The organism is Pseudomonas sp. (assembly GCF_046581935.1).
In the GTDB taxonomy this organism is placed as follows: domain Bacteria; phylum Pseudomonadota; class Gammaproteobacteria; order Pseudomonadales; family Pseudomonadaceae; genus Aquipseudomonas.
In genome coordinates, this window is record NZ_JAYGFK010000015.1 from 1 (window position 1) to 57,671 (window position 57,671).

The following is a 57,671-nucleotide window of genomic DNA, read 5'->3' on the forward strand; positions in this document are numbered from 1 at the left end:
GATCACGAAGTCCTTGGACTTCGACACATCGGTGGGATCCAGATGCTTCTTGACCTGGCGAATGTAGTTCTGCGGCGCGCCAATCTTGTCGCCCTGCAGATCCATGATCGGGCCGACGCCAAGGGCGAGCATGCCGACGGGATCCTTCCAACTGACGGCAAAGTGCTCCAGCAATGCCCGGGCGGCGGCGACCCGCGCGGGCTTTTGCGCCGGGTTGAAGTTGATGATGTTTTCCGCCCAGAAGTAGCGCCCTTCCTCGGCACCACCTGATCCCTCTCGATCAGGAACAATTCCTTGCGGGTCTGTTTGCGCTTGCCAGCGTACTCGGCATCGGCGAAGGTCATCTGCTTCATAGAAGAACTCGGCTAGCAGGATCGGCGTATTTCACCAAATTCGGGAAGTCTTTTCAGACCATCCCTAGGGAAGATGAACAGGCACACGCTTGGCGAGTGATGCGGAAAGCGAGGAAATGAGTAACACGGCAGGCATGATGCGACGAGAAATAGTATTCATCGTTAGGGCTCTATTATTGGACTTGTGAGCAAGAACCTCGGAGGTTCCTTTTCATCCAATTTATGAGGGCACAGAGCCTGGGTCTTGCCCCACCGCGCCAAAATAGTTTGAGCGCGTCACCACACCTGCAAGACTCCATTCGCCTGCTGCAGCATGGCATCTACAGGATGGTCTGATGCAGCCCTGCATTTGCGATCGACTTGAGCTTCTGCTGATTTTGTCAGCCTCGGCGAAGGTCATCTGCTTCATCGGAATACTCAGTCAACGGGATCAGCGTATTTCACCAGACTCACCAAGTTTTCTTCAGCGTATCCCTAACGCCATCAGGCGATGACGAAAAGAGGGCTTAACATAGGGTGACGGGACGACACTCAGTCGTCTAGAGGCTCATACTCATTCACATGAGCCACTTGACCGTGCAGGCGCCCCAGAAGCTCAATCAGGATATCGACTTCTTCTGGCGATAGGCCTCTCAGTAATCGCCGCTCACGCTCCAAAGCCACCAGCAAAACTCGGTCATGTAACGCTCGGCCAGCCTCAGTGAGGCTGACGGTATTGCGCCGCGCATCCCCCGGATCAATCCGACTGCTGACATAGCCCGATGCCTCCAGCACCTGCAACGACCGACTGACCGCGCTCTTGTCCAGGCCGATGACCTGACAGATGCGATTGGCGGAAATGTCGTTCTCCACCGCCAACATCGACAGCATTCGCCACTCCACCACACCGATGCCAAAGTGCTTGCGATAGCACTGCGAAGCCCCCGTCGCCAGCTTGTTGGCCAGGAAAGTCAGCAGGCCTGGGACATAGCGCGCGAGATTCAGTTGAGATTTTTTGGGCATTTGAAGTGGGCGCCTTAATAACGAACTGATCAATACATTTAGTTGACACCGCAACCAAAAACCCAGAGGATTTCCCCAACGATGCGGCTCTAGTACCTATGGTATGCCGCCGCAGAACCTGACAAAAACAATTAATAGGTCTTCGCCATGAACCGCCGCCATGCCTTGCTAATACCCCCTCCCTTCGATTACTGACCGCTTCTGGCTAACACGCCACACGGTCTTAGATTCCCCCATTTTTCAGCAGCCACTTCAATGTGGAGGGACAAGTCATGCTCCAAGTTCGCGTTACAAAAAAACAAAACGAAGCCGAAGGTATCCATAGCTATGAACTGACCGCAACCAACGGTAGTGCGCTGCCTCCTTTCAGCGCAGGTGCGCACATTGATGTTCATATCGGTAATGGCCTTGTACGCCAGTATTCACTCTGCAATTCCCCGCACGAACGTCATCGCTATCAAATCGCCGTACTCAAAGACCCAAACTCCCGTGGCGGGTCGCTCGCCATGCACGCTCAGGTAGTCGAAGGGCAATTCCTCGACATCAGTGAGCCACGCAATCTGTTTCCCATCGTAAAGGAAGGCAAACGTCACTTGCTGTTTGCAGGCGGCATCGGTATCACACCGATACTGGCCATGGCCCATGAGTTGTGGCAACTCGGCATGGTCTTTGAGTTGCATTACTGCTTCCGCTCACGGCAGAACGCCGCCTTTATAAAACAGCTTCTGGACTCACCTTTTGCTCGCAAGGTGTGGCTGCATGACGACAGTGGTAGTTCAGAGCAGAAGCTCAACGCCACTGCCCTATTGAGTATTCCTGAATCTGGGACCCATCTATACGTCTGCGGCCCAGGTGGCTTCATCTCGCACATCATTGAAACAGCGCAAGCGTGCGATTGGCCGGAGCAACGGGTGCATCGCGAGTTCTTTGCCCCCAGTGCCAGAGAACATGAGGCGGATCGACCATTCGAGATCGAGCTGGCCAGCACCGGCCAGGTCTTTCATATCCCTGCCGGACGCAGCGCTTTTGAAGTGCTCGACGAGGCTGGTATCGCGATTGAAAGCTCCTGCGAGCAAGGAATCTGCGGCTCCTGTATCACCCGTGTATTGCAAGGTATTCCTGAGCATCGTGACCAGTTCATGACCCCAGCCGAGCAAGCCCGTAACGATCAGTTCACACCCTGCTGCTCACGCGCCCGGAGCCCTCGCTTGGTTCTCGACCTGTAGCAGCACCGATATAACAAAAACCGTGAAACCTGGAGGTCAGCATGACTACATCCAATGCCCAAAGCATGGCCTATGAGGCCATTTCTCCCACCAAAGCCCCTAGCTTTCCGCTGGATCAATGGTATGTCGCCGCACTGAGTTCGGAACTCAAGGACAAGCCTCTCGGCAGAACCCTGCTCAGCACGCCGATGGTTTTGTTCCGTACAGCCGACGGTCAGGTCGCGGCTCTGGAGGATCGCTGCTGTCACCGCGCACTGCCGCTGTCCAGCGGCACATTAGAAGAACGGGGTTTGCGCTGTGGTTATCACGGCCTACTGTTCAACGGGGATGGCAAATGCGTGGAAATTCCCGGACAGGAAAAAATTCCCAGCAAGGCCAAGGTCACCCCCTACGTTGTATGTGAACGCGATCAGATCGTCTGGATCTGGTTTGGCAGCCAGGCTCATCCGCAGCCGACTTGTGCCCCCCCCGCGTATGACGTCCACAGCAACGGCAAGTACCTGTTCGATGGCGATGTCTACCACTACAACGCGCCCTACCAACTCATTCATGACAACTTGCTAGACCTCAGCCACCTGGGTTACGTGCATCTGCGCACCATAGGTGGCAACGCCAGCATTCACATGAACGCGCAGATGAAAGTTGAAAGCACCGATAACGTAGTGCGGGTAGTACGTCACATGCTGAACTCAACACCTCCGCCCACCTATACAGCAGCATATCCTTTCAAAGGAAATGTAGATCGCTGGCAAGAAATCGAATTCCATGTCAGCCATCTGCGAATCTGGACCGGCGCCGTAGACGTCAACACAGAGGCCGTCGAGGATCCTGAGCGTGGCGGTTTCCATATGCGCGGTTTCCATGGTGTAACTCCAGAAACTGAAACCACCAGCCACTATTTCTGGACCATGGCGACCAACCCCATTCGCGACCCACAGACGACGCTGGAAAAGGTCATCGAACAGACTGTTCTGACTTTCGATGAGGATAAAGTCGTCATCGAAGCGCAATACCAAAACATGTGCCGTTTCGGCGGTCGCCCCATGGTCGACATCCACGTCGATGTAGGGGCCAATCGTGCACGCAAGATCATCGAACAGATCCGCCATTCCAATTGCTGAAAGTACGGCGCGGATCAGCCGTCAGGCTGTGCCCCCACAGACTGATTGAACGTTCCACGCAGGTCGCGGCGCGCATAATAGAAGGCATGATGTCTGGAAATCGTGGCGTGGCTTATCTTTGAACAGCCAAGCCTGCTAGCTCAAGAGAATGCGCGCCTGGTGAGGCGCATTCGGGATATCCACGAGAACAGCCGTGGTGTGATCGGAGCGCAACGGAGGCATGAGGATCTGCTCGACGAGGACGAGACCGTCAGCCTGAACCGTGCCCGCCTAATGGCCGTGGAGCGAATTCAAGGCTCGCGACGTCGGAAGAGGTGTGGCTTTGGAAGAGTCGCCTGTGACCCGTCCAGCAGGTGTGAGAAGTCTGCTGGAGCGCGCTTTCACCGCGCAGGAAGCGGAGAGCAAGTGGGTTACGGACATCACGGAAATAGCCACACTGGAAGGCAAGCTCTTCTTATGCGTGGTACTCGACCTGTACAGCAATCTGGTAGTCGGCTGGTCGATGCAGCACCGTAAGGATCGGCAGATGGTGATCCTTACCAATCTGGCAACGCCAATATCCGCATGTGAGCTGCGCTGAGCCATCTCGAGGGCGCTCACGCCTTCTCGAGATGGCAAACTTCGGCTCTTCGTATCCATTAATGGCTGTCTGGAGAAGGCTTCTGTTTTGGCAGTTTTGCGGGTTTGCTGATAACCCCTAACAGCATGCACACCAGGTGAAGTGCTGGCCCGCCTGCTTTTGAAAAGGCAAGTCTTTGCAGGAGCGGCCACCATTTGGCGATCGGCAATTCCTCGCGGCCAACATGGACGGTCGAATCTGCAAGCCCCGCCGGATCGACACGTCGCTTGATGCGGCGCATCCAGTTTGCCACGTTGCTATAGCGCGGGCCGAACAGCTCAATCAGCGGCCCGGCCATGAATGCCATGAGACCGAGACGCGGGTTTAGATCCACCATGTTGAGGTGTCTAAGAAAGCCTTTCCACGCAGCACCAACGCCTTTAACGGTTCCGGCCTGTGATGCGAAGATGTTTTCTGTCCAAAGATGACGGCTTTCCGTTGGCCAGGCCCAACAACCTTCCTCGCCATCTGCAGCAAAACTTTGCCCCGGCGCACGATCTTTCTCCATGATGTTTTCACTGGCCTGGATAACATCGGGCAGCAGATTGAAGGTTTCCATGACGCCAAAGCTGGTGCCACCGGATCCGGCACCGCGAAAAACACGACTGACATAGAGCGACGTGACCAAGGTACGTACCAGAACCTCAGCATCATTCTGCTCCACCGGGATCATGCGACCGCCGGTTGAGGCGACGATATGCTCAACGGTCTTTTGCTGGTAAGCCGCCTCGCCAGGCGAGTGGCCTATCGTTAAAACCTGCCATGCAAAGCGGTTTTCTGGTCGCGCACATTGCGCCAGTGTTCCACTCTCTCTTTGGCGGGCATATTCGGCGTTATCGGCAGTGAGCGTCCAGCCGATATGGTTGGGTGGCATTCGCAACAAGGCAAAAGCCACGCCAGACCGGTTCAACCGAAAGCTGGCGTCGCGCATCTGCTCGACCGTATCCCATACGGGCAGAAAAAGGCGCATATTCTGATCGATGACCATGCCCTTGAGAGGGCTTTTGCCTGTCGTGGTCAGCGCCTCAGGCCCCGCCCATGGATAAAGCTTATATCCGATGCGGGTGAAGACACCCAATCCACCGTTCGCACCGATCAGCCCCCTGATCATTCCGCGAAGACCCGGCCCAGGCCCTTCCTCACTGAACCAGTCGTCATCGCCACCCAGTGAGCCGATGCGAACGATTTCTCCCTGAGGGGTGACCCATTCGATACCCATGATGTTGCGGAAATTCGCGCCCGTGCTTGCCCCCGTGATTCCGACACCGAGGAAAGAGGTTGCCGATGCGAGTGGCGAGTGAGAAGGGCCTGCACCGACAATGTGACAGGTCAGCCCCACCTTCATTGCTTCAGCTTGGAGTCGGCCTGCAGTAACATAGGGCTCAATCACCGCCATCTGGTTCGTGGCATCCATTTTGATCAGGCGGTTCATCCGGCACAGATCTATCACCACTGTGTTTGTGCTCGCACTGAGATAGGTGCCGCCGTTGCCGGAACTGAGCGGGCGGAACGGAAGACCGCGCGATACGCAGCACTTGATGATCGCTGCGACCTCTTCGGTGGAGCTTGGCAGAACAACAGCGATAGGCCAGTTTTTCAGAAACTTCGGCCCGGGCATGGAGCCAACGCCGCCATTCCACGCGTAGCTGCAGATGACATTCGGATCATTGGAAACATGGGCTTCACCCACAATTGATTGCAGCGCGTGCAAAACTTCGTTTGGGTCGTGTGACATGTTTATTCTCCCGCGTGAGATGCGGCTGTCGCGATGGGTGCCGTTTCCCGATGCTGTAGGAACTCGACCAGCCCCACGATCTTGAGCGATGAGCCCTCTTGCTCCGCCACCTGCTTCAGATGGTGGCTGCAGCTTGAGCAACTTGAAACGAGAAACTCCGCGCCGGTGCTTTCAGCCTCTTGCAGCCGGTGGCGGGCCGCTGCTCGAGCAAATTCCGGATTGGCCTGCGCGCCACCGCCGCCAGCACCGCAACAAAAAGCAAACTCCCGAATGCGCTCCATTTCAACGAGTTCAGCATTGGCATCGGCAAGCAGCTTTCGCGGCTCTTCGTAAACGCCCCCCCCCCCTAGCTGCAGCTGGCCTGCTGGTTCCTGGATTGGAATTGAGTTGTAGGCGAGAACCATCTTTCCGGCCCAAGGCTTGTGTTCTTCCCCAAGACGCCCAAGCCTGCATGAATCGTGATAGGTAACGCGAACCTTCTCGCAGTCAGCCTTTTCATTGGAGGGATGCTGCGCCAGCCATTGTGCAATATGCACAATCCTTACCTTGCCGAGCGCCAGGCCAAGCCGAGGGTAAATATTGCGGAACGCAGAAAAGGAATCGTCGCCGTAAACAACAAGCGTTTCTGCATTGCTCTTTTCAAGCCAGGCTAATGTGCGTTGCGCTAGCGTGGTCGCGAGTTGCTGATCGCCAATGTCGAAAGCCAAGCCGCCGGTATCAGGCTCATCCACGCCGCCGATCACAAAATTCACGCCTGCCGCGTTCATTCGCCGAGCCACGTGATGCAATGCAGACCATTGGTGAGGTTCGAAAGCCGCATCGCCGACATGCAAGATGAACGGAGCCTGATGGGTCTTGGTCTGCTTCAGATCGAGCCCCGTGGCCCAATCACCACGCGTGGCGCCCTCACAGCCAAAGGGGTTGCCGGTTTGCCGCAAATGCTGAAGCACGACCTTAAGTGGTTCTGGTGCTTGCCCATCACTCACCACTCTCTGGCGCAAGGCATACAGGGAGTTCAGCGGCTCAACATGTTCTGCAAACAGCGTCTTGCAGCTCGTATCGCACCCACCACACATGGAGCATGAGTAGATATTGTCGATGAGATTTTCCGTATACCCGGTTTTGCCATGCAAAAGTGAATAGGCCGCAATCAACTTGCCGCCTGCTGTGTGGGAAAAGAACTTTCCATGTTGAACACTGGGACATATCTCAGCAAAGGCTTCACTTTTCACCTCGGGCACCCATTTGCAGAAGGTGCAGCGCGTGCAGTTTGCAATCTTGTCGTTCAAAGACTCAAGGGTAGCGCTAGAGTTAGGCATCAGAAGCAAAGCCTCCCGGGGTTGAGAATATGATCAGGATCGAAGATGGATTTTGTTTCCCGCAGGAAGGGTTTGATGGTCGGGTTACGTGCAAATGCCATATCGCTCCACGCCCCGTAGGGGCGACTAAACAGCCCCCCTGCTGCAGAGCAGATGTGAGCAAGCTTTTCAGCCATTGCTGCATTGGCTGATATCTGTTGGGAGGATGCAGCATCGCAAGGCAGAATGAATTCAATGTGGCAGTTGCGACCGTGCAGCCGCGGCTGTATATAAACGGCGATGTCTTCGCCAAGTAGCTCGCGCGCCAGAGATATGAATGTCTCCGCCTTATCGAGCTGGCTCAGGAAGAACACACTACGGTGCGCCCCCGAAATAGTGTCTCTATAATCCAAGTCAGCGGGCAAGGATTGCAGCTCTGCCACCATTGATGCATCGAACCCCGCTAAACCAGGCTCTGCAATCAACCCCAGTGTTTTGCACAGATCATCCAGATCCGCCAACTGGTAGCTGATTTTTTCATCTGGAAACTCAGAGACAGCGGTGAGTTGGATGTAAAGCGTGAAACGGGGGAGCCTCAATGCCGTCACCTGCACATCTGCCGCTCTCTTCGCCAACACAGATGCCAGATGCAGGTTGCTGCTAATAAAAGTTGCCATGCCGATACGACGGCGGTGCAACTCCGCCGACAGTTTTATCAAAGGCTCGAGACTATCCGAGCCGACGAAGCGTGCCGCCTCCCGGTGCGGAACAGGCTCACACAGTATGGCCGCCCAACTCATAATGGCGAACGCGCCCTGCGACCCCTGAACTACTCTTAAGAAATCGGTTCCGCCGGGGCCAACCGCCGAGAGATAACGCAACCCCGCCTTCCAGTTTTCGTCGAGCGATCCATCAATGGCAGCGCTGCCGGTTTTGAATGTTTCGCCCGTTCCAAACACGAGCTGAGTTCCACCAAATGGATCAAGGACATCCCACTGCTCGGAAGACTGAAGGTTTGGTTCGCGCTCCAGATAGCTGGTAATGATCGATTTTCCTGCCCTCGGGCGCAGCGGTTTAAAGGCGCGTAGACCGTGCGGACGCAGCAATTCATCAATTTTACCGAAGGTCACCCCAGGCTCTATAACTGCCACCGCATCCTGGGGACAGGCATAAAGAAGGCGATCCATACCGCTAAGATCTACAAAGAGCGTCGGTTTTTCCGACGTTGCCCCCGTTCTCCTCGGCCCCCTGACGGAACTGAAGGTGGTCAATGCGGTGGCGGTTTTACGCGCCCACTTCACCACCTCCACTAGGTCTTCTGTTGTGCGCGGCTTGATTACTGCGATAGGTGAAGCCTCGCGGCCGGATGCATGGCGCCCCAGATAATGTTCCAGCTCCGCATGCTCCACAACAAGTCCTGCTGCGCGAAGTCTGCTGGTATCCGGCTGTTTGATGCGTGTCTGCCTTGTGAGGGTCAGACTGGCTCTTGCTGACATGGCGGTTGTTCCTTGAAGGTATCAAGACGAGCCAGACCTCAACCGAGGCCCATGGCGAAAATCGGCCTCAGTGAAGCCGACGGATGATGGTCGAGCCATGCGCTGAAACAGCCATGCTTTCTCGCTGAGTAGACAAGGCTGGCTCGACATTCATCATCGACACCGAATGTAGACAAGCACCGCACATATAGTCAAGTAGATTGACTATATGTGCATTCCCCCTCTCCGAAAAAAGCTCAAAGGAAAACCAGCATGTAGCCTCAAAATCCCAAGCAAGGAACCGCAGATGGACAGCCAACATATTGCTGTGATTATCATTTTTGATTTTGTAGTATCCCTCCCCGTCCCTGATGTAATGGCGGAACGGCCATTCCGGTTAGTCGTACAATCCCCCCTGTGTCGCGGCATGCTTGAAGCGCAATCGCCTAGCGCGCAAACAAGTGAGAGAAGTCTGTAATGTCCATTGCCTCGTCGCCGATCCTTCCTCACCTGGTCAGGGCAACCTACTGGTTTGACGAAGCCCTTAGGGAGATTCAATTACGCCACGGCCAGACGCCCGTTACACGGGCTCAGGCGATGGTTCTTCTAAATCTGGCTCTGGGAGAACAGCGCCCTGTCCGCTTGGCTCGCGCCGTGGGTGTTACCAAGCAAGCCGTAAGTCTTATCCTCGCAGACTTCCAAAAGCTCGGATGGCTGATCGTAACGCCCGACCCAAGTGATGCTCGTGCTTCGCTGGTGGACTTCAGCCCATTCGGACGAACTCAGCTGGATGTCATATTCAAAGCTCTGCATCAGTTGGAAAGCCATTTGGCCCATGTCATCGGGGCAGATCGGATGGGCGTATTTCGTGCGGTACTCGAGTTGGACTGGGGCGCACCACCAATCCTTCCATTCGATGACGAACTTGCAAGTAGTGGCGTTGACGTCAGGCCCGTGACGCGGGAAAGACAGCCAAAGCAGACAGATGCCTCCAAGGCAGAAGCAAAACGAGAAAGAGCAAAATAGTCAAATCAATTGACTTCTTTCAAAATCGAGCCTAGCGTGATCCTGGGAATGATTTAGCGCGCCTTTTTGCGAAATCATTCGTTGGGAGAAGGGAAATGGCTCAGCATTTGATGCTTGTGACCGCCCCTGGGCTTCGGTTAGGGCGGTTTTTTTCTATGCGCTATCGCAGACTCAACTGTCGATTGACGGTTGGTACAGCGATCGAACAGCTTGCGAGTGGCCGGAAAAACAGAAGACTGCTCCTAGGGGTTGTTCCAAGCGATCACACGTATCGAAGTCTTCATTCAGTGTGGGAGACTGCCGTGAATAGTGCGGATTCACGCAGTTTCCGCATTGCGCTTATAGCCGGTCATGTCGCATGGATGATCGATATCGTTTTACTTCCACTGTGGGTCGGAGGCCTTGTAGAAGGCTACAAATATTCGCCTGCTCAGGCGAATAGCATCGCCCTGTCGCTCCTGATCAGCGTTATCGCGGCAAGGTGCCTGCTGGACTTGCTGCTTCATCACTATTCCGTGCCCTGGGTTCCCGCTGTGCGGGTCGCAATGGCGAGCCTGTGCTTCATGGTGATTTGGTTTGCATCAGACTTCCTCACATTTCTGCTTTTGCACGCCCTCTTTTTAGTGTGCAGGCTATCGGTGATTAATGGCGCTATTGGCCGGCCCATCAAGCACCGCACCGTTACTCTCACCACCACAGGCCTTGATGTGTTCAGCATTGCGCTCATATGCGCATGTATAGAAATTATTGCCGCCACAGAGTCACACAGCCGGCTTCTAATCTTCTTAGATATTATGGCAGCGGCAGCGCTGGTGAATATTCTATTGATTCCCCATAGGAAGAGCGTGATTGTCACATCCGAATGCACGCCGGCAGACGCACCTTCAGCAGTTGGTTTAACGGATACAGTCTGGCTTCTTGCTCTGAGTTTGCTCGGAATAATTTTCAATCAGCTCATAAATTTTCACTTTCGAGAAGATCACCAGCAATCACGGGTAGGGCCGCTCCACAATCAAAACCGCTCAGCTATATGTCGTCTTATTGAGCTTATTGCCGTATTCATGAAAAACCTCAGCCCGTTCATGCGGGCATGGCAGAAATAATGATGCAGGCAATTCTTTCAGCAGTGATTGTTTTTCCGCTCAATGAAGCTGGGGTTGGTGCAGCCGATTTGTTCGTTCCTTTTTTGATGATTGTCTCGCATACACTCCTGCTCGGGCTGATTTTGAGAGTAGCCCCCTGCGGGAATGTTGACGTAGCCGATCCTGCAATAACAATGATTAGCGGTGCACTTAGCCCACTTGCGGGAAGCTTGATGGTGCAAACATGGGCTATTCGGGGCCCGGCTGATCCACTCTTATCATTGCCATCGCTGTTATTTGTTGCCTCCTGCAGGCAGCAACTCGCCTGCTGCCTGCAGGGCTCACTCGGTTCTTTTCGGAGGGCTCCCCCCCCTGAAACTCTGAAGTTGCTGCGGTTTCATTCCGTGGGTTCAGAGGCTTGTGTCCAGCGTGAAGTGCATCGCAGAACGCCGCGGTTCTACGGAAATATTCACGGGAACCGCCACTCCATTCAGCAATGGAACCAGGACGACGCGAGCGCTTGACGCCGGTCAATCGCAAAAACATCAATTAACCCAGCATGGGAACAATAATAATGAAATCCGTGGCAATGCTATTCAGAGTTCTTTTCGCATCTTGCGTATTCTTAATCTATTCTCTACCTGTTGCCGCCTCTGGCACAAACGTGCCCGAATCGCTGCAGCCTCCTGCAATACAGGGCCTGCCGCCTGGTCCATTATCTGAAGTGGGAGAATCATTGCGGGACGCGGGGCTCGACCTTCGTATCCACTACATCAATCTCTACTCCAGCACACCGGACTTCGGTTTCACGCCCGGCAAAAAGATGAACATCGGATTTCAGATGTTCGACGCAACTTATCATTTCACCGACAAATTTAAGATCAACTTGGTCGAAACGGTTAATGTTGCAACCTACAATCAGGACAAATACCTGTTCGAAGTCTCGAACGCCTTCTATGCCACAGATCCTTACGCTGACGGTCGATCAGATCTGACACGACTGACATTGAGCGCAGAACTTTTCGACCATAAACTTGAGCTTGAAGGCGGCCGATTAAATATGTGGCCGGAATTTTTTCGCTCAGAGTTTTGTGGCGGCATGGGCTGTATCGCACAAACTCGCCCCCTGGTCTTGAACGGGCCGGGCAATACCTTGGCTCAATGGGGGGGCAGGGTCGCTTACAATCTCTCCCCCAATCTTTCGCTGGGTGCAGTGGTGACGGAAGACAATCCGGAAAACTGGCAGACCGGGTCTGGGTGGGATTGGAGCAAGGGCTCATCACAGGGCTATACGGCAGTGATGCATCTTGCCCAGCGCGAAGGTTTCAAAGATGGCGACAAGCCTTTCAACTACGAAATCGGCGCCTATCGACGCTCTGCGGATTATACGGATGCGCTCTATGGCACGGGCTGGGGCAACCCGACCTTCGGACCTAATCAGGTTGTCATCGAGCATGATGGCGGCTCCAATGGTGTTTTCGCGCAGGCCCGAAAAGTTGTGTGGAGCCAGCCGGATGGAACGCCTTTCCCCGAAAATGTCGCTCTCTATGGCGGCGCATTTCATACGTTCGGCGATGGTCAAGCTTATCCTTGGGAAGCGTTTGCAGGCGCTGAGTATGCTGGCTTCTGGAAAGAAAACCCGTTCACCAGTGTCGGCGCTACGATTCATTACATCGGTTTGAGCGACGAACGCGCCGCCTACGAGACGAATGCCCGGCGCTTCCTGACCGGAATCACCGACTCCCAGCCCAAAGACACGTTTCAGTTCGATGTTCATACCCGCATCGGAATTGGCGCAGGCTTTCTAGAACTCGGCGCCGCTTATGTCATCGACCCGAACACAACGGTTACTGCCGACTATTCCACCTCCCGCATGAATGACGGCTGGACGTTCTACGCGGGCGTGGCATTCGACATCGGCACCGTTCTCGGTCTTTCAAAGCCGAATTTCCCATAATCGAAGCGACACTAATGACAGGCGCACAGACGTCCAGCGCCTGTCATTGCTCGCCTCTGAGAACCAGCGAGACTGGGTTCACCTCGGTAGGGAACCTTCAAAAACCTACCATCTCCTTTAAAATCCGTGCAGCACCAACTCACAGGACTGCCAACCCATTCTAAGTCTATTTGCCAACTAGGGATGGTCTGAAGTAGCCCTACATTTCCGGCCGACTTCGGTCTCTGCCGATTTTGAACGCACCCACCAATCAAAACCGGTCAGGTTGTTCGCTCAGCTCTCCGTTTTGGGCCGTCACGAGCACCTCGTAGCGGCCATTCCCCACATTACAGGTGCACCTCTCCCGCATTCGTCAGCAAATGCCGGCGCGCCATCCATAGGTTCGACAGGGCAAACAAGGTCATCAGCTGAGCTGTATTCTTCGCCAGATCTCGGAAGCGCGTTTTCACATGACCAAACTGCCGCTTGATCACCCGCAACGGGTGTTCAACCTTGGCGCGAACCTGGGCCTTGGCTTTCTCAATCTTGCGTCTGACTTTGTAGAGCGGGTTGTTCTTGCCCAGCTTCTTATACGTACTCCGGCGCGCCGCAATCTGCCAGATGACTTCGCGTCCTTCATGCTCGAGTCGCTTCTCGACGCCGGTGTATCCCGCATCGGCTGCAACCATGCTTTCTTGGCCGTGCAGCAGTTTGTCGACCTGAGTAACGTCTGCAACATTGGCTGCCGTCCCGACCACGCTGTGCACCAGACCCGATTCCTCATCGACACCAATGTGAGCCTTCATGCCGAAGTAATACTGGTTGCCCTTCTTGGTCTGGTGCATTTCCGGGTCGCGCTTGCCGTCCTTGTTCTTCGTCGAACTGGGAGCATGGATCAACGTGGCATCGACGATGGTGCCTTGGCGCAGCGACAGGCCACGATCGCCCAGGTAGCCATTGATCACGCCAAGGATGCCGGCCGCCAGCTCATGTTTCTCCAACAAACGACGGAAGTTGAGGATGGTGGTTTCGTCGGGAATGCGCTCCAGGCTTAGCCCAGCGAACTGACGCAGGATGGTCGTCTCGTACAGCGCTTCTTCCATAGCAGGATCGCTGTAGCCGAACCAGTTCTGCATCAGGTGCACACGCAGCATCGCCATCAGCGGGTAGGCCGGACGCCCTCCTTCACCTTTCGGGTAGTGCGGCTCAATCAAGGCAATCAGCCCCTTCCACGGCACCACCTGATCCATCTCGATCAGGAACAATTCCTTGCGGGTCTGCTTGCTCGGCATCGGCGAAGGTCGTCTGCTTCATCGGAAAATTCGGCGGGTGGAGTCCAGGTATTTTGCCAAAATCAGGAAGTCTCTTTCAGAGTTTCCCCAAACGATTAAACAGTGCCACAGATAACAAAAGGCCCCGCAAGAGCGAGGCCTTTTGTATGCAGCGCGCGACTATGAAGACAGGTAGGACGAACGGGTCAGCCCTAAACGCAAGGCATCCAGGTACTGCGTACGCTCACGCGGGCTGATCTTGGCGCTGGCCACCTTGTCGCGGTAGTGGGTCATCAGCTCCTCGGGCGACAGGTGCACGTAGCGCAGCATGTCCTCGATGGTGTCGTGGGTTTCGATACCGGCGTGATACACGCTGCCGTCGGCGTTTTGGTAGATATTGACCGAGTCGGTGTCGCCGAACAGGTTGTGCATGTCACCAAGAATTTCCTGATAGGCACCGACTAGGAAGATGCCCAACACGTAGTCCTCACCCTCGCGCAGTTCGTGCACCGGCAGGCTGGTCTCAATGCTCTGCTCGTCGACGTACTGGCGGATCTTGCCATCGGAGTCACAGGTCAAGTCCTGCAGTACCGCACGGCGCATCGGCTCTTCATCCAAACGATCAAGCGGCAGAATCGGCAGAATCTGCCCAATCGCCCAGGTGTCCGGCAGGCTCTGGAACACCGAGAAGTTACAGATGTACTTATCCGCCAGTTTGTCGTTCAGCTCATCCAGCACGGCGCGGTGAGAGCGCTGGCGTGCCTTGAGCTGGTTGTGCAGGCGACGGCAAATGGCAAAGTAGCATTGCTCGGCCAAGGCCTTTTGCGGCAAATCGAGCTTGCCCGCTGAGTACTGCGCCGCCACCTCTTCAATAAAGTGGGTGGCACGCCAGTAACTCTCGGCGACCATTTCTGGATCGGTATCGCCCAGCAGCTCAATCAGCGCTTGCAGGGTTTCCGGCTGCTCGACGGTTGCATCGATTTTCGGCCGCTCATCGTTGTGTTTTTCCACATCGGTGACTTGCACCACCAGCACCGCATGGTGCGCAGTCATCGCGCGGCCGCTCTCGGAAAAGATGTGCGGATGCGGAATATCCTGGCGGTCGCAGAACTCCTTGAGCATGTCGACCACCGTGGCGGCGTAGTCATCCATGTCGTAATTGATCGAGCTGGCATTGCGCGAATGGGTGCCGTCGTAATCCACGCCCAGGCCGCCGCCGACATCGATGTGATCGACCGGCAGGCCCAGTGAACGCAGCTCGCCGTAGTAACGAATGGCCTCACGAAAGCCTTTGCGGTAGTCGGCAATATTGGCGATCTGCGAGCCCATGTGGAAATGCAGCAGGCGAATACCTTGATCGAGACCCGCCTTGCTGAAGCGCTCAACCACCGACAGCAGCTGAGCTGCCGACAGGCCAAACTTGGACTTCTCGCCGCCAGTGTCCGCCCACTTGCTCGATGCCAGCGACGACAAACGCACGCGCAGGCCGATCTGCGGCGTAACCTTAAGCTCGGCCGCCTCCTCAATCACCAGCTGCACTTCGGACTCTTTCTCGATCACGATAAACACGTTGTGACCGAGCTTCTGCCCCATCAGCGCCAGCTTGATGAACTCACGGTCTTTGTAGCCGTTGCAGACGATGGTGCCGCCCTTCGGGGCCAGCGCCAGCACCGCCATCAGTTCGGGCTTGGAACCGGCTTCCAGGCCAATCGAAACGTTCTGCGTGGCGATGATGTTTTCCACCACCGCTTCTTGCTGGTTGACCTTGATTGGGTACAGCGCGGTGTAACGGCCTTGGTATTCCAGACGCGCAATGTTGGCATCAAAAGCGCCGGTGAGCTGTCGTACACGGTTTTGCAAAATATCCGGAAAACGCACCAGCAAAGGCAGCGACAAACCACTGGAGCGCAGCTCATCAACCTGCTGATACAGGTCGATCGGCGCACTTTGCGGGCCATTCGGGCGCACTTCTACACGACCCTGATCATTGATCGCAAAATACCCCGCGCCCCAATGGCGAATCCCGTAAACACTGCGGCTGTCCGCTACGGTCCACTGGCTACCGTCATCTTTGCGTGTGCGTCGTACAGACATCGAAGTCTCCCTTACTGGCGATGGTGGCCTTGGGCTGGCCAAGGCGCGTACAGATTAAAGTCTGTAAATGACAATAACTCGGCAGTTGACCATGCAACTGCCGAGCAAGTTTAGAAAAGACTGGCTCAGCCGCCGGATTTCTTGGCTTTGAAGCCGCGCTTGATCAGCTCGGCAAGCAGCAATTCGACGTGATCACCCTGAATCTCGATAACCCCGTCCTTGAGCGAACCGCCGCAGCCGCAACGTTTTTTCAGCGCCGCCACCAGCTCTTTCAGCGGTTCTTCAGGCAAGGGCACACCGCTGATGCTGGTCACCGTTTTGCCGCCACGGCCTTTGGTTTCCCGGCGCACGCGGGCAATGCCATCGCCTTCAGGAATCTGGGTTTGTTTACAGATGCAGGCGTCCACAGGCTGACTGCAGTCCGGGCAGTGCCGACCGCTGTCAGTGGAATACACCAAACCGCTCAAGGCGGAAAATGACGAAGCTTTCTTGACCACCGGCTTTTCCTCATAGGGGTCAGGATAGCGACTGGCTGATAATGATCAGCCGCGAGGCCCCACTCTGGCAGGGGCAGCGCACCTCGGCTTACGGCCAAGGCTTGAAGGCGGCGCAGTGTAACGGCAAAAGCCCTGGCTGCTAAGTGTGAAAATGCGCCATTACCCGGCGGATTGGCGACGCTGTGCGGATTGCCGAACAACACGCCCCGATATTTTGCACAACTGCTGCGGCGATGCAGGACTAGCCGACGCCGCAACGCAATGGGCTACGCAGCCAGATAACGCTGCAAGGCGACCAGAGAGTCAGGGCAATACGTTAAGTGGCGTGCCTCGGCCAGCGCTTCTTCTATGGAGATAAACCGCGCCTCCAGCACTTCCTCCGGCTGTAACCGCAGCGGTGCATCGGACACTGCCGAGTAAACCCGGCACCACAGACGGCTTTCCACTGCGTCGTAGAAAAAGTGGCCATGTTCGGTCAGCAGCACACCCTCGATACCCAGCTCTTCGGCCAACTCACGGGCGGCGGACTCGGCATAGCCCTCGTCCTCCAGCACCATGCCGCCAGCCGCCACATCCCAATAGCCGGGATACAGCGCCTTGCTCAGGGTGCGACGGTGCACACAGAGCAAGCCGGCGCTATTGAACAGCAGAATGTAGGTACAACGTCCGAGCAGGTGCCGCTCGCGTAACTCGCTGCGCAGCATGCCGCCGAGCGGGCGGTCCTGCTCATCGACCCAGGCAATACGCTCGGCATCCGAGGCCGCGCGATGCGCCACCTCAGCATCGGACCAGGCCACCGATCAGCCCTGCGACAACAATTGGCGCAAGTCGATCAGACCGGCATTAGCGCGCGAAATGTAGTTGGCCATCACCAACGAATGGTTGGCCAACAGGCCATAACCACTGCCATTGAGCACCATCGGGCTCCACAGTGGCTCCTGAGCAGCCTCCAGCTCACGAATGATCTGCCGTACGCTGACCGTGGCGTTCTTCTTCGCCAACACGTCAGCGAAATCCACTTCGATCGCGCGCAGCAGATGCGCCAGCGCCCAGGCCTGGCCACGTGCTTCGTAGAACACGTTGTCGATCTGCAGCCACGGCGTTTCGTAGTTCACCCCAGCAACAAAGTCAGCCTGTGCCACGCTCTCGGCCAGAGCCGGATCAACCACTGCCGTATTCAAACGCACCTGACCCACACTGGCCGAAAGGCGTTGCGACAAGGAACCCAGGCGTGTCGCCGCATCACCCAGCCAGTTGTTCAGGTTGTCAGCGCGGGTATAGAACTGCGCATTGGGCTTGCTCGGATCACCCAGGCGCTCCAGATAACGGTCCAGCGACTTGATGCCCTCGGCATACTCGGCCTCGGATGCTGGCAGCGCCCAGCTCTTGTTGTCGAAGTGGAAACGCGGCTCCGCTTTGGCCAAATCCGGGTCTTCAGTCGACTGCGATTGCGAGCGCGTGAAGTCCTTACGCAGTGCGCGCGACATGTCACGCACCTGCACCAGCACGCCAAACTCCCAGCTCGGCATATTGTCCAGCCACAGCCCCGGCGGCGCGATATCGTTGGACAGGTAACCGCCCGGTTTGTCGAGCAGTGTACTGGCCACCTGCTTGAGGGTTTCTGCGGTGGTATAGCCATTGACCATCTTGCGACCACTGGCTTGGGCAGCAGCTTCAGCCCTTTGTTGTACGGAGAACTGCCCCGGCTCTTGGCTCCAGTACCAACCGACCACTAGCGCCGCCAGCAAGTAGAGCCCGAGTAGCCCACCCACGGTTCGCACAACCCAGTTTCCGGAGGACTTGCGGGGGGTATTGTCGGCTGAGCCTGCCGCGCCCTCAGGCGCAGCGGCAGTACGGTTCTTCCAATCCAACATGGCTTTGTCCTTTTTACTCAAGTAGCGAGACAGCGAGCGAATCGCACCAGACGATGACACTCGACAACTGCTCGTTCGACCACAACCCGCGTGCTGGGTTGCGCAACTAGCTTGCACTATAAGGGAAGCACGCACCGCTGCGCAGCGGCGAACGACAAACTTAGCGCCAGTTCTAGCAATGACATAATTTGCGATGGCATAGACAGAAGGCCGACGCCAATAGATCGACGGGGCTAGTAAATAGAACTGTCGGTGTTAGCATTGCTAGCACTGAGCCATCACCTGAAATCAGGCCATGATCGAGCACGAAGACCCCAGTCGCGACCGCCTCAAGCAGCACTTTGCCCAACGCGTGATCAACCAGGCGCGCCAGGTGCTGGAAGTCTGGCAACGCTTGCAACGCAGCGAGTGGAACGAGACAGGTATGAGCGAGTTGCGCGAAGCCGCGCAGCTACTGCAGCGCTATGCCGAACGTTTCGACCAAGCTGAACACAGCCAGCTGGCGCAGGAAATCGACAGCTGCCTGCAACAAGTGGCCGACAACCGCGGCCGACTCAACAGCACGCTAATTAGCCAGCTCAATCAGCTGCTGCAGCGCCTGTCGCGTATGGGTCTGCGTCATGGCGATCGATTCGAACAAACCTTACTGCCGCCACTGCGCAAACCGGTTTACCTGGCTCTGCAACACATAGAGCGCGCCGAACAGCTGGTGCAACGCCTAGAGTTTTTTGGCATGAATGCCATTGCCCTGGACAGCGCCAATGCGTTTCGCAACGCAATGCGCGAACGCCATCCGGCGGCGATTGTCATGGAAGTCGATTTTTCCGGCCCAGGCTGCGGCCTGCAACTGGCGCAAAGCGTGCAGGACGGCCTGACGCACAAGATTCCACTGCTATTTTTCAGCGCCGAAGATACCGACACCATGACCCGCCTTTCCGCTGTACGCGCGGGCGGCCGAGAGTTTTTTACGGGCAGTCTGGATGCCTCGAACCTGTTCGAGCGCATTGAAGTGCTGACCAATGTTGCGCAGTACGAGCCTTACAAGGTGCTGATCATCGACGACTCGCGGGCCCAGGCCACGCACACCGAGCGCGTACTCAATAGCGCCGGCATCGTCACCCGCACGCTGATTGAACCGATCCAGGCCATGAGCCACCTCGCTGACTTCCAGCCGGACTTGATCATCCTCGACATGTACATGCCCGAGTGCAACGGCCCGGAACTGGCCCAGGTGATCCGTCACAACGACCGTTATGTCAGTGTGCCGATCATCTACCTGTCCGCCGAAGACGACCTGGATAAGCAGTTAGATGCCATGAGCGAAGGCGGTGACGACTTCCTCACCAAGCCAATCAAGCCTCGCCATCTGATTGCCACCGTGCGCAACCGCGCAGCCCGTGCCCGCAGCCTTAAAGCGCGCATGGTGCGCGACAGCCTGACCGGCCTGTACAACCACACCCATACCCTGCAACTTCTTGAAGATGCGCGCTTTCGCGCCGAGCGCGACGGCCAGCCGTTGAGCTTTGCGATGATCGATATCGACTTCTTCAAGAAGGTTAACGACACCTACGGCCACCCCATGGGCGACCGGGTAATCAAGAGCCTGGCGTTGTTCCTCAAGCAACGCCTGCGCAAAAGTGATCATATCGGCCGATACGGCGGCGAAGAGTTCGCCGTGGTAATGCCCGACACCGACGCCGAGGCCGCCAGTCGCGTGCTGGACGATATCCGTCAGCGCTTCGCGGAAATTCAATTTTCGGCGCAACCCCACGACCTGTCCTGCACCTTTAGTTGCGGCATCGCCCAACTGGCACCAGAACTGGACGGCAAACTGCTCTCACAACAAGCCGACCAGGCCTTGTATGTGGCCAAGCACGGCGGACGCAATCAGGTCGCGATCTACAACACGTAATAGCCAATCGAATTAACTTTGCAGCTAGACGCCGCACTAGCGCACCAATTCAGATTGAAAGGAATCTCGCAGACTATCGTTTTAACAGCCTGCACAACGTGCTGACCGGCAACGACGGCGCCAAGCAGCTATAGGCAGTGGTCGAAGGCAGCGACACCATTGTCTACGGTAACAACGGCGGCTCTGTCGATGCCTACTTCTGCATAAAGCTGATGGGTGTTCCCAGCCTGGTTACCGGAGACTTTATGTTGGCGTAAAGCGTGTTGAAACCTTGAGCAACGGCTGATGTATCGAAAGGGCAGTACGTATCGCGTGTTGCCTTTTTACGTCTGACTGTCCACCAGAACGACACATCTTGCCCGTTCGGTCGGCGGCGGCTACCGCTAAAAATGGTCGTTTCGCCGCATGACATTCGCTAGGTAGCCTATTGCCAGCAAGTAACCTGCCTGATACAAAGCTCCATTTTTGACACAAAACCAGCGCCAAATTTTTACCAACTAGCGTGCGTGCGCTGCGGCTTTTCGGCGATGCGCGCGGTTTCACTGCCTACTGTATTTGCAAGGACATGGACATGAGCATTGCTATTGATGGAAACCAAACGGACTTTAGCTTCACGCGCGAAGGCGACACCCTCAAGGTTGTAAACAACGTCACAGGTGACGTGGTCGCGCAAAGCGCCGACGACTACACCGTCGAATTCTCCGAAGGCGGCACCGTTGATCTCACGCAGACCGTCAATAACCACGCCGCCAGTTCCACCACCTCGTATTTTGGCTCGCCTTCTTCCACGGCCCTAGTGGGTGGCGGTTATGTGATCGTCTGGGAATATTACGGTGACGCGGAGGAGGGCATTCTTCTGCAGCAGTACGATGCGGCCGGCTCGGTTGTTAAGGAAACCCAACTCTTTTCCGGTGAGGCCGAAGACCCAACCGTCACCGCGAAAAGTGACGGTGGTTATGTGGTCGCCTGGAGCGCCGAGTCCAACGACACCAGCACCATCCAAGTTCAGCAGTTCAGCGCCGCCGGCGTTGCCAACGGTAAGCCACAAACGATCGCCAGCAGCAAAACACTCCAGCTGGACGATGCGGTAGTGTCGATGTTGTCCAACGGCAAGTTCGTCGTGACCTGGTCTTCCATCAAGGAAGAGGGCGACGAAGACTCGGGTATTTGGACCGAAACGGGCGACATCTTTTCCCAACTGTTCAATGCCAACGGCGCCAAGCAAGGCAGCGTACAGAAGGTCAGTGGGGCGACGGTGGAAGGCCAGGTTGTCGACGATCAGACCATTCTGCCTACCGCCGATGGCGGCTTTCTCGTTACGTATGTTCAAGAGACCTCGACCGCGGGCGTCAACGGGACCGTCTATCACAGCACCCTCAGCGTGCGCGCGTTTGATGCCAGCGGCGTACCGAAGTCGGCAGCGATCCAGGTGACTAACTTGGACAGCGCGTACGAAAACGCCTCATACCCCTCTTTGCTTGCAAACGATGATGGCTACTTGTTGACCTGGGTAGCCAGCGTTGCGAATGGCGTTGGCGGTTACGGGCGGGCATTGATTGCCCAGCAGCTCGGTGACGATTTTAGCCCCGTAGGTGAGTCGATTGCGCTAACCCCTGCGTCGACCTCGAATGCCAATGACGGCAGTCTGACCCAGCTGGAAAATGGCCAGTATCTGGTCGTGTGGACGACCTATGAGGGAGGTCTCGCCAACTCAATTTACGCACAGATTTATTCAGAAGGCCTTACCACAGTCGGTGATCGCATCCTCGTTCAAGAGAACGCAAACACCTACGAGCCAGACGTTACTGCCCTTGAGGGTGGCGGCTTTGTCGTGACCTGGGTCGCGGGTGTAAACCAGCAGGGCGCCTCGATGATGCTCAGCCAGCGCTACAATGCCTCAGGCGATCTTGCGGGCGACTTGATCACCACCATCAGCGGCGATGATACCGACAACACCCTGACCTGGACCGGCACTGACGCCGTTACCCTGCAGGGCTACAACGGTAACGACACCCTCACCGGCGGCACGGGCAACGACATCCTGGACGGCGGCAACGGCCACGACACCGTGATTGTTAACGGCGAACTGACTGACAGTACGTTCAGCCTGCAAGACGGCGCTGTCGTGGTGAGCGGCCCTATGGATCACGACGCCCTGCTCAGCATTGAAAGTGTGCAGTTCAACGATGCGACCATCGCCATCAGCGACGGCACCACCGACTTGGAAGTGGACGCGCAAATCGTCGGCGAAACACCGGTCACTGCCGCGCTGAACGATGGCAACCAAGTCGTGGTGTGGAAGCAAGACGGTGCATTGCTGACGCAAATCTTGCGCGATGATAATTGGCAGCAAGCGGCCAACTCCGGTATTCAGGTTGGCGACAGTTCGCTAGGTGTTACCGCGCTGAGCGGTGGGTTTATCGTCTCGTGGGGCGATGAGACCAGCAATACCCTGAATCTCCACCTCTTTGATCAATACGGTCAGGCGATTGGCTCGACGGTCCAGCAGACGGCCGTCGATGCGGATCGACAGCTTGGCGATATTTCGGTGACCCAGCTCAAAGACGGTGGCTTCGTGCTGGCCTGGACCGAAGAGACTCCAGGGCATTGGATTGAAGATGATCAGTTCAGCGGCCACTACGAAGATGCCGTGGGCAACGCCTACGTGCAGCTTTACGGCGCTGACGGTATTGCGCTCAACGCGCCCGTGGCCTTGGCCACCGGCGCGCTGAGCGCCCTCGAACCCAGCGTCAGCGCGTTGCAGAACGGTGGTTTCGTGGTCGTTTGGGAATACGTCAACGACGCCAAGGAAAGCGAAGAAATCTATATCCAGCGCTTCAAGGCCGACGGTTCGCTCGACGGCAAGGCGAGCCAGGTCAACAGCGGCACCAGCGGTGATCAGGGCGACCCTGAAGTGGTTACTCTAGCGGACGGCAGCTACGTAGTGACCTGGACGCGTGAAACCGACGATGACCTGAAGTACACCGACGAATTCGGTAATCAGTATGTCGAGGAGCGCACCACCGCCATCGACATCTTCATGCAGCGCTACACCGCCGACGGCAAGAAAGCGGGCGCGGAAAGCCAAGTGAATACCGGCACCGGTTTCCACAACGACCCGGTCATCACCTCACTCAAAGGCGGCGGTTATGTGATCGCCTGGGCCACCAGTGACGAGCGTGACATTTACAACGGCGCGTCCTCGCTCTACGCCCAAGTGTTCGATAAAAACGGCGTGAAAGTCGGCGACCAGTTAGTGGTGGTGACCTCGAACGACGAAGACTACTTCCCGTCCATCAGCGCGAGCGCCGACGGCGGCTTCCTGGTCACCTGGGAAGCGGGTGAGCGCGATGACTCCTCGGCCCGCGACATCTACGCCAAGCAGTACGACGCCAACGGTAACTCGGTGACGCTGACCGGCGACAGCGGCGACAACACGCTGAACTGGACTGGCAAAGCCGGCATTACCCTTGATGGTGGCGACGGTGACGACGTGCTCACCGGCGGCGAAGGCAATGACACGCTGGTGGGCGGCTACGGCAATGACCACCTCGACGGCCAGGGCGGCAGCAACCTGCTGATCGGCGGTGATGGCGACGACACATATGTGGTGCGCAGCGCGCGCGATGTGATCCGTGAAACAGAGAATGGTGGCACCGACACGGTCGAGTCGTCCATCTCCTGGACGCTGGGCGACAACCTCGAAAACCTCACCCTGACCGGCGCTGCAGCCATCACCGGCACGGGCAATGGCCAGGACAACGTACTGACGGGCAACGCTGCGGCCAACACCCTTAATGGCGGTGCCGGCAACGACGTGCTTGACGGCGCTGGTGGCGCCGACAAACTGTTCGGCGGCACCGGCGATGACACCTATATCGTGGACCTAGTGGCCAAGGGCAGTGGCGCCAAAGCCACTGTCGCGCTGGAAGACACCGTCAGCGAGAAGGTCGGCGAAGGCGATGCCGACACGCTGGTGCTGCGCCTTAGCAACGACGTGGAGGGCAAGCTGGCCACCGCCACCAACGCCACTACGTTGACCTTGGGTGCCAATCTTGAAGTCTTCGATGCTAGCCAGACTGGCATCCTGACACTCAACCTCACTGGCAATGCATTGGCCAATACGTTGATCGGCAACGACGGTGACAACGTGCTCACCGGCGGCGCAGGTCTCGACTCGCTGGTCGGCATGGGTGGCGACGACACTTACGTGATCGATAGCCTGGAAGAGCTCGCGCTGGTCAACCTGTTGGCCGGCAATGTGGTTGCCGATGATGGCAACGATACGCTGCGCATTGCCTTGAAAGGCGGTACCACGGGCAATGCGCGGGTAGTCGACCTCACGGCGCCCAACCTGGCCGAGGTCGAAAACGTGCAGTTCACCAGCACCGGCGCATTCAACGTCAAGGGTAACGACCTGAACAACCGCATCGATGCGGGCAAAACCACCGGGGTTCTCAACGGTGGCTTGGGTGACGACACCTACGTGCTCATCAACAAGACCGCTCAGGTTGTTGAGGCGAACAATGCTGGCAACGACACCATCGAGGCGTCCTTCACCGCCGACCTGAACAACTACGTCAACGTCGAAAACCTGACCTTGACCGGCAAAGCGGCGCTTAACGCCACCGGTAACAGCCTGCACAACGTGCTGACTGGCAACGATGGCGCCAACATCCTCGACGGCGGTGCCGGTGCAGACACCCTTATTGGCGGCAAGGGCAACGACACCTACATCGTTGATAACGTGGGCGACATCGTTATCGAAGAAATCGGTGGCGGCACCGACATCATCCAGGCCTCCATCAGCTTCGATCTGAACGATGCGTTGAATGTCGAGAACCTGATGCTGAGCGGCTTGGCCAACCTGAATGCAACCGGTAACGACGGCGCTAACACCCTGACCGGTAACGCGGGTGACAACATCCTGGATGGCGGCGCTGCTGTAGATAAATTGATCGGCGGTGCGGGTGATGACACTTACATCGTCGACCTGATTACCAAAGGCACAGGTGCCAAAGCCACGCTTACGCTGGAAGACACCATCACCGAGAAGAAAGGCGAGGGTGATCACGACAGCCTGGTGCTGCGTGCCGGCGCCGATCTGGTGGACAAACTGGCTGGAGCTAGCAAGACCACCACGCTGACCCTTGCCAACTACTTGGAGAACGTCGACGCCAGCGATACCGGCCTGCTGAAACTGAACCTGACCGGCAACTCCGCTGACAACGAGATCAAAGGCAACAACGCCGGCAATGTACTCAGTGGCGGTGCCGGCAACGACCTTATTATTGGCGGTACAGGTGATGACGTGATCATCGGCGGCGTAGGCGCTGATACCCTGACCGGGGGGGGCGGGCACGACACTTTCACCTTCACGTCCTTGAAGGATCTGGGCTTGAACGCAAACCAGGATGTGATTACCGACTTCACCTCTGGCGAAGACAAGCTGAACTTCGCTGCCTTGAAAGGCTGGAGCTTCAATGGTATGGGTGAAGAGAACCATGCCACAGGCACCAAGCAATTGTGGGCGGTGGTAGATGGTGATGACTTGATCGTCTACGGCAACAGTGGTGGCTCTAATGCTGAGGACTTCTCCATCAAACTGGTGGGTGTATCCACCCTCGACGCGGGCGATTTCGTGCTGGTGTGATGGTCACCGTAAAGCGGTAAACCTTAGGCTGGGGCAACAGGGCAACACGCATTGCGTGTTGCCCTTTTTGTTGCCGAGAAAATAATATGTGACACAGTTCACACTCGCTCAGTACGCCGGGAACCGAGTGGTATAGCCGCATGTCGCGCCGTAAAAATGTCCGATTGCCAGTAATTTTAGTCTCTGGTAAAAGTGTTGAGCCCGACACATACGTGTCTCGCCCCACTCTCAGAATTTTTTCGACATCATGCGCGCCTCCACAGAAGAGCCCCTGTGAGGGTCGAGCTCTACCGGCAAGGAATGAACGATGAGCATCGATATCAGTGTCGAAATCAGTGGTACCCAAGCGCTTTACTCGTTCACCCGTGACGACGATGGCAACATAGTCATCGCGGAAAAAGCTGATTCGAATAATTTCGCGATTGTTCCCGCTGATACAGAGCTTCTATTCGAAGATGGCGCCAGTGTCGTGGTCTCCGAGTACGAGTGGGAAGACGATTACGGCGACCTGCACATGGTTACTGTCTTTGAAACCTCTGCCGGTGCCAGTTTCATTACCTGGCTAGGCAGCGAGCCAGTAGAAACAAGCGGGGGAGATTTTGATGACGTATTTCAGGGCGGCGGCGGGGAAGACTACTTTGTGGGCGGTGGCGGTATAGATACTGTCGTCACGTCCGGCAATCAGGAAGACTACGAGTTCGGTACCACCCGTTTTGGCAATGCCTTGCGCATTACCGGCATTAACAGCACCGACAATCATAACGAAGGGCCTGATAACTTCGATATCATCCCTGACATTGAGAAGGTCAGATTTGCCGACGGCGAAATTACTCTGACCAATAACAGCGGAACGCAGGAAGGCGGGCATGACGTCTCCGCGCAGAATCCTGACATTGCCACGCTTAAAGACGGTACCCAGGTTTTCGTCTGGAAGGAAAACGACGGTATCCGCGTTAAGCACTACAACGGCGAGACGTTACTGTCCAACGAACTCCTGACCAATACCGACGCTGCTCAAGAGCCCGTGGTGGCCGCGCTCAATGATGGTTTTGTGATCAGTTGGTCGCAGAACTCGGCGGACGCACAACTACAGTCATCGCACTTTTTTACGCAGGTATTTGACCAAGACGCTGCCTCCATTCAGCTCAACGATACCGACACCGGCAGTGCCGACCGCTGGGATCTGTCGACCACAGCGTTATCCAATGGCGGCTACGTCATCGGCTGGACCGAAGAAGCTCAAAACGCAGATCAGCCAGACAAGGCTTACGTACAGTTCTTTGACGCCAACGGCAATAGCGTCGACCAGGCTATTGCCCTCACAACTGGAAGCTCCTCCTCTCCCAGCGTTGCAGCCCTAGATAACGGCGGCTTTGTGGCGGTATGGGAAAACGAAGATGCTAAGGGCAACGAAGAAATCTACCTGCAGCGTTTCACCGCTGCAGGCGTCAAGGACGGCAAAGCTGTTCAGGTGAACACCAGCACCACAGGCAGTCAGTTCAACCCAGAAGTGGTTACGCTGCATGACCATAGCTACGTAGTGAGTTGGACCCGTGAAGCCGGCGACAGCAATATTTTCCAGCAGCACTACAGTGAGGCTGGAACCAAGCTGGGTGGCGAAACACAGGTCAATACTACTGCCGGTATTTATGGCGAATCGTCGATCACCGCGTTGACCACTGGCGGCTACGTGGTGACCTGGGCAACTTCTGATGACGCTGATACCTATACAGGCACAGCCTTCGTGTATGCGCAGATGTTCGATAGCAGCGGCGCCAAGGTTGGCATTGAGCTGATAGTAGCCAAATCCAGCTATCAGAATCTTTATCCGCAAGTTAGCGCTACCGACGAAGGCGGCTTTACTATTCTGTGGGGTGGTCAGAATGTCGATGACGACGTGGACGGGGACATCTATTACAAAGTCTTCGATGCCAACGGCAACTTCCGCACGCTGACCGGCGATGACGGCAATAACACCATCACCTGGAGCGGCACCACGGGTGTGACTCTCGATGGTGGATTGGGTAACGACACCCTTGTTGGTGCCGATGTCACCGATCTGCTGATTGGCGGGCTCGGGGCCGACACTATGATCGGCGGCAAGGGCAACGATATTTACATTGTTGACGACGCCGCAGACCAAGTCATCGAGTTCATCAACGAAGGAACCGACACCGTCCGCTCCAGCGTCAGCTTCGCGCTTAGCGACAACGTCGAAAACCTCACCCTGACCGGCAGCGACGATATCGATGCGACCGGTAATGTGTTGACCAACGTGCTGACCGGCAACGCCGGCGACAACCGCCTCGATGGCGGTGCTGGCGCCGATACGCTGATTGGCGGCGCGGGTGATGACACCTATCTGGTCGATAACGCCAAAGACACCATCGTCGAGAATGAGGATGAAGGCACCGACCTCGTCGAGGCGTCGATTACCTGGACCCTGGGCGCCAATCTGGAATACCTGACGTTGGGCGGTACTGCCGCCATTAACGGAACCGGCAATGCGCTCGATAACGTCCTGATCGGCAACGACAATAAAAACACCCTTAACGGCGGTGAGGGTAACGACGTGCTTGACGGTCGTGCAGGTGCTGACAGCCTGATCGGCGGAAAAGGCAGCGATACATTTTTGGTCGATCTGGTGCTCAAAGGCACCGGCGCCAAGGCGGTTGTCGCGCTGGAGGACACGATTACCGAGGCTTCCAATGGCGGCGATAACGACACGCTGATGCTCCGCGGCACCTTGGCAACCGATGGCACCACCACGCTAACCTTGGGGGCCAATCTGGAAACCCTCAACGCGAGTCTCACCGGCCTTACCAAACTCAACCTCACCGGTAACGCCCAGGCCAACACCCTGATCGGTAACGACAGCGCCAACGTACTCAACGGTGGTGCTGGCGTCGACACCCTGATTGGCGGTGATGGCGACGACACCTACGTGCTGGACAGCGCAGCTGAGCTGGCGTTGGTGGAAGAAGAGGTTGGCGAAGGCACCGACACTCTGCGCATTACCTTCAAAGGTGGCGCTGGCGTTAACGCGGTGGCGGTGGACCTGAGCGCCATCAATCTCGCTAATGTCGAAAACGTCGTGATCGCTGGAGCTGGCGTGTTCAACGTAATCGGCAACGACCAGAGCAACACCCTTGATGCCGGCAAAACCGCCAGCATCCTCAGCGGCGGCCAAGGCGACGACATTTATTCGGTCGGCCATAAGGACGCTCAAGTTATTGAAGACGACGCCAACGGAACAGACTCGGTTTTCGCCTCGGTGTCCTTCACCCTGGGCGACAACATCGAGAACCTGACGCTGACGGGCAAAGCCGCACTCAACGGTACTGGCAACGCGCTCGACAACGTGATTAGGGGCAACGACGGCGCCAACATCCTCGACGGTGGTGCCGGCGCGGACGATCTGATCGGTGGCAAAGGCAACGATACCTACATCGTTGACGATATCGGTGATGTGGTTACCGAGGAGAGCAATTCAGGCACTGACACCATCAAGGCCTCCATCAGCTTCGACCTCAACGACACGCAGTTTGTGGAAAACCTCACCCTCTCCGGCTCTGGTGACCTGACGGCCACCGGTAACGCGCTCAATAACATTCTGACCGGTAACATCGGCGCTAACACGTTGGATGGCGGCGCGGGCGTCGACAAACTGCTGGGCGGTGCAGGCGATGACACCTATATCGTCGACCTGATCACCAAAGGCAGCGGCACCAAAATGACGGTCGCGCTGCAAGACACCATCACCGAGAAGAAAGGCGAAGGCGATGCCGACACACTGGTGCTGCGTGCCGATGGCGATGTCGCTAACGCCGCGAACGGTGCAACCAAGGCCACCACGCTGACCCTTGCCAACTACTTGGAGAACGTCGACGCCAGCAGCACCGGGTTTATGAAGCTCAACCTCACCGGCAACGCAGCTAACAACGTGATTACCGGCAACGACGCCGACAACGTGATCAACGGTGGCGCCGGCAACGACGTGATTGATGGCGGTGACGGCGACGATTTGATCATCGGTGGCCTGGGTGCCGATACCATGAGCGGCGGCACCGGCAGTGACATATTCAGCTTCACCTCGCTGAAGGATTTGGGCTTTGACGAGACGCAAGATGTGATCTCCGACTTCACCTCCGGTGAAGACGTCCTCAACTTCAAGGCATTTAAAGGCTGGAGCTTTGATGCCACTGCCACCGGCGCTACCGGTACCAAGCAGTTGTGGGCGGTGCTCGACGGCGACGACACCATTGTTTACGGCAACAGTGGCGGCTCAATGGATGCCGACTTCTCGATCAAACTGCTGGGCGTTACCAGCATCAGCGAGACCGACTTCACCTTCGTTTAAACCCCGCCAAGGCGCCGCCGCCAAGCAGCGCCCGCGCATCAAACAAGCCGCCCCCGTGAGCACTGTTCACGGGGGCGGCTACATGTTTTCTGGGCAGACTGAATAACAGGGATAGTTAATGGCAACGATCAAATCCAGCGACACCCGTGTGCTTGTCGATGACCTCGGCTCGCAATTCGTAGATCTGCTGCGCACTGGAACCGAAGCCGGCGAGCCGTTTCGCGTTATCAGCGACTACATCGCGCAGGGCGGTGTGGTGACCGACAAGCAAGCAAGCCAGACAATCGATTACCCCTTGGCCGACGCGCCGCATATAACGACGTACACCCTGACCGGCAGCAAGCTGCAAGACCCGGTGCTTGCCAACGGCACCAAGCTGGTCGACCAAACGTTCGAAACCGAGTCCGGCTACGACGACGACAGTGAAATGGATTACAGCTCCAGCACCCAGTACGTCGACACCTGGACTACCCAGAGCAATCCCTACGACGCGGGGCACCTGACGGTCACCGGTTACACCGCTACGGCCAAGGGCACCGCCACCTCAAGCGGCGACGTCACCACAATCAAGGCGACGACATCCGGCTCGGCAAAGTTTGTAGGCCTGGAGCAGTACGTGGCCAATGGCGACGGTGATCTGCTGTTGCAGACCACCACCATCAACTCGGCGGCCCTGACCGCAAACAGCACGCAGAGCGGCACCTCCTGGGGCACCAAGTTCACTGGCAGCCTGGTGGACACGGTCTCGCTGCTGAGCAAAACCGGCCTGACCTTTGACGCGGTAGCCGGAACGCTCACCGGCGTGCTGGACAGCCTGACGTACAACTTTGGGTACTCGTTGAAAGGCGGCGGCTACTCCGAAACGTACGCAGACAATTACAGCGCCACCACCTTCACCCAAGCCATGCTGCAAGCCCTGGCCGATGCCGTGAGCAATGAAAGCTACGCCTTGCATAAGGCCGCCCTGCTAGGCGGTGACGACACCATCACTGGCAACAGCAAAGAGGGCAACTACCTCGAAGGCGGCCTGGGCAACGACCGCATTTCCGGTAATGCTGGTGCCGATACGCTGTACGGCGACGAAGGCAACGACCTGTTGTTTGGCCTGGCGGGCGACGACACCCTCTATGGCGGCAACGGCAACGACGTGCTCGACGGCGGCACCGGCATTGACTACATGATCGGCGGTGCCGGCGACGACACCTATATCCTCGACCGCGACCTTGAGCTTGGCCGTATCAACACGTACATGGCCCAATCCTTCGATGACGATGGTATCGACACCCTGCGTATCACATACAAAGGGGCCACTATGGCTAGCCCTTCACTGATCAACATGACCACCAATCTGTCCCAGGTGGAGAACCTGCAGATAACCGGCACCGGCATATTCAGCGTGCTAGGCAATAACCTGAACAACGTGCTCGACGCTGGCAAAACTGCGAGCACCCTGAGCGGTGGCCTGGGTGATGACACCTATGTGGTGGCGGTAAAAGGCACGACAGTCTTCGAGTACGCCGCCAGCGGTATAGACACCGTCTTGTCCTCGATCACCTACGCCCTAGGCACCAACCTCGAAAACCTAACCCTCACTGGCAAAGCCACACTTAACGGCACCGGCAATGAACTGGCCAATGGGCTGATCGGCAACGACGGCGCCAACATTCTTGACGGCGGTGCCGGTGCGGACAGCATGGCCGGTGGCAAGGGCAATGACACCTATATCGTCGATGACCTCGATGAGCGGGTGATCGAAGCACTCAATGAAGGCATTGATACGGTCAAGTCGTCGGTGTCGTTCACCCTCGGCGCCAACCTCGAAAACCTCACGCTTACCGGATCTGCACAAGACAACTTGAGCGGCACCGGCAATGCGCTGAAAAACACCATCACCGGTGATGCCGGTGCCAACCACCTGGATGGCGCCGGTGATGTCGACAAGTTGATTGGCGGCAAAGGCAGCGACACCTATACGGTCGACCTGATTGCCAAGGGCGTTGGCAGAAACGCAACGGTCGCGCTGGAAGACAGCATCAGCGAGAAGAAAGGCGATGGCGAGGACACCCTGATTCTGCGCATCGGCCAAGAGACGCAAGTCAAACTGGCCGAGGCCAGCAAGCTGACCACCCTGATGCTGGCCAACTACCTGGAAAACCTCGACGCCGGCAACACCGGCACGTTGAAGCTCAACCTGACCGGCAATGCGGCCAACAACATCATCACTGGCAACGACGGCGGCAACGTACTCAATGGCGGCGCCGGTAACGACCTGGTGATTGGCGGCAGTGGCGATGACCTGATCATCGGTGGCCTGGGTATCGACACGCTTATCGGCGGTGCTGGCGCTGACACCTTCAGCTTCACTTCGCTCAAAGACTTAGGCCTGAACGCCACGCAAGACATCATCCAGGACTTCACCAGCGGCGAAGACCTGCTCAGCTTCAAGGGTTTCAAAGGCTGGACGCTCAATGCGTCGGCGACAGAGGCCACCGGCGCTAAACAGATGTGGGCGGTCTTCGATGGCAACGACACCACTGTTTACGGCAACAACGGCGGTAGCCTTGTTGCGGACTTCTCCATCAAGTTGGTGGGCGTAACCGCGCTGGCAGAATCAGACGTTTTGTTCGCTTAAACCAAAGCTCCCCAGCACTTCACAATTCACTTAAACCTAACTGCTGTAGAGCAGGGACTGAACAATGGCCACGATTAAAACCACCGACAGCAGAACCGTCGTTGACAGCCTCGGCTTGCAGCTAATCAACGTGCTGAAATTCGGCACTTCTATCGGCAGCACGCTCAGTAATATCAGCAGTGATCTAGCCACTGGCGGCGCTGTGCCTACCCAAGACCAAACGGTTAAGTACGCGCTCACCGACACTAAAATGACCGAAACCATTAACGAACAGTCGGACAGTTTTACCTCGTCGGCAACCTACACGCTCACGGGCAGTAATCTCAAAAGCCAGGCGACGGCTCAGGCCTCCAAGTTGGGGGTGACTGGCACGGTCGAATATGATTTTTCGAACAATGGTTTTACCTCGATCCTTACGTTTAAATCGACCGGATCCGTGGCACTGACAGGCAACCCGCACAACACCGACGACGTGACGGTCACGCAAGCGGCTTACACCACTCAACAAATTTCAGATTACGGTGACCAGGGGAAAAGCAATCAAACGAACACTGTGTCGTTTCGCGGCGAGGAACAGTACGGAGTTGATGGCGACGGCAACACTATGCAGCAAAGCATACTTATCAAAAATTTCACCAACGCATCCAAGCTCAGCTCCAACAGCTCAATTATTACCAGTAACGCCCAGGAAAACATTGCGTTCAGCAGCACCAGTGGCTTGAGTTACAACAACAGCACCGGTTCGATTTCCGGTGCATTGGACAAACTGACCTATACGGCCAAGACGACGAGCTCCAACGAGTTCGTTACCCCGCAGGCTAATAGCAGCTACACCAGTGGGGCGTTCACCTCCAACATGCTGGATGCCTTGGCTGAGGCCGCCTTTGCAGGCGGCGATTTCGCCAACAGTTTCGCTGCTCGCAAAGCGGCAATTTTTGGCGGCGACGACACTATTACCGGTGATGCGAAAAAGGCTAACTACATCGAAGCAGGTGTCGGCAACGACAGCGTTACCGGTGGGGCTGCGGCCGACACGCTTTACGGCGACGAAGGCAACGACAAGTTGTTCGGTTTGGGTGGCAATGACGTACTGTTTGGCGGAGACGGCGACGACGTGCTCGATGGCGGTGCCGGTGTCGATGTAATGGTGGGCGGCAACGGCAACGACACCTATATCCTCGACAACGAGCTGGATCTGGACCGGGTCAACTTCGACGGCCTAATGGGGTACACAGACGACGGTATAGACACCCTGCGTATCAGCTACAACGGCGGTTCTGTGGCCGCTCCGTCTATGATCAATATGTTCCTCAATAGCGAAGTCGAGAACGTGACCATCGCCAGTATGGGTGTGTTCAGCGTGATCGGTAATGACTCCGACAACGTGCTCGATGCAGGCAAAACCGCTAGCACGTTGAGCGGGTATGCGGGCGACGACACTTACTACGTCCGCGTGAAGGGCGTCACTGTGATCGAGGACGACGCCAATGGCGCCGACGGTAATGACACGGTTATTTCCGCGCTCACCTACGCCCTGGGAGACAATCTCGAAAACCTGACGCTCACCGGCAAGGCCGCGCGCAACGGCACCGGCAACGAGCTGGATAACACCCTGATCGGCAACGATGGCGCCAATATTCTCGACGGCGGCAGTGGTGCTGATAGCCTGGCGGGGGGCAATGGCAACGACACCTATATCGTCGATAACACCGGCGATATAGTGACCGAAGCGCTCAATGCTGGCACCGATACTGTCAGGTCCTCGGTGTCGTATACCCTCGGCGCTAACCTGGAAAACCTGACGCTGTTCGGCTCTACGCCAGCCGGCATCTGGGGTACCGGCAACGAGCTGAAAAATATCATCACCGGCAATGCCGGCAATAACCTGCTCGACGGTGCTGGTGGTGTCGACAAGCTGGCCGGTGGCGATGGCCAGGACACGTATATCGTTGACTTGATCGCCAAAGGCGTGGGTGCCAAGGCTACCGCCGCGCTAGAAGATACAGTGATCGAGAACAAAGGCGAAGGCGACAGCGACACGCTGTATTTACGCGTTAGCCAGGACACGCAAAACAAGCTCGCGACCGCAAGCAAAGCCACCATGCTGACCTTGGGGGCCAACATCGAAGACCTGGATGCCAGCGATACGGGCAGTGTGAAGCTTAATCTGACCGGTAACACCGCCAACAACTCCCTGATCGGCAACGATACTGACAACGTGCTCAATGGCGGCGCGGGCAATGACTTGCTCTATGGCGGCGACGGCGATGACCTCATCATTGGAGGGCTTGGCACTGACATCCTCAATGGAGGCAACGGCAACGACACCTTCAGCTTCACCTCGCTCAAAGACCTAGGCTTGGATGCCACACAAGACGTCATCCAAGACTTTACCAGCGGAGAGGACGTGATCAGCCTCAAGGGTTTCAAAGGCTGGACGTTCGATACGTCAGCGACCGCAGCTGCGGGCACCAAACAGCTGTGGGCAGTTGCCGATGGCGGCGACATGATTGTTTACGGCAACAGCGGCGGCACGCTTGATGCGGACTTCTCCATCAAACTAGTGGGAGTGACAGTGTTGGCGTCCGCCGACGTCGTCTTTGCCTGATCTGAGTTACCCCACTCCACTGCTGAACCAGCGGCAAGACACTGAGCCGAGCCGCTGTACTTAGGTTCACCTCTCAAGTCAGCGCACCATTGCAGGGATAGAAAATGGCCACGATTAAATCCAGCAACACCACCACACTTGTTGATGGTCTCGCCATGCAAATCATGCAATTGCTCGGTTCCGGCAGCAATGTTATCGAAGCGGCCGAGGTGGTTAGGTATGGCTTGAGCGCTGGCAATGTCGAGCCGACCCCGCCCGAGGTGACCGACACCCGTGCCGTAATAACCTTTGCCAGTTCTGGCGGTAGCAATGTGCGGTCAGCTACCTACACGCTTAAGGGGACCGATCTTGCAGACAATGTTCAGGCGCACGCCACCCAGTTGACGCTGACGGGGTCAGAGACTGAGAAATCGCACCAGAATGGTCTGGACCGCACTGACACCTCAAAAAACACGGGTACGCTGACGATCTCGGGCAATCCTTACACGCTCGACACGCTGGATATCAGCAAGATTTCCATTAGCGAACAGCTGACTAGCGTGTACACAGCGGTGGGGGTTTCGGTGAAAGTCGTCACTAAAACGACCCGGTCCTTTACTGGTCTGGAGCACTATGAGGCAGCGGTGGATGGTGACCCCGAGCTGCATACCACCACAATCAAGGGCTACAGCTCGGTGGTCAAGGGCACAACCAGCGGCACCCTCAATGGCTCGTACACCGGCAACTCCGACGACAGCCTGGTACTCTCCAGCAAAAATGGCTTGAGCTACAACATCATGACGGGGGGCCTGTCCGGCGCATTGGACAAGCTCACCTACGTGGCCTTCAAGTACGAAGCCAACCAAGGCCAAAGCGCCACATCCGAACAGCGCTATACCGCCGGCGCCTTCACCCAGGCCATGCTCGATGATTTGGCCGTTGCCGTATTCAACGGTGACAGCGTAGCTGCCGGGGCCGCCATTCTAGGTGGCGACGACATAATTACCGGCGTAAGCAAAAACGCCAACACCCTGGCCGGTGGTCGCGGTAATGACACCATCACCGGCAACGCGGGGGCGGATACGCTGTCCGGTGACGAGGGCGACGACAAGCTGTTCGGCCTGGCGGGCAACGACACGCTGTACGGCGGCGATGGTAATGACGTGCTCGACGGCGGCGCGGGCGTCGACGCCCTGTTCGGTGGCGCGGGCGATGACACCTATGTCCTCGACAACACAGCTGAGCTGGCCCAGGTCAACGCCTCTGGCGGCTTCGAGGACGCCGGCAATGACACCCTGCGCATCACCTACAAGGGGGGCTCTGCAACCACGCCGGTGCTCATCGATATGACCGCCAACATCAACCTCGCCAATGTCGAGAACGTGCTGATCACCGGCACTGGCATCTTCAACGTGATCGGCAACGCCCAGGCCAACGTCTTCGACCCAGGCAAAACCGCCAGCACCCTGAGTGGCGGTGCGGGCGATGACACCTATTACGTGGCAGTGAAAGGCACCACGCTTATCGAAAACACCGCCAGCGGCAACGACACGGTTATTTCGTCGCTCAGCTACGTGCTCGGTGCCAACCTCGAGAACCTCACCCTGATCGGTAAAGCCACACTTAACGGCACCGGCAATGAACTGGCCAATGAGCTGATCGGCAATGACGGCGCCAACAATATTGACGGCGGTGCCGGTGCGGACAGCATGGCCGGTGGCAAGGGCAATGACATTTATATCGTCGATGACCTGGGTGACGTGGTCACTGAAGCGCTCAACGCCGGCACCGATACGGTCAAGTCGTCGGTGTCGTTCACCCTAGGCGAGAACCTGGAAAATCTGACCCTCGCCGGCCTTGCGCAAGACAACCTCAGCGGTACCGGTAACATACTCAAAAACACCCTGACCGGCGACGCGGGCAACAACACTCTCGATGGCGGCGCAGGGCTTGACAAGCTGATCGGTGGTCTAGGTAACGACACTTACGTCGGCGACCTTATCGCCAAAGGCACTGGCGCCAAGGCCACCGCTGCTCTTGAAGACAGCATTACCGAGAAGAAGAACGAGGGCAGCGATACGCTAATGCTACGCGCCAGCAACGAAGTTCAGGACAAGCTGGCTGATGCCAGCAAAGCCACCACCTTTACCCTCGCTGCCACCCTGGAAAACCTAGATGCCAGCGACACAGGCGCCCTATGGCTCAACCTCACCGGCAATGCCTCGGATAACATCATCATCGGCAACAATGGCGACAACATCATCATCGGCGGCGCAGGTGCCGACACCATGACCGGTGGCGGCGGTAACGATATCTTCCGCTTCACGTCACTGAAGGACTTGGGTCTCGACGAAAGACAGGATGTCATCACCGACTTCACCAACGGCGACGTACTCGACTTCAAAGCCCTAAAAGGCTGGAGCCTGGTCGCTGAAGCGGATGTCAGTGCCCGCAAGCAACTCTGGACCGTGCAGGACGGCGATGATCTGATTCTATACGGCAACAGCGCGGGCAGCATTGATGCTGACTTCACCATCAAGCTGATCGGGGTGAGCGAGCTGAATACGAGCGACGTCCTGCTCTCGTAACGCTTGCCTAGCCCCGTAACCCAAACAAGCTAATCAACTCACTAAAGCAGACCGCACATTGTGCTTGCTCAAACTCAAGGCGCTTGATAAAGAGTGGCACTCCCACAGCTCTCAACGTGGGAAATTAGGGGCGATTCACAGTACCGCCTCCCATGACCGTCACACTACGGTCATGAAAAAGCCATAAATTCTAGTGCTCAGCGGCCGCACTGACGTATGCGTCGGCGGCCCGTACCGTTCCGCTTTCGGTCGAGCCCTATGCGCCTGAAGTCCTTCACTAATCTCAATACTCTGCTGCTGGTTAGCGCCTGCGTGGCCCTGGCCGCTACGCTCTGGTGGTCACAGCGCGCCCTTGAGCGCCCTTATTTACTGATGGAGCGCTACCTGAGCCTGTCGCAGCAGTTTCAAGGGGATGTGGCGCGCAATATCAACGCCTATCTGGAGAGCGGTGACGCAGTGCGCCACAGCGCCGCACTGCAGTCACTGGACACGCTAGAACAATCCAGCGCCGAGCTGCCCACGCAATTGTCGGATAACCTGCGCAGCCGCCTGGCTGAATTGAAGACCTTCAGCACCCGCGAACTGCTGGCTGCCGGCAAGCTCTCCGGCGACCCGCAAGGCTTGCTGCTGCAGGCTGAGCGCGAAATGGACGCGACACTGGGGCAACTAGCTGAATACACACAAAGCGCGCAGACCGACGCCGCGGCCAGTTATTCCGCACCACTGCTCGACGCCGCTCGCCACCTCACCCGCCTCGCCCATGCGCGCGACAAACTGGTGCGTAGCGGCCGCAGCGAACTGGTCAGCGAAGTCGAACGCGAGCTAAGCGCTTTAGACAAGCAAGCGCTGCGGCTCAATGACCTACCCTTACTCGGCGTTGCAGAAAATAACGATTCAGCTAGCAATAGCTTTGCCAGCTTAATGGGGCTGGATGCCAGCACAGACAGCAGCACGACCGAAGACCGCGGCATCGCCCTCAAACGCGACCTGAGCAACCTGATCAAGCGCTACCCAAGCGAACTGCAACGCACGCGCGAGCTGATCGAGCAGCGTAGCGTTCTTGCCAACAGCACTCACCAGCAAATTGACCAGGTGCAACAAGCCCTCGCCGCACTGGAACCCCAGGTACGCGCCGAGCACGGCCGCATCCAAGGCGAAGTGCAACTGACTCAGGGCTTAATGATCGGCGTGATCCTACTGATAGCCCTGATCATTGATACCATTCAGCGCCGCCTGACCCGCGTACTCAATCACCTGGCCCCAGCGCTTTCGACCTGGGCCAGAGGGGATTTTTCTGGCGATATCAAACTCGACTCGCGCACCCGCGAGTTGCGCGATATCGAAGAATCGTTAAATCGCTTGCGCAGCTATTTGGTCGACCTAGTTGGCACTATCCGCCAGCATGCCGAGCAGGTAGTCGGCTCAAGCCGCGCCCTCGCCAACCTCAGCGGCGGGCTGCATGATGGCGCTGAGCGTCAGGCCGGCGACACGGCACAGATTCGTGATGCACTGGGTGAGTTGCAAGCCACTATTCAGCAAGTGGCTGGCGACGCCAGCCAGGCCGCCGATGCCAGCCGAGACGGCAACCGCGCATTAGAGCAAGGTCAGCAGGTGATCGGCCAGAGCCTCAGCGGTCTGCATGCGTTGGTTGATGAAGTACAGGGCAACGCCCAGGCCATCGAGCGCCTAGCCGAGGAAACCGCCACCATCGGCAATGTACTGACGGTCATCCGTAGCATCGCCGAACAGACCAATTTGCTGGCCCTGAATGCCGCCATCGAAGCTGCACGCGCCGGCGAATTGGGCCGCGGCTTCGCCGTGGTGGCTGACGAAGTGCGCTCACTGTCGCAACGCACCAGCGGCGCGACGGCGCAGATTCAGGAGCTGATCGGTCGCTTGCAGCAGGCGGCACTGCAGTCAGTAAACGCCATGCGCAGCCAGGTCGAACACGCCGAAGCGACCGCCAGCCAAGCCGAAGCAGCCGATGGCGCACTGGATGAAATCGTCACGGCAATCCGCACCATTGCCAACGTGGCCGAGCGCATCGCCGCTGCCACCGCCCAGCAGAACGACGCAGTCAGCGAAATTCGCGGGCACAGCGAGCGCATCCATAGCCTCGGCGCAGACAACTTGTTGCGCATCGGCGAAGGCCGTCAGCAAGGCGAAAACCTACTGCACCTTGGCGGCCAGCTCCATACGGCGGTGCAGGCATTCAAGGTTTGACGGCGGTTAGCGCGGCAATCTGTCGCGCACCATTGAGCAGACTGACAAGACCGCTTACAGCCCGACCCATGCCCTGAACCTTGCGCCTCCGTTATGATGCGGCGATTCCTGTGACACGAGCCTGCCATGTACCGTTTACTCAGCCTGCTTCTGCTTCTGGTCGTGCTGCCTGCCAGCGCTGGTCTATTCGACAAGCCGCCCGTTCCCGCGCAACTGGGTGCACCACTAAATAACAGCGCCGACTTCTTGCCCGTGCGTGAAGCGTTCAAGCTGAGCCTGATCAGCAGCTCCAGCGAATCGGTAAAGCTGCGTTTTGTCGCTGCCGAAGGTTATTACCTGTATCGCCACCGCTTCAGTTTCAACAGCGAGGACACCAGCGTTCGCCTGAGCCCGGCCATTCTGCCGGCCGGCAAGGCCAAGCATGATGAGTACTTCGGTGATGTAGAGGTGTACCACGAGGTTTTGGATGTCGAGGTGCCGGTCGACAACCCAGAAAACCGCCCCTTCGACCTCAGCGTCGGCTACCAGGGCTGTGCCGACAAAGGTTTGTGCTACCCACCAGAAACCGAAGTCCTGAAGATTGGCGGCGGAGCCAACTCAGATACACCCCCCAATACCCCGGTCGCCTGGCACTGGACCGATCTGGCGCTATTTTTCCTCGGCGGCCTGGCGCTGACCTTTACCCCCTGCGTACTGCCGATGCTGCCGATTCTCACCGGCGTGGTGCTGCGCGGCCAGCCGGGCGGCATGCGTAGCCTGGCACTGTCGCTGGCTTACGTACTGCCGATGGCGCTGAGTTTCGCCATCCTCGGCGCGCTAATGGGACTGTTCGGCGCGGAACTCAATCTGCAGGCACGCCTGCAATCACCCTGGGTTCTGGTGCCGTTCGCGATTTTCTTTGCCCTGTTCGGCGCCGCCAGCCTGGGCTTCCTTGAGTTGCGCCTACCGGCTGCGCTCGACGGCCCGCTGCAACGCCTGAGCCAGCGCCTAAAAGGCGGCACACTACTCAGCGCGGCAGCTCTCGGCGTGCTCTCCAGCGTACTGGTTTCACCTTGCGTCTCAGCGCCACTGGCCGGCGCATTGCTGTATATCAGCGCCAGCGGTGATGCCTTAGGCGGCGGGCTCAAGTTGCTCGCCCTGGGCCTGGGCATGGGAGCGCCGCTGGTGCTGTTCGCCGTCGGCGGGGGCGCCTTGCTACCGAAATCAGGCCCTTGGATGCTCACGGTGCGCAACCTGTTCGGCGCACTGCTGCTGGCCGTGGCTATCTGGCTGCTGGAGCGCGTTGTACCCGGCCCAGTCAGCCTGGCACTGTGGGGCATGCTGGCGGCTGGCGTAGCACTTTGGCTTGGCGTGCTGGAGTTAACCCCGAAAACCCACCACCAGAAACTCGCGCAACTACTCGGCCTGCCGCTGCTGGTCTATGCCTTAGTGGCCTGGGTCGGCGCACTACAGGGCCAGGATGACCCGCTACGGCCACTCGGTCGCCTAGCCAGCAGCGCCGAGGCAACGCAGCAGGTGCAATCCGGACAGTGGCAAACCATCACCGCCCCCGCTGAACTAGATGCGGCGCTGCTCGCCGCACAGAGCAACGGTAAACCACTGCTGCTCGACTGGTACGCCGACTGGTGCATCAGTTGCAAAGTGATCGAACGTGAAGTGCTTCACGCCCCCGAAATCGCTCGCCAATTAACTGATTACCAATTGATACGCTTCGACATCACCGCAAGTAACCCTGCGCAACGCGCCCTGCTTGACCGCTATCAGCTATTCGGCCCGCCGGCGATCCTGCTGTTCAATGGCAAAGGCGAGGAATGGCACGATCTGCGCGTCATAGGCGAAGTGGATGCCGCAACCTTCGCCGCTCGCCTGAGCACGGCGCGCGAACGTTTCTAGGCAAACCAGTCATATATTTAGCGCAATCTGCAGCAATCGTGCTGACTATTGCCGAGAACTAGACAGGCATGCAGTGTCGCGGCATAGTCCTGCGCAGTAGAAATTAAGGATCAAGGATCATGGCAACCTTATTGGTACTGCACGGCCCCAACCTCAACCTGCTTGGCACCCGCGAGCCAGGCGTTTACGGTGCCGTGACTCTGGAGCAGATCAACCTCGACCTGGAGCGCCGCGCACGCGAGGCAGGTCACCATCTGCTATACCTGCAAAGCAATGCCGAATACGAGCTAATCGAGCGTATTCATGCCGCACAGGGCGAAGGTGTCGACTTTATCCTGATAAATCCTGCAGCTTTTACGCACACCAGTGTCGCATTACGTGACGCATTGCTGGCAGTGAGCATCCCATTCATCGAAGTGCATTTGTCCAACGTGCACAAACGCGAAGCTTTCCGCCATCACTCCTACTTTTCAGATGTTGCGGTGGGAGTGATCTGCGGCCTTGGCGCCAGCGGTTACCGGCTGGCCCTGGAGGCTGCACTTGAACAACTTGAACTTAAGCGCCCCTGACCTCACCGGGAGTTGAACCACTATGGATATTCGTAAAGTCAAAAAACTGATCGAGCTGCTGGAAGAATCCGGCATCGACGAACTGGAAATTCGCGAAGGCGAAGAGTCAGTACGCATCAGTCGCCACAGCAAACAACCGGCATTTATGCAACAGCCGATGTATGCACCAGCACCTGCACCAGCCGCCGCACCAGTTGCTGCCCCAGTTGCTGCCGAAGCTGCAGCACCTGCGGCAGCCAAGCTGAACGGCACCGTGGTGCGCTCACCAATGGTTGGCACCTTCTACCGTGCCTCCGGCCCAACTTCGGCCAACTTCGTTGAAGTGGGTTCGAGCGTGAAGAAAGGCGATATCCTCTGCATCGTTGAAGCGATGAAGATGATGAACCACATCGAGGCTGAAACTAGCGGCGTGATCGAATCCATCCTGGGCGAAAACGGCCAGCCGGTGGAATACGACCAACCCCTGTTCACCATCGTTTGATCCACGGAGAGCCAGCGATGTTGGAAAAAGTTCTGATCGCCAACCGCGGCGAGATCGCCCTGCGCGTCTTGCGCGCCTGTAAAGAGCTGGGCATCAAAACTGTCGCGGTGCACTCCACCGCCGACCGTGAGCTGATGCACTTAGGCCTGGCCGACGAGTCGGTGTGTATCGGTCCGGCCTCTGGCGCGCTGTCCTATTTGCAGATCCCGGCAATTATTGCTGCTGCCGAAGTCACCGGCGCTACGGCAATTCACCCCGGCTACGGCTTCCTCGCGGAAAACGCCGACTTCGCCGAACAAGTGGAAAACTCCGGTTTCGCCTTTATCGGCCCGAAAGCCGAGACTATTCGCCTGATGGGCGACAAAGTTTCGGCCAAAGACGCCATGAAGCGCGCCGGCGTACCGGTAGTACCTGGCTCTGACGGCCCGCTGCCGGAAGACGAGGAAACCGCCCTGGCGATTGCTCGTGAAGTCGGTTACCCGGTGATCATCAAAGCCGCTGGCGGCGGCGGTGGTCGCGGCATGCGCGTGGTTTACAAAGAGGAAGACCTGATCAAGTCGGCCAAACTGACTCGCAGCGAAGCAGGCTCGGTCTTCGGCAACCCGATGGTCTACCTGGAGAAATTCCTCGGCAATCCACGTCACGTGGAAGTCCAGGTTCTCTCCGACGGCCAGGGCCACGCCATTCACCTGGGTGACCGCGACTGCTCGCTGCAGCGCCGCCACCAGAAGGTATTGGAAGAAGCCCCGGCACCGTTCATCAATGAGCAGTCACGCGCCGAAGTACTCAAGCGTTGCGTCGATGCCTGCATCGAGATCGGCTACCGCGGTGCTGGCACCTTCGAGTTCCTTTATGAAGATGGCAACTTCTACTTCATCGAGATGAACACCCGCGTGCAGGTTGAGCACCCGGTTTCGGAGATGGTCACCGGCATCGATATCGTCAAGGAGATGCTCAGCATCGCCGCTGGCAACAAGCTGTCGTTTACCCAGGATGACGTCGTGATTCGCGGCCACTCGCTCGAGTGCCGGATCAACGCCGAAGACCCGGATAACTTCATGCCCTGCCCTGGCAAGGTTAAGCACTTCCATGCTCCGGGCGGCAACGGCGTGCGGGTGGATTCACACCTGTACAGCGGCTACACCGTACCGCCGCACTACGATTCGCTGATCGGCAAGATCATCACCTACGGCGCCACCCGCGACGAAGCCATGGCACGCATGCGCAATGCGCTGGACGAAATCGTCGTCGACGGCATCAAGACCAACGTGCCCTTGCACCGCGACTTGGTCCGTGACAAAGGTTTCTGCAAAGGCGGCGTCAATATCCACTACCTAGAGAAAAAACTAGGCATGGATAAGCACTAAGCCAAATAGCGTTGCCAGAACCTTTTTAGGATCTCGCGAGCTAGTGCCATGCAAGGCAAAAACAGGCGAGGAAGCGGAGTTTACTGGTGTAAATGAGCATTCCGAGCCTGTTTTTAACGCAGCAGGGCCAACGCGCAGCAGATCGTAAATAGGTTCTCAAACAAGGGCTGCCACAGGGCAGCCCTTGTTGTTTCCGCCCTGCCGACTGTGGCAGGCAACCCCAGGCTTCAAGTAAGCTGCGCGCCAATTTGCGCCATCACGCCACAACGCACACGAGGTTTCCCATGCCCTGGTTACAAGTCCGTCTCGCCATTACCCCGGATCAGGCGGAAACCTACGAAGATGCGCTACTGGAAGTCGGCGCCGTATCGGTGACCTTTATGGACGCCGAAGACCAACCCATTTTCGAGCCAGACCTGGGCACCACGCCGCTGTGGTCGCACACACACCTGCTCGCCCTGTTTGAAGCCGATACCGATGCTGATGCGGTATTCGCCCACTTGCAGCTGCTGACCGGCGCTGACCTACCGGAACACCATGCCGAAGTCATTGCCGATCAGGATTGGGAGCGCAGCTGGATGGACGGCTTTGAGCCGATGCGCTTCGGCCAGCGCCTGTGGATCGTACCGAGCTGGCACGCCGCGCCAGAACCTGATGCCGTCAATCTGCTGCTTGATCCGGGCCTGGCCTTCGGCACCGGCACTCACCCGACCACTGCGCTGTGCCTGGAATGGCTGGATGGCCAGAACCTACAGGGCTGCAGCGTAATCGACTTTGGTTGTGGCTCGGGCATTCTGGCGATTGCCGCCCTGTTACTCGGCGCGCCCCAAGCGGTCGGCACCGATATAGACATCCAAGCTATCGAGGCCTCACGCGACAACGCCGGACGCAACGGTATCGACCCGGCACGCTTCCCGCTCTACCTGCCTGAGGACATGCCTCAGCAGCAGGCCGACGTGGTAGTCGCCAACATCCTCGCCGGCCCACTGGTCGCACTGGCAGCGCAGATCACCAGCCTGACCAAGCCTGGCGGCCGCCTGGCGTTATCGGGGATTCTCGCCGAACAGGCCGAAGAAGTGCGTGCGGCTTACGCCGACGCCTTTAACCTTGACCCCACTGCCGACAAAGACGGCTGGGTGCGCATCAGCGGTGTACGCCGCTAACCGCGCCATTACGCACAGCTGCTGCATTGCCGAGCACTTGCGTTAGACTAGCCGCCTTGTTTAGCCGGATCGCCGCATGACCCAGAGCTTCGTCACCCAGTGCCCCCATTGCCGCACCAGCTTTCGCGTGAATATCACGCAGCTAGGTGCCGCCCATGGAGCCGTGCGCTGCGGAGCCTGCCTGCACGTGTTCAATGCCGCGCAACAGCTACGCGAACAAGGCCAGCAACTGCCGGCTAGCCCGACTGCAAGTACGCCACCAGCGCCACCCGCCGCGAGCAAACCCGCTGCACCCGCTGCACAACAGCCCGCCTTAACCACTAAGCCGCCAGCAGCACAACCGGCTACGCAGCCCAGTGACAAGACCGGCCACGATACCCTGTGGATTCATGATGACCTGGACCTCGACAGCCTCGACCTGGATGAAGAGTTAGCCAAGCTTGAAGCTCAGGAACAACAGCTGTCCAAGCAGTTCCTGGCGATTGATAACGCGGCAAAATACAACGAGAGCTTCCTGGCCGCCGAACCCGACGAGCGCGATCCGCTTGATGAGCGCTGGGCCGAAGCACTGTTACAGGATGAGCAGCCCAAACCGGCTGCCAGCCTGACCTTGCAAAAAGACAGCGCGCCAATCACCCCTGCGCCATTAACGTCCACCGCACCTCTGGCGCCACCACAGCCCGCACCGATAGCACTACCGCCGCTGCCGTTTAGTGCACCAGAGCCAACAATCGCCGACCGCCGCGCTGCACCAGCAGAGGCAAAGATCGAACACATCGAACTGCACGCTGAGCGCAAACCCTTCAACGCCCTGCGCGACGACGATGCGGATGATGACGAAATCGACGCGGCACCTGTGGCGAAGAAAGCCCAACGCAGCGAACCCGGCCTACGTGACGAGCACCTGTTTGAGCTGGACGACGAACCGCTGCAGCTGGACTGGCAACCACCCAAGAAACCCTGGGGCCGCCGAATCGGCTGGGGCCTGCTAAACCTGCTGGCTGCAGCGGCGCTGGCCGGTCAATACGTGACCTACCACTTCGCCGAACTGGCACGCCAAGACCAGTACCGCCCGTGGTTTGAACAGCTATGCCCGGCAGTCGGCTGCCAACTGCCGTCCAAGGTTGATATCGCACAGATCAAGAGCAGCAACCTGGTGGTACGCAGCCACCCGGAATTCAGCGGTGCCCTGGTGGTCGACGCCATCCTGTACAACCGCGCGCCGTTCTCGCAACCCTTCCCGCTACTGGAAATGCGCTTTGCCGATATCAACGGCCAATTGCTTGCCAGTCGTCGCTTCAAACCCAGTGAATACCTCGCTGGCGAGCTGGCCGGCAACACGGAAATGCCGCCGCAAACGCCGATCCATATTTCCCTGGATATCCTCGACCCCGGCACCCAAGCCGTGAACTACAGCCTGAGCTTCCACTCCCCGGAATAGCCCACAGTCGGTGCACCGCGCGTGAATCTGCGACAACCAAACCCTTCGCGATAAGCCCATAGCTGTTCAGAATTTGTTCAAAACAGCCTTTCTCCGGTCATCCAGAGCGGGTATCATGCCCACCCTTTTTCGCACTCTCCTATTTGTTCAACAGCTGGTCTCTTGAGCAGGGAAGCCCTATGTCGGCGCTACGCATCGGCCCTTATACATTGCCAAACTCGCTGATCCTCGCCCCCATGGCGGGCGTCACTGACCAGCCGTTTCGTCAGCTGTGCAAGCGTATGGGCGCAGGTTTAGTGGTGTCGGAGATGGTCACTAGCGATATGCGCTTGTGGCATACCCGCAAGTCGAGCCTGCGCATGGTGCACAGCGGTGATCCCGAGCCACGCTCGGTACAGATCGCCGGTGGTGACCCGCAGATGCTCGCCGATGCCGCGCGTAAAAATGTCGAGTCAGGCGCACAGATCATCGACATCAACATGGGCTGCCCAGCCAAAAAGGTCTGCAACAAGGCCGCTGGCTCCGCCCTATTGAAAGACGAAGTATTGGTGCGCGAGATTCTCCAGGCAGTCGTCGCCGCGGTGGATGTACCGGTGACCCTGAAGATTCGCACCGGCTGGGACCGCGAGAATAAGAACGGCATTAACGTAGCAAAGATCGCCGAAGACACCGGCATTGTCGCGCTGGCCGTGCATGGCCGCACCCGCGCCGACCTATATATGGGCGAGGCCGAGTACGACACCATCGCTGCGATCAAGCAGGCGGTGTCGATTCCGGTGCTGGCCAATGGCGATATCGATTCGCCGCAAAAAGCCAAGGCGGTATTGGCCGCCACCGGTGCCGATGGCCTGCTGATCGGCCGTGCAGCGCAGGGCCGGCCGTGGATCTTCCGGGAAATAGAACACCACCTGCGTACCGGTGAGCTGCTGCCGGCACCCAGCCTGACTGAAGTGGAACACATTCTGCTTGAACACCTGACAGCGCTGCACGCCTTCTACGGCGATGTAATGGGCGTACGGATTGCCCGTAAGCATGTCAGTTGGTATCTCGCAACCTTGTCGGGCGCCAAGGAGTTTCGCGCCCAATTCAATCGTCTAGACAGTACGGACGCGCAGTGCGCCAACGTTCGCGAGTTTTTCAGCGAACGGCATAACAATGGAGAAGGGGTGGCCGCATGACGATGTTGACTGAGACTTTAGGAAGTGAAATGGCTCCCGTGAGTGACAACAGCAGTTTGAAGCAGCATCTCAATACGCCGAGTGCAGAGGGGCAAACCCTGCGCGGCAGCGTTGAGAAGGCCCTGCACAATTATTTCGCCCACCTTGAGGGCGCAGACGTCTGTGATGTCTACAACCTGGTGCTGACCGAAGTGGAAGCGCCGCTGCTGGAAACCGTAATGAATTACGTCAAGGGCAACCAAACCAAGGCCTCCGAACTACTTGGCCTGAATCGCGGCACTCTGCGCAAGAAACTCAAGCAGTACGACCTGCTGTAACCCAAAACTCCCGAAAAGGGCGGCCTACATGAGCCGCCCTTTTTGCTGACACCTCCGCCTGATGGACTCTGAAATGACCGACCAGACCACCCGCCTCCCCGTTCGCCGTGCCTTGATCAGCGTTTCCGACAAGACCGGCATTCTTGAGTTTGCCCGTGAACTCGTCGCCCTCAATGTGGAAATCCTCTCCACCGGCGGCACCTACAAACTGCTCAAGGACAACGGCGTCGCGGCCGTGGAAGTGGCCGACTACACCGGCTTCCCGGAAATGATGGACGGTCGCGTCAAGACCCTGCACCCGAAGATTCACGGTGGCATCCTCGGCCGTCGTGCCATCGACGGCGCAGTGATGGACGAGCACGGTATCAAGCCAATCGACCTGGTGGCGGTCAACCTGTACCCCTTCGCCGCTACCGTGGCCAAGCCTGGCTGTGACCTCGCCGACGCCATCGAAAACATCGACATCGGCGGACCAACCATGGTCCGCTCGGCTGCCAAGAACCATAAAGATGTCGCCATTGTGGTGAACGCTGGCGATTACGCCAACATCGTCGAGTCCCTGAAAACCGGTGGCCTGAGCTACGCCCAGCGCTTCGACCTGGCACTGAAAGCATTCGAGCACACGTCGGCCTATGACGGCATGATCGCCAACTACCTGGGCACCATCGAACAGAGCCGCGACACGCTGAGCACTGCCGAGCGCAACCTGTTCCCACGCACCTTCAACACCCAGTTCATCAAGGCGCAAGACATGCGCTACGGTGAAAACCCGCACCAGAAAGCCGCGTTCTACGTTGAGCATGCCAGCGAAGCCTGCGTGGCGACCGCCGTGCAGCTGCAGGGCAAGGAACTGTCGTTCAACAACGTCGCCGACACCGACGCCGCGCTGGAGTGCGTGAAAAGCTTCGTCAAACCCGCCTGCGTAATCGTCAAGCACGCCAACCCGTGCGGCGTGGCTGTGGCCCTGGACAGCGAAGGCGGCATTCGCCAGGCCTATGAGCTGGCCTACGCCACCGACAGCGAGTCGGCCTTCGGCGGCATCATCGCCTTCAACCGTGAGCTGGACGGTGCCACCGCCCAGGCCATCGTCGAGCGGCAGTTCGTCGAAGTGATCATCGCGCCGAAAATCAGCGCTGAAGCCCGCGCCGTCGTCGCCGCCAAAGCCAACGTGCGCCTGCTGGAATGCGGCGAGTGGCCGGCTGAGCGCAGCGCTGGCTGGGACTTCAAGCGCGTCAACGGCGGCCTGCTGGTACAGAGCCGCGATATCGGCATGATCACCGCAGAAGACCTGAAAATCGTCACCCAGCGCGCGCCGAGCGAGCAGGAAGTGCACGACCTGATCTTCGCCTGGAAAGTGGCCAAGTTCGTCAAATCCAACGCCATCGTCTACGCCAAAGGCCGCCAGACCATTGGTGTCGGCGCAGGCCAGATGAGTCGCGTTAACTCCGCACGCATTGCTGCCATTAAGGCCGAGCATGCTGGCCTGCAAGTGGCGGGTTCGGTGATGGCGTCCGACGCCTTCTTCCCGTTCCGCGACGGCTTGGACAACGCTGCAGCCAACGGCATCACTGCAGTGATCCAGCCTGGCGGTTCGATGCGCGATGCAGAAGTGATCGCAGCGGCAGACGAAGCCAATATCGCCATGGTCTTCACCTCGATGCGCCATTTCCGTCATTGATTTGATGGGTATCGCTGCGCTCCACCCATCCTACGACCTCGTAAGGGGCTGCCCGTTTTGAACCGTAGGTTGGGTTGAGCAAAGCGATACCCAACACCGTTTTCGTAGGGTGGATAGCGCTTTTTCTATCCACCGAACGGGCCCACGGCCCGCCTCCATTGGGAGAGAGACATGAACGTATTGATCATCGGCAGCGGCGGTCGTGAACACGCCCTGGCCTGGAAAGTCGCGCAAGACAAGCGCGTCACTAAAGTCTTCGTGGCACCGGGCAATGCCGGCACAGCTACTGAAGCCAAGTGCGAAAACGTCGCTATCGACGTGTTGGCCATCGAGCAATTGGCCGACTTCGCTGAGAAGAATGTGCAACTGACCATCGTTGGCCCGGAAGCACCGCTGGTGGCTGGCGTGGTCGATCTGTTCCGCGCACGCAAGCTGGATGTCTTCGGCCCCACCGCTGCCGCCGCGCAGCTAGAAGGCTCCAAGGCCTTTACCAAAGACTTCCTCGCCCGTCATGCAATCCCAACCGCTGACTACCAGAACTTCACCGAAGTCGAGCCAGCCCTGGCCTACCTGCAGAAAGTGGGTGCGCCGATAGTGATCAAGGCCGACGGCCTGGCAGCGGGTAAAGGCGTAATCGTCGCCATGACCCTGCAAGAAGCTGAAGACGCCGTGCGCGACATGCTCGCCGGCAACGCGTTTGGCGAAGCCGGTTCACGCGTGGTGATCGAAGAGTTCCTCGACGGCGAAGAAGCCAGCTTTATCGTTATGGTCGACGGTGAAAACGTGCTACCAATGGCCACCAGCCAGGACCACAAGCGTGTCGGCGACGCTGACACCGGCCCAAACACTGGCGGCATGGGTGCTTACTCCCCGGCCCCCGTCGTGACTGCCGATGTACACCAGCGGGTAATGGACGAAGTGATCTACCCGACCGTGCGCGGCATGGCGGCTGAAGGCAACGTCTACACCGGCTTCCTTTACGCCGGGTTGATGATCGACCAGGCCGGCAAGCCGAAAGTCATCGAGTTCAACTGCCGCTTTGGCGACCCGGAAACCCAGCCGATCATGTGCCGACTGGAAAGCTCCCTGGTCCTGCTGGTCGAAGCCGCACTGGCCAAGGCGCTGGACAAAGTCGAAGCCACCTGGGACCCACGCCCGACAGTCGGCGTAGTAATCGCAGCAGGCGGCTATCCCGGTGATTACGCCAAAGGCGATGTGATTGAAGGTCTGGAGGCAGCGGCGCAACTGGAAGGTAAAGTATTCCATGCTGGCACTGCGCTGAAGGACGGCCAAATCGTCACGGCTGGTGGCCGCGTACTCTGCGCCACCGCCATCGGCCGTACCGTGGAAGAGGCTCAACAGCAGGCTTACCGCCTGGCCGAGAAGATCAGCTGGAACGGCAGCTTCTACCGCAACGACATCGGTTACCGTGCCATTGCCCGCGAACGCGAGGGGAAATGAAGGTAAATTAACGGTAAAGCACAATAAAGGTGGCCGATTGGCCACCTTTTTCATATTTCCTTGACATGCAGCATGGCTATAATCCGACCACTTATTATTGAAGGGACTTCATTGTGCGCCGGCTGAGGATTGCCATTGGACTGTTGCTTGGCCTGCTGCTCGCGCTCAGCGCGTGTTTGTCTATGGCCAACGCAGATGAGCAAAGCGCTCCGAGCAGAGCTACTGACTGGTCGATCCTAGTCGATAAAAGCGCCAATATCGCAGTTGAAGATGCGCATTCGATGCAAGCGCAATTCACCCCACTGAGCAAAAAATCCTTCACCTTCCCGCCCAGCGAACAAGCCATCTGGTTACACGCGAACATAACCGGACAAACCGCACCGTCCTGGCTGTGGGTATTCGCACCACGCGTGCAGTACCTCGACTATTACCTGCTGCGTAACGGCCAGATCGAACAAAGTCTGCACACTGGCGAAGCCCTGCCACTAAGCGCCCGCCCGCTGCCGTCACGCTCTTACCTGATGTCCCTGCCCAACGATAATCAGGTGCGGGAAATCTATGTTCGCATGGCCTCAAACCACCCGCTGATGGTGTGGTTCAACGTCATCGGCGAAGCCGAACTGGTGAGCATGGAGAAGCCCGCCTATGTCTTTGGCGCGCTACTCGGCGGCCTGCTGCTGCTGACGCTGTATAACATCACCCGCTTCGTCTATAGCCGCTCGACCAGCAGCCTGTGGCTAAGCGCCATGCACCTCAACCTGGCCATTTGCGCGGCCGCCAATCTCGGCATGCTGGCGGTGTGGATTCCCAGCCTTGGCTACAACCAGTCGCTGATTGCCGACATCTGTGCACTGCTCTCAGCGTTTTGCTTGCTGCTCTTCAGCATCAGCTTTTACAAAACCACCAGCGTGCAGAAAAAACCGATCAACATCCTACTGTTCAGCATGGCCGGTGTGATCTTCACGATTGCCCTGATCATTCTGACCACCGGCATACTGTGGTTCAGCTCCCTGGTTTATCTGCTGGTCATCGTCAGCTCTCTGTGCGTGATGCTGGTGGCGGGGTTGCACTGGCGCAGCGGCTACCAGCCAGCGCGACTGATCATGACCGGCATGCTGGTATTCAACCTGGGTTTCAGCATTTTTATCCCGGTACTGTTTGGCCTCGACCAGCTCCACCCAGGCTGGCTGGTTACTGGCGTATTCAGCATCGCCACCCTCAGCGGCCTGGTGCTCACTGTTTCGCTTACCGAGCGACAGCGACAGATCCAATATGAAACTCTCGACGAACGCACCAGCATCGCCGCCAGCTCCGCCGAACTAAAAGCCAAAGCCGAATTCCTCGCCAAGATCAGTCACGAAATCCGCACCCCGATGAATGGCGTGCTGGGCATGACCGAACTGCTGCTAGGCACGCCACTTTCCGCCAAACAGCGTGACTATGTACAAACCATCCATAGCTCAGGCAACGAACTGCTCACGCTGATCAACGAAATCCTCGACATTTCCAAACTCGAAACCGGACAGATCGAGCTGGATGATGTGCAATTCGACCTCAATGCACTGATCGAAGACTGCCTAGACATCTTCCGCGCCAAGGCTGAGCAACAGAAGGTCGAACTGATCAGCTTTATCCAGCCGCAAGTGCCACGCGTCGTCAGCGGCGACCCTACGCGCCTGCGCCAGACCCTGCTAAGCCTGCTGGACAATGCCTTCAAACAGACCGCTGAGGGCGAAGTCCTGCTGGTCGTGGCCCTTGACACCAATGCCGAGCAACCGCGCCTGCGCATTGCCGTGCAAGACAGCGGGAAACCGTTAGACGCCAGCGAACGCGATGCCCTGCTGAATACCGAACTGCACAGCAAGGACTTCCTCGCCGCCACCGAGCTGGGCGGCCGTCTTGGTCTGGTTATCGCCCGCCAATTAGTGCGCCTGATGGACGGCGAGTTCGGCATTCAGAGCGGCGGTAGCCAAGGCTCAACCCTGTGGCTGACCCTGCCGCTGGACGCCACGCGCTTGGAACAACCTACAGCCGACCTCGACACCTCACTGCAAGGTGCACGCCTGCTGGTGGTGGACGACAACGACACCTGCCGCAAAGTCCTGGTACAGCAATGCAGCGCCTGGGGCATGCAAGTCAGCGCCGTGCCATCAGGCAAGGAGGCCTTGGCCCTGCTGCGCACCAAAGCGCACCTGCGCGAATACTTCGATGCTGTACTGCTGGATCAAGACATGCCCGGCATGACCGGCATGCAACTGGCCGCACGAATCAAGGAAGACGCCAACCTCAACCACGACATCCTCGTCATCATGCTCACCGGCATCAGCAATGCGCCAAGCAAGATCATTGCGCGCAACGCCGGGATCAAACGCATCCTGGCTAAACCGGTGGCCGGCTACACCCTGAAAACCACCCTGGCCGATGAACTGGCGCAACGCGGCAAGGGCGACTCACCGATGTTCAGCCCAGCCCCCGTGAGTGCACCGCTGAATGTACCCAGCGACTTCCGCATTCTGGTCGCCGAGGACAACACCATCTCCACCAAGGTCATCCGCGGCATGCTCGGCAAGCTCAACCTGCAACCCGACACCGCCAGCAACGGTGAAGAAGCCCTTATTGCGATGAAGGCTCAGCAGTACGACCTGGTGCTGATGGACTGTGAAATGCCCGTGCTCGACGGCTTTTCCGCCACCGAACAACTGCGCGCCTGGGAAGCTGCCGAGCAGCGCCCACGCACGCCGGTGGTGGCGCTCACCGCACATATCCTCAACGAGCACAAAGAGCGCGCGCGCCAAGTCGGCATGGACGGCCACATGTCCAAGCCGGTGGAGATGTCGCAACTGCGCGAGCTGATTGAGCACTGGGTAGCCGAGCGCGAAGTCCGCGAGAAGCATAGCGCCCAGCCCTCCTAAGCCAGCTGCCGGGATTGCCCGGCAGCCGCTACCCCCGTACCCTGCCCCCCGTGTTTACTGAGACGAGTCTTACCCATGGCGTCCGCGCTGTTCAGCCTGTATTTGAAATTGCTGGTGCTCTATAGCCCATTCTTCGTGCTGTCGTGTTTTATCGGCCTGAGCCGTGGCTACACGATCAAGGAACGCAAACGCCTGGCCTGGAAGGTCGCCACCGGCGTACTGATCGCCAGCGTGCTGCTGTACCTGTTCGGCAAATATATTTTTACCCTGTTCGGCATCACCATCGACGCCTTCCGCATCGGCGCAGGCAGCGTGCTGTTTATCTCGGCACTGGGCATGGCCCAAGGCAAGTCAGCGGTACAGAGCGATAACGTGCAGCAAGACGTGACCATCGTGCCGCTGACCATTCCGCTGACTGTCGGTCCTGGCACCATTGGTGCGCTGCTGCTGATGGGTGCCAGCCAGCCGGACTGGGGCGACAAGGCCATAGCAGTGCTGGGTATCGCCCTGGCCAGCCTGACGGTCGGTGTGGTGCTGTACATGTCCAACCAGTTCGAGCGCTTACTCGGCGATCAAGGTTTGCAAATTGTCAGCCGCCTGATGGGCCTGTTCGTCTGCGCCCTGGCCGCACAGATTATCTTCACCGGCGTGAAGAACTACCTCGCGCTCTAACCCAGAGCGGCTAAACCGCGCAGGCTGATTACGTCAAGCCTGCGCGACCCTGCATAACCAACACCACGCACCACAAGCAGACAACCGGCCCCAACACGGTGCGCCGCCACGGGCAACGTGCGCCTAAAAAACAGCTCTGCGCCTGAGAAACCAGCACTTCCGTAAACTGGCATTGCCCTTGCTCTAAGCAATCCATCACTTGGATACAAGATGGAATTTAAGAGCATGACCAACCCCACTCTGGCTTTTACCCTTACCGATTGGCAGCAGGCTTACCGCGACGCACAATCCCCCGCTGAACTGCTGAGCAGCCTGCGCACTGAGCTAAACACAGCGGATAACGCCTGGATCGCGCTGGCCAGCGATGCACAACTAAGTGCCCAACTCGATGAATTGCAAACGCTGCTGGAGGCTGCCGACGGCGACCGGAGCAAGTTACCGTTGTACGGCGTGCCTTTCGCCATCAAGGACAACATCGACGCGGTTGGATGGCCAACCACCGCCGCCTGCCCGGAATTTGCCTACAACGCCGCCGCCGACGCTACCGTGGTCGCTCGCCTGCGCGCAGCCGGGGCCATCCTGCTTGGCAAGACCAACCTCGACCAGTTCGCCACCGGCCTGGTCGGTACCCGCTCACCGCATGGCGCGGTGTGCAACAGCGTCAACCCGGCGTACGTCAGCGGCGGTTCCAGCTCTGGCTCAGCCAGTGTAGTGGCGCGCGGTTTAGTACCGTTTTCGCTGGGCACCGACACTGCCGGTTCCGGCCGTGTGCCCGCTGGCTTCAACAATATTGTCGGGCTTAAACCAACCAAGGGCTGGCTGCCCAATACCGGTCTGGTGCCGGCCTGCCGCACTCTGGATTGCATCTCGGTATTTGCCCTGACCGTGGCCGACGCCCTGAGCGTGGCGCAGATTGCCGGCGGCTATGATGCAGCGGACGCCTACAGCCGCCACAACCCGAACAGCGCCAAGGTCGGCATGCCAGTCAAACCGCGTCTGGCGGTGCCAAGCAACCCCGAGTTCTTCGGCGACAGTGGCAATCAGGCGGTATTCGCCCAAGCCTTGGGCAAACTGCGTGAGCTGGGTGCCGAGCTGGTGGAGATTGACTTCGCGCCCTTCCAGCAACTGGCCGAGCAACTTTATTACGGTTCCTGGGTGGCCGAACGCACGGTCGCACTGGAAGGCGTCAACCCTGAGCACATCAACCCAGTGGTGCGCGGCATTGTCGCCAACGGCCACAAGTACAGCGCCTGTGATGCCTACAAAGCCGAGTACATCCGCGCAGAGCTGAGCCGCACGATTAACGAAGCGCTGGCGGGATTCGATGCGCTGGTGGTGCCGACCTCACCGACCATCCGCACCCTCGCCGAGATGGAGGTCGAGCCGGTGCTGTTCAACAGCCAGTTCGGCACCTACACCAACTTCACCAACCTCGCCGACCTCTCCGCCCTGGCACTGCCTGCCGGTTTCCGCGCCGATGGCTTGCCGGCCGGTATCACCCTGATCGCCCCAGCCTGGCATGACCACGCCCTAGCCGCCTTCGGCCAACGCTGGCAACAGGCCCTGGCCCTGCCACTCGGTGCCACCGCACGCGCTCTACCGTTCCAGGCACCGAGCAGCACCCCAGCGCCGGGTTGTGTACGGCTGGCGGTGGTTGGCGCGCACCTGAGCGGCATGCCGCTGAACTTTCAACTGACCAGTCGCGATGCGGTTCTGGTGGAGCAAACCACCAGCGCCGCCACCTATCGCCTGTATGCCCTGCCCGGCACCGTACCGCCTAAGCCGGGGCTGTCGCGAGTAGCCGAGGACGGCGCAGAGATTATCGTCGAGCTGTGGGACATCCCCCAGGCGCGCTTTGGCGAATTTGTCGCAGAAATCCCCGCGCCGCTGGGCATCGGCAACCTGCAGTTAGCGGATGGTCGTTGGGTCAAGGGCTTTATCTGCGAGCCCTACGCCCTCGACGGTGCCCGCGACA

Annotated in this window: 32 protein-coding genes and 4 pseudogenes (1 of these 36 running past the window's edge); 26 read left to right on the forward strand and 10 right to left on the reverse strand. The window is 58.0% G+C overall.

Annotated features, from left to right (window positions below):
• Window positions 1-248: 248 nt before the first annotated feature.
• Window positions 249-353, reverse strand: a pseudogene (locus VCA57_RS13355) (IS5/IS1182 family transposase); the annotation flags it as partial.
• Window positions 354-884: 531 nt separating this feature from the next.
• Window positions 885-1,355, reverse strand: coding sequence for a MarR family winged helix-turn-helix transcriptional regulator (locus VCA57_RS13360; protein WP_411185527.1), 471 nt, complete (start codon window positions 1,353-1,355; stop codon window positions 885-887).
• 272 nt (window positions 1,356-1,627) lie between these two features.
• Here VCA57_RS13360 and VCA57_RS13365 point away from each other — a divergent pair, with 272 nt between their 5' ends.
• From VCA57_RS13365 to VCA57_RS13375, 3 genes and pseudogenes are all read left to right on the forward strand, one after another.
• Complete coding sequence (locus VCA57_RS13365; RefSeq protein ID WP_411185528.1) at window positions 1,628-2,581, forward strand: PDR/VanB family oxidoreductase; 954 nt, start codon at window positions 1,628-1,630, stop codon at window positions 2,579-2,581.
• 41 nt (window positions 2,582-2,622) lie between these two features.
• The gene (locus VCA57_RS13370) at window positions 2,623-3,702 is read left to right on the forward strand and encodes a Rieske 2Fe-2S domain-containing protein (protein WP_411185529.1); all 1,080 of its coding nucleotides are present in this window, start codon (window positions 2,623-2,625) and stop codon (window positions 3,700-3,702) included.
• Window positions 3,703-3,792: 90 nt separating this feature from the next.
• Window positions 3,793-4,237, forward strand: a pseudogene (locus VCA57_RS13375) (DDE-type integrase/transposase/recombinase); the annotation flags it as partial.
• A gap of 103 nt (window positions 4,238-4,340) precedes the next feature.
• Here the strand turns inward: VCA57_RS13375 and VCA57_RS13380 are convergent.
• The 3 genes from VCA57_RS13380 to VCA57_RS13390 are packed head-to-tail and all read right to left on the reverse strand — an operon-like array spanning window position 4,341 to window position 8,850.
• Window positions 4,341-6,056: an FAD-binding oxidoreductase gene (locus tag VCA57_RS13380; protein ID WP_411185531.1), complete on the reverse strand. Its 1,716-nt coding sequence runs from the start codon at window positions 6,054-6,056 to the stop codon at window positions 4,341-4,343.
• Window positions 6,057-6,058: 2 nt separating this feature from the next.
• Window positions 6,059-7,345, reverse strand: coding sequence for a heterodisulfide reductase-related iron-sulfur binding cluster (locus VCA57_RS13385; RefSeq protein WP_411185533.1), 1,287 nt, complete (start codon window positions 7,343-7,345; stop codon window positions 6,059-6,061).
• Window positions 7,346-7,374: 29 nt separating this feature from the next.
• Window positions 7,375-8,850: an FAD-binding oxidoreductase gene (locus VCA57_RS13390; RefSeq protein WP_411185534.1), complete on the reverse strand. Its 1,476-nt coding sequence runs from the start codon at window positions 8,848-8,850 to the stop codon at window positions 7,375-7,377.
• 456 nt (window positions 8,851-9,306) lie between these two features.
• Between VCA57_RS13390 and VCA57_RS13395 the strand changes: the two genes are divergently transcribed.
• From VCA57_RS13395 to VCA57_RS13405, 3 genes are all read left to right on the forward strand, one after another.
• Window positions 9,307-9,855 carry a MarR family winged helix-turn-helix transcriptional regulator gene (locus tag VCA57_RS13395; protein WP_411185535.1) on the forward strand — a complete coding sequence of 183 codons (549 nt, stop codon included), beginning with the start codon at window positions 9,307-9,309 and terminating at the stop codon, window positions 9,853-9,855.
• Between the two features lie 302 nt (window positions 9,856-10,157).
• Window positions 10,158-10,958 (forward strand): hypothetical protein, encoded by an 801-nt coding sequence (locus VCA57_RS13400; protein ID WP_411185536.1) that lies wholly within the window; start codon window positions 10,158-10,160, stop codon window positions 10,956-10,958.
• A 643-nt stretch (window positions 10,959-11,601) separates the two neighbouring features.
• Window positions 11,602-12,894: a carbohydrate porin gene (locus VCA57_RS13405; RefSeq protein WP_411185537.1), complete on the forward strand. Its 1,293-nt coding sequence runs from the start codon at window positions 11,602-11,604 to the stop codon at window positions 12,892-12,894.
• 326 nt (window positions 12,895-13,220) lie between these two features.
• Here the strand turns inward: VCA57_RS13405 and VCA57_RS13410 are convergent.
• The 5 genes and pseudogenes from VCA57_RS13410 to VCA57_RS13430 form a co-directional block, all read right to left on the reverse strand.
• A pseudogene (locus tag VCA57_RS13410) lies at window positions 13,221-14,187 on the reverse strand (IS5 family transposase).
• Between the two features lie 137 nt (window positions 14,188-14,324).
• Entirely contained in the window at window positions 14,325-16,238 is a 1,914-nt protein-coding gene (speA, locus tag VCA57_RS13415) for an arginine decarboxylase (RefSeq protein ID WP_411185538.1), read from the reverse strand.
• Between the two features lie 125 nt (window positions 16,239-16,363).
• A complete protein-coding gene (locus VCA57_RS13420; protein WP_411185539.1) occupies window positions 16,364-16,735 on the reverse strand; it encodes a translation initiation factor Sui1 in 372 nt (123 codons plus the stop codon).
• 266 nt (window positions 16,736-17,001) lie between these two features.
• Window positions 17,002-17,532, reverse strand: coding sequence for an NUDIX hydrolase (locus VCA57_RS13425; RefSeq protein ID WP_411185540.1), 531 nt, complete (start codon window positions 17,530-17,532; stop codon window positions 17,002-17,004).
• A gap of 3 nt (window positions 17,533-17,535) precedes the next feature.
• Window positions 17,536-18,609: a DUF2333 family protein gene (locus VCA57_RS13430; protein ID WP_411185541.1), complete on the reverse strand. Its 1,074-nt coding sequence runs from the start codon at window positions 18,607-18,609 to the stop codon at window positions 17,536-17,538.
• A 295-nt stretch (window positions 18,610-18,904) separates the two neighbouring features.
• On the opposite strand from VCA57_RS13430, the gene VCA57_RS13435 reads away from it, so the two are divergent.
• The 20 genes and pseudogenes from VCA57_RS13435 to atzF form a co-directional block, all read left to right on the forward strand.
• On the forward strand, window positions 18,905-20,521 hold the full coding sequence (locus VCA57_RS13435; protein ID WP_411185542.1) for a diguanylate cyclase: 1,617 nt from the start codon (window positions 18,905-18,907) through the stop codon (window positions 20,519-20,521).
• Window positions 20,522-21,092: 571 nt separating this feature from the next.
• The gene (locus VCA57_RS13440) at window positions 21,093-26,174 is read left to right on the forward strand and encodes a beta strand repeat-containing protein (protein WP_411185543.1); all 5,082 of its coding nucleotides are present in this window, start codon (window positions 21,093-21,095) and stop codon (window positions 26,172-26,174) included.
• 307 nt (window positions 26,175-26,481) lie between these two features.
• Complete coding sequence (locus VCA57_RS13445) at window positions 26,482-30,534, forward strand: hypothetical protein (protein WP_411185544.1); 4,053 nt, start codon at window positions 26,482-26,484, stop codon at window positions 30,532-30,534.
• A gap of 118 nt (window positions 30,535-30,652) precedes the next feature.
• On the forward strand, window positions 30,653-33,166 hold the full coding sequence (locus tag VCA57_RS13450) for a hypothetical protein (protein ID WP_411185545.1): 2,514 nt from the start codon (window positions 30,653-30,655) through the stop codon (window positions 33,164-33,166).
• 64 nt (window positions 33,167-33,230) lie between these two features.
• A complete protein-coding gene (locus tag VCA57_RS13455) occupies window positions 33,231-35,774 on the forward strand; it encodes a hypothetical protein (protein WP_411185546.1) in 2,544 nt (847 codons plus the stop codon).
• A gap of 104 nt (window positions 35,775-35,878) precedes the next feature.
• Window positions 35,879-38,341 (forward strand): calcium-binding protein, encoded by a 2,463-nt coding sequence (locus VCA57_RS13460; protein WP_411185547.1) that lies wholly within the window; start codon window positions 35,879-35,881, stop codon window positions 38,339-38,341.
• 1,713 nt (window positions 38,342-40,054) lie between these two features.
• Window positions 40,055-40,564: pseudogene (locus tag VCA57_RS13465) on the forward strand (methyl-accepting chemotaxis protein); the annotation flags it as partial.
• 126 nt (window positions 40,565-40,690) lie between these two features.
• Window positions 40,691-42,457 (forward strand): protein-disulfide reductase DsbD, encoded by a 1,767-nt coding sequence (dsbD, locus tag VCA57_RS13470; RefSeq protein WP_411185548.1) that lies wholly within the window; start codon window positions 40,691-40,693, stop codon window positions 42,455-42,457.
• A gap of 119 nt (window positions 42,458-42,576) precedes the next feature.
• A complete protein-coding gene (gene aroQ / locus VCA57_RS13475) occupies window positions 42,577-43,026 on the forward strand; it encodes a type II 3-dehydroquinate dehydratase (RefSeq protein WP_090240152.1) in 450 nt (149 codons plus the stop codon).
• A 22-nt stretch (window positions 43,027-43,048) separates the two neighbouring features.
• Window positions 43,049-43,507 (forward strand): acetyl-CoA carboxylase biotin carboxyl carrier protein, encoded by a 459-nt coding sequence (gene accB / locus VCA57_RS13480; protein ID WP_411185549.1) that lies wholly within the window; start codon window positions 43,049-43,051, stop codon window positions 43,505-43,507.
• Between the two features lie 17 nt (window positions 43,508-43,524).
• Window positions 43,525-44,874, forward strand: coding sequence for an acetyl-CoA carboxylase biotin carboxylase subunit (accC, locus tag VCA57_RS13485; RefSeq protein WP_411185550.1), 1,350 nt, complete (start codon window positions 43,525-43,527; stop codon window positions 44,872-44,874).
• 284 nt (window positions 44,875-45,158) lie between these two features.
• Entirely contained in the window at window positions 45,159-46,037 is an 879-nt protein-coding gene (gene prmA, locus VCA57_RS13490) for a 50S ribosomal protein L11 methyltransferase (RefSeq protein ID WP_411185551.1), read from the forward strand.
• Between the two features lie 76 nt (window positions 46,038-46,113).
• Window positions 46,114-47,478, forward strand: coding sequence for a DUF3426 domain-containing protein (locus VCA57_RS13495; RefSeq protein WP_411185552.1), 1,365 nt, complete (start codon window positions 46,114-46,116; stop codon window positions 47,476-47,478).
• Window positions 47,479-47,657: 179 nt separating this feature from the next.
• Window positions 47,658-48,656: a tRNA dihydrouridine synthase DusB gene (gene dusB, locus VCA57_RS13500; RefSeq protein WP_411185553.1), complete on the forward strand. Its 999-nt coding sequence runs from the start codon at window positions 47,658-47,660 to the stop codon at window positions 48,654-48,656.
• On the forward strand, window positions 48,653-48,973 hold the full coding sequence (fis, locus tag VCA57_RS13505) for a DNA-binding transcriptional regulator Fis (protein WP_411185554.1): 321 nt from the start codon (window positions 48,653-48,655) through the stop codon (window positions 48,971-48,973). The genes dusB and fis overlap by 4 nt, the downstream gene beginning before the upstream one ends.
• Before the next feature lie 73 nt (window positions 48,974-49,046).
• Window positions 49,047-50,651 carry a bifunctional phosphoribosylaminoimidazolecarboxamide formyltransferase/IMP cyclohydrolase gene (gene purH / locus VCA57_RS13510; protein WP_411185555.1) on the forward strand — a complete coding sequence of 535 codons (1,605 nt, stop codon included), beginning with the start codon at window positions 49,047-49,049 and terminating at the stop codon, window positions 50,649-50,651.
• Between the two features lie 171 nt (window positions 50,652-50,822).
• The gene (purD, locus tag VCA57_RS13515) at window positions 50,823-52,112 is read left to right on the forward strand and encodes a phosphoribosylamine--glycine ligase (protein WP_411185556.1); all 1,290 of its coding nucleotides are present in this window, start codon (window positions 50,823-50,825) and stop codon (window positions 52,110-52,112) included.
• A 113-nt stretch (window positions 52,113-52,225) separates the two neighbouring features.
• Window positions 52,226-55,024 carry a response regulator gene (locus tag VCA57_RS13520; RefSeq protein ID WP_411185557.1) on the forward strand — a complete coding sequence of 933 codons (2,799 nt, stop codon included), beginning with the start codon at window positions 52,226-52,228 and terminating at the stop codon, window positions 55,022-55,024.
• 75 nt (window positions 55,025-55,099) lie between these two features.
• On the forward strand, window positions 55,100-55,696 hold the full coding sequence (locus VCA57_RS13525; protein ID WP_411185558.1) for a MarC family protein: 597 nt from the start codon (window positions 55,100-55,102) through the stop codon (window positions 55,694-55,696).
• Between the two features lie 225 nt (window positions 55,697-55,921).
• On the forward strand, window positions 55,922-57,671 hold the 5' portion of the coding sequence (gene atzF / locus VCA57_RS13530; protein ID WP_411185559.1) for an allophanate hydrolase. The gene runs 53 nt beyond the window's last position; the window shows 1,750 of its 1,803 coding nt (coding positions 1-1,750); the start codon lies at window positions 55,922-55,924; its stop codon lies beyond the right edge, outside the window.

Bases quoted from the DNA above. Each gene is read 5' to 3' on its own strand.
- VCA57_RS13360 (WP_411185527.1), bottom strand. From the start codon at position 1,355: ATGCCCAAAAAATCTCAACTGAATCTCGCGCGCTATGTCCCAGGCCTG.
- VCA57_RS13365 (WP_411185528.1), top strand. From the start codon at position 1,628: ATGCTCCAAGTTCGCGTTACAAAAAAACAAAACGAAGCCGAAGGTATC.
- VCA57_RS13370 (WP_411185529.1), top strand. From the start codon at position 2,623: ATGACTACATCCAATGCCCAAAGCATGGCCTATGAGGCCATTTCTCCC.
- VCA57_RS13380 (WP_411185531.1), bottom strand. From the start codon at position 6,056: ATGTCACACGACCCAAACGAAGTTTTGCACGCGCTGCAATCAATTGTG.
- VCA57_RS13390 (WP_411185534.1), bottom strand. From the start codon at position 8,850: ATGTCAGCAAGAGCCAGTCTGACCCTCACAAGGCAGACACGCATCAAA.
- VCA57_RS13395 (WP_411185535.1), top strand. From the start codon at position 9,307: ATGTCCATTGCCTCGTCGCCGATCCTTCCTCACCTGGTCAGGGCAACC.
- speA (WP_411185538.1), bottom strand. From the start codon at position 16,238: ATGTCTGTACGACGCACACGCAAAGATGACGGTAGCCAGTGGACCGTA.
- VCA57_RS13430 (WP_411185541.1), bottom strand. From the start codon at position 18,609: ATGTTGGATTGGAAGAACCGTACTGCCGCTGCGCCTGAGGGCGCGGCA.
- VCA57_RS13435 (WP_411185542.1), top strand. From the start codon at position 18,905: ATGATCGAGCACGAAGACCCCAGTCGCGACCGCCTCAAGCAGCACTTT.
- VCA57_RS13440 (WP_411185543.1), top strand. From the start codon at position 21,093: ATGAGCATTGCTATTGATGGAAACCAAACGGACTTTAGCTTCACGCGC.
- VCA57_RS13445 (WP_411185544.1), top strand. From the start codon at position 26,482: ATGAGCATCGATATCAGTGTCGAAATCAGTGGTACCCAAGCGCTTTAC.
- VCA57_RS13450 (WP_411185545.1), top strand. From the start codon at position 30,653: ATGGCAACGATCAAATCCAGCGACACCCGTGTGCTTGTCGATGACCTC.
- VCA57_RS13455 (WP_411185546.1), top strand. From the start codon at position 33,231: ATGGCCACGATTAAAACCACCGACAGCAGAACCGTCGTTGACAGCCTC.
- VCA57_RS13460 (WP_411185547.1), top strand. From the start codon at position 35,879: ATGGCCACGATTAAATCCAGCAACACCACCACACTTGTTGATGGTCTC.
- dsbD (WP_411185548.1), top strand. From the start codon at position 40,691: ATGTACCGTTTACTCAGCCTGCTTCTGCTTCTGGTCGTGCTGCCTGCC.
- aroQ (WP_090240152.1), top strand. From the start codon at position 42,577: ATGGCAACCTTATTGGTACTGCACGGCCCCAACCTCAACCTGCTTGGC.
- accB (WP_411185549.1), top strand. From the start codon at position 43,049: ATGGATATTCGTAAAGTCAAAAAACTGATCGAGCTGCTGGAAGAATCC.
- accC (WP_411185550.1), top strand. From the start codon at position 43,525: ATGTTGGAAAAAGTTCTGATCGCCAACCGCGGCGAGATCGCCCTGCGC.
- prmA (WP_411185551.1), top strand. From the start codon at position 45,159: ATGCCCTGGTTACAAGTCCGTCTCGCCATTACCCCGGATCAGGCGGAA.
- VCA57_RS13495 (WP_411185552.1), top strand. From the start codon at position 46,114: ATGACCCAGAGCTTCGTCACCCAGTGCCCCCATTGCCGCACCAGCTTT.
- dusB (WP_411185553.1), top strand. From the start codon at position 47,658: ATGTCGGCGCTACGCATCGGCCCTTATACATTGCCAAACTCGCTGATC.
- fis (WP_411185554.1), top strand. From the start codon at position 48,653: ATGACGATGTTGACTGAGACTTTAGGAAGTGAAATGGCTCCCGTGAGT.
- purH (WP_411185555.1), top strand. From the start codon at position 49,047: ATGACCGACCAGACCACCCGCCTCCCCGTTCGCCGTGCCTTGATCAGC.
- purD (WP_411185556.1), top strand. From the start codon at position 50,823: ATGAACGTATTGATCATCGGCAGCGGCGGTCGTGAACACGCCCTGGCC.
- VCA57_RS13525 (WP_411185558.1), top strand. From the start codon at position 55,100: ATGGCGTCCGCGCTGTTCAGCCTGTATTTGAAATTGCTGGTGCTCTAT.